Source organism: Humidesulfovibrio mexicanus (assembly GCF_900188225.1).
GTDB classification, from domain to species: Bacteria; Desulfobacterota; Desulfovibrionia; order Desulfovibrionales; family Desulfovibrionaceae; genus Humidesulfovibrio; species Humidesulfovibrio mexicanus.
In genome coordinates, this window is the sequence record NZ_FZOC01000012.1 from 1 (window position 1) to 42,191 (window position 42,191).

35 protein-coding genes, 2 tRNA genes and 1 pseudogene are annotated in these 42,191 nt (G+C 64.9%); 14 read left to right on the top strand and 24 right to left on the bottom strand.

All coding sequences use genetic code 11. From position 1 onward, the window contains the following. Positions 1–330, top strand: a pseudogene (locus tag CHB73_RS16095) (hypothetical protein); the annotation flags it as partial. Between the two features lie 101 nt (positions 331–431). Here the strand turns inward: CHB73_RS16095 and CHB73_RS16100 are convergent. The 7 genes from CHB73_RS16100 to CHB73_RS16130 form a co-directional block, all read right to left on the bottom strand. Further along, positions 432–896, bottom strand: a complete 465-nt coding sequence (locus CHB73_RS16100; RefSeq protein WP_089275632.1) for a hypothetical protein — start codon at positions 894–896, stop codon at positions 432–434. A 27-nt stretch (positions 897–923) separates the two neighbouring features. Then, positions 924–1,358 (bottom strand): hypothetical protein, encoded by a 435-nt coding sequence (locus CHB73_RS16105; RefSeq protein ID WP_179217101.1) that lies wholly within the window; start codon positions 1,356–1,358, stop codon positions 924–926. A 483-nt stretch (positions 1,359–1,841) separates the two neighbouring features. Beyond that, positions 1,842–3,014 carry an RHS repeat domain-containing protein gene (locus tag CHB73_RS16110; RefSeq protein ID WP_179217102.1) on the bottom strand — a complete coding sequence of 391 codons (1,173 nt, stop codon included), beginning with the start codon at positions 3,012–3,014 and terminating at the stop codon, positions 1,842–1,844. 290 nt (positions 3,015–3,304) lie between these two features. Then, positions 3,305–3,380 (bottom strand) — tRNA-Ala (locus CHB73_RS16115). Positions 3,381–3,518: 138 nt separating this feature from the next. After that, the gene (locus tag CHB73_RS16120) at positions 3,519–6,932 is read right to left on the bottom strand and encodes an autotransporter outer membrane beta-barrel domain-containing protein (protein ID WP_089275635.1); all 3,414 of its coding nucleotides are present in this window, start codon (positions 6,930–6,932) and stop codon (positions 3,519–3,521) included. A gap of 284 nt (positions 6,933–7,216) precedes the next feature. After that, entirely contained in the window at positions 7,217–9,814 is a 2,598-nt protein-coding gene (feoB, locus tag CHB73_RS16125) for a ferrous iron transport protein B (RefSeq protein ID WP_089275636.1), read from the bottom strand. Then, positions 9,811–10,155, bottom strand: coding sequence for a FeoA family protein (locus CHB73_RS16130; RefSeq protein WP_235641639.1), 345 nt, complete (start codon positions 10,153–10,155; stop codon positions 9,811–9,813). The genes feoB and CHB73_RS16130 overlap by 4 nt, the downstream gene beginning before the upstream one ends. 232 nt (positions 10,156–10,387) lie before the next feature. Here CHB73_RS16130 and CHB73_RS16945 point away from each other — a divergent pair, with 232 nt between their 5' ends. Next, complete coding sequence (locus CHB73_RS16945) at positions 10,388–10,726, top strand: hypothetical protein (protein WP_089275637.1); 339 nt, start codon at positions 10,388–10,390, stop codon at positions 10,724–10,726. Here the strand turns inward: CHB73_RS16945 and CHB73_RS16140 are convergent. From CHB73_RS16140 to CHB73_RS16205, 14 genes are all read right to left on the bottom strand, one after another. Next, positions 10,723–12,945, bottom strand: a complete 2,223-nt coding sequence (locus CHB73_RS16140; RefSeq protein WP_089275638.1) for a heavy metal translocating P-type ATPase — start codon at positions 12,943–12,945, stop codon at positions 10,723–10,725. The genes CHB73_RS16945 and CHB73_RS16140 overlap by 4 nt on opposite strands. Before the next feature lie 4 nt (positions 12,946–12,949). Further along, positions 12,950–13,396 carry a Fur family transcriptional regulator gene (locus CHB73_RS16145; protein ID WP_089275639.1) on the bottom strand — a complete coding sequence of 149 codons (447 nt, stop codon included), beginning with the start codon at positions 13,394–13,396 and terminating at the stop codon, positions 12,950–12,952. Further along, positions 13,393–14,157 carry a FeoA domain-containing protein gene (locus tag CHB73_RS16150; RefSeq protein WP_089275640.1) on the bottom strand — a complete coding sequence of 255 codons (765 nt, stop codon included), beginning with the start codon at positions 14,155–14,157 and terminating at the stop codon, positions 13,393–13,395. The genes CHB73_RS16145 and CHB73_RS16150 overlap by 4 nt, the downstream gene beginning before the upstream one ends. A gap of 9 nt (positions 14,158–14,166) precedes the next feature. After that, complete coding sequence (locus CHB73_RS16155) at positions 14,167–16,314, bottom strand: heavy metal translocating P-type ATPase (RefSeq protein ID WP_089275641.1); 2,148 nt, start codon at positions 16,312–16,314, stop codon at positions 14,167–14,169. After that, entirely contained in the window at positions 16,293–16,595 is a 303-nt protein-coding gene (locus tag CHB73_RS16160) for a hypothetical protein (protein ID WP_218819455.1), read from the bottom strand. The genes CHB73_RS16155 and CHB73_RS16160 overlap by 22 nt, the downstream gene beginning before the upstream one ends. 2 nt (positions 16,596–16,597) lie before the next feature. Continuing rightward, complete coding sequence (locus CHB73_RS16950; RefSeq protein ID WP_179217103.1) at positions 16,598–17,014, bottom strand: YtxH domain-containing protein; 417 nt, start codon at positions 17,012–17,014, stop codon at positions 16,598–16,600. A gap of 27 nt (positions 17,015–17,041) precedes the next feature. Continuing rightward, complete coding sequence (locus CHB73_RS16955; protein WP_089275642.1) at positions 17,042–17,545, bottom strand: magnetosome protein MamC; 504 nt, start codon at positions 17,543–17,545, stop codon at positions 17,042–17,044. Between the two features lie 2 nt (positions 17,546–17,547). Further along, the gene (locus CHB73_RS16175) at positions 17,548–18,330 is read right to left on the bottom strand and encodes a hypothetical protein (protein WP_089275643.1); all 783 of its coding nucleotides are present in this window, start codon (positions 18,328–18,330) and stop codon (positions 17,548–17,550) included. Positions 18,331–18,371: 41 nt separating this feature from the next. Beyond that, positions 18,372–18,695, bottom strand: a complete 324-nt coding sequence (locus tag CHB73_RS16180) for a hypothetical protein (protein WP_089275644.1) — start codon at positions 18,693–18,695, stop codon at positions 18,372–18,374. After that, positions 18,692–20,953 (bottom strand): heavy metal translocating P-type ATPase, encoded by a 2,262-nt coding sequence (locus CHB73_RS16185; RefSeq protein ID WP_089275645.1) that lies wholly within the window; start codon positions 20,951–20,953, stop codon positions 18,692–18,694. The genes CHB73_RS16180 and CHB73_RS16185 overlap by 4 nt, the downstream gene beginning before the upstream one ends. A gap of 98 nt (positions 20,954–21,051) precedes the next feature. Then, positions 21,052–21,432, bottom strand: coding sequence for a DUF1987 domain-containing protein (locus CHB73_RS16190; RefSeq protein ID WP_089275646.1), 381 nt, complete (start codon positions 21,430–21,432; stop codon positions 21,052–21,054). Positions 21,433–21,447: 15 nt separating this feature from the next. Further along, positions 21,448–21,993, bottom strand: a complete 546-nt coding sequence (locus CHB73_RS16195; protein WP_089275647.1) for a SiaB family protein kinase — start codon at positions 21,991–21,993, stop codon at positions 21,448–21,450. Further along, complete coding sequence (locus CHB73_RS16200) at positions 21,990–23,279, bottom strand: PP2C family protein-serine/threonine phosphatase (protein WP_089275648.1); 1,290 nt, start codon at positions 23,277–23,279, stop codon at positions 21,990–21,992. The genes CHB73_RS16195 and CHB73_RS16200 overlap by 4 nt, the downstream gene beginning before the upstream one ends. Continuing rightward, positions 23,279–24,391 (bottom strand): GGDEF domain-containing protein, encoded by a 1,113-nt coding sequence (locus CHB73_RS16205; RefSeq protein WP_179217104.1) that lies wholly within the window; start codon positions 24,389–24,391, stop codon positions 23,279–23,281. The genes CHB73_RS16200 and CHB73_RS16205 overlap by 1 nt, the downstream gene beginning before the upstream one ends. 287 nt (positions 24,392–24,678) lie before the next feature. Between CHB73_RS16205 and CHB73_RS16210 the strand changes: the two genes are divergently transcribed. Genes CHB73_RS16210 through CHB73_RS16220 form a run of 3 tightly spaced genes read left to right on the top strand, consistent with a single transcriptional unit; the run spans position 24,679 to position 26,516 of the window. Then, positions 24,679–25,413, top strand: coding sequence for a MotA/TolQ/ExbB proton channel family protein (locus tag CHB73_RS16210; RefSeq protein WP_089275650.1), 735 nt, complete (start codon positions 24,679–24,681; stop codon positions 25,411–25,413). 1 nt (position 25,414) lies between these two features. Continuing rightward, complete coding sequence (locus CHB73_RS16215) at positions 25,415–25,822, top strand: ExbD/TolR family protein (protein ID WP_089275651.1); 408 nt, start codon at positions 25,415–25,417, stop codon at positions 25,820–25,822. 7 nt (positions 25,823–25,829) lie between these two features. Further along, complete coding sequence (locus CHB73_RS16220; protein ID WP_089275652.1) at positions 25,830–26,516, top strand: energy transducer TonB; 687 nt, start codon at positions 25,830–25,832, stop codon at positions 26,514–26,516. Between the two features lie 17 nt (positions 26,517–26,533). Here the strand turns inward: CHB73_RS16220 and CHB73_RS16225 are convergent, their stop codons facing one another. Beyond that, a complete protein-coding gene (locus CHB73_RS16225) occupies positions 26,534–26,821 on the bottom strand; it encodes an acylphosphatase (RefSeq protein WP_089275653.1) in 288 nt (95 codons plus the stop codon). Positions 26,822–26,961: 140 nt separating this feature from the next. Between CHB73_RS16225 and CHB73_RS16230 the strand changes: the two genes are divergently transcribed. After that, positions 26,962–27,498 carry a DUF2059 domain-containing protein gene (locus tag CHB73_RS16230; protein WP_179217105.1) on the top strand — a complete coding sequence of 179 codons (537 nt, stop codon included), beginning with the start codon at positions 26,962–26,964 and terminating at the stop codon, positions 27,496–27,498. A gap of 119 nt (positions 27,499–27,617) precedes the next feature. Here the strand turns inward: CHB73_RS16230 and CHB73_RS16235 are convergent. Next, positions 27,618–27,700 (bottom strand) — tRNA-Leu (locus CHB73_RS16235). Between the two features lie 666 nt (positions 27,701–28,366). Here CHB73_RS16235 and CHB73_RS16240 point away from each other — a divergent pair. From CHB73_RS16240 to CHB73_RS16255, 4 genes are all read left to right on the top strand, one after another. Beyond that, on the top strand, positions 28,367–29,779 hold the full coding sequence (locus CHB73_RS16240) for an MATE family efflux transporter (protein ID WP_218819457.1): 1,413 nt from the start codon (positions 28,367–28,369) through the stop codon (positions 29,777–29,779). A 77-nt stretch (positions 29,780–29,856) separates the two neighbouring features. Continuing rightward, positions 29,857–30,411 (top strand): TetR/AcrR family transcriptional regulator, encoded by a 555-nt coding sequence (locus CHB73_RS16245; RefSeq protein WP_089275656.1) that lies wholly within the window; start codon positions 29,857–29,859, stop codon positions 30,409–30,411. Positions 30,412–30,496: 85 nt separating this feature from the next. Further along, positions 30,497–30,934 (top strand): RhuM family protein, encoded by a 438-nt coding sequence (rhuM, locus tag CHB73_RS16250; RefSeq protein WP_268806919.1) that lies wholly within the window; start codon positions 30,497–30,499, stop codon positions 30,932–30,934. Between the two features lie 17 nt (positions 30,935–30,951). Then, positions 30,952–31,170 (top strand): hypothetical protein, encoded by a 219-nt coding sequence (locus CHB73_RS16255; protein ID WP_089275658.1) that lies wholly within the window; start codon positions 30,952–30,954, stop codon positions 31,168–31,170. Between the two features lie 321 nt (positions 31,171–31,491). Here CHB73_RS16255 and CHB73_RS16260 read toward each other — a convergent pair whose 3' ends face one another. Next, the gene (locus CHB73_RS16260; RefSeq protein WP_089275664.1) at positions 31,492–32,055 is read right to left on the bottom strand and encodes a recombinase family protein; all 564 of its coding nucleotides are present in this window, start codon (positions 32,053–32,055) and stop codon (positions 31,492–31,494) included. Positions 32,056–32,811: 756 nt separating this feature from the next. On the opposite strand from CHB73_RS16260, the gene CHB73_RS16265 reads away from it, so the two are divergent. From CHB73_RS16265 to CHB73_RS16280, 4 genes are all read left to right on the top strand, one after another. After that, positions 32,812–34,578 carry a ShlB/FhaC/HecB family hemolysin secretion/activation protein gene (locus CHB73_RS16265; RefSeq protein WP_143337443.1) on the top strand — a complete coding sequence of 589 codons (1,767 nt, stop codon included), beginning with the start codon at positions 32,812–32,814 and terminating at the stop codon, positions 34,576–34,578. A 27-nt stretch (positions 34,579–34,605) separates the two neighbouring features. Next, the gene (locus tag CHB73_RS16270) at positions 34,606–40,854 is read left to right on the top strand and encodes a two-partner secretion domain-containing protein (protein ID WP_089275660.1); all 6,249 of its coding nucleotides are present in this window, start codon (positions 34,606–34,608) and stop codon (positions 40,852–40,854) included. Positions 40,855–40,868: 14 nt separating this feature from the next. After that, positions 40,869–41,762 carry an ankyrin repeat domain-containing protein gene (locus tag CHB73_RS16275; protein ID WP_089275661.1) on the top strand — a complete coding sequence of 298 codons (894 nt, stop codon included), beginning with the start codon at positions 40,869–40,871 and terminating at the stop codon, positions 41,760–41,762. A 97-nt stretch (positions 41,763–41,859) separates the two neighbouring features. Next, positions 41,860–42,191: hypothetical protein (locus tag CHB73_RS16280; RefSeq protein WP_143337445.1), on the top strand; the 332-nt coding region annotated here is incomplete at its 3' end.

The window sequence follows — 42,191 nt, forward strand, 5'->3', positions numbered from 1 at the left end:
AAGAGTGGACATCTCATCGAATATCAAGGCAATCCGGTTGCCGACATCGGCACGGCCTTCAGCAATGCCGCCAAGCGTGCCGAGTTGGATTACGATGTCTGCCCGTACGACATCCGGCACCTTTGGATCACGACAATGCTCGACAAGCAGGTGGAGATTTCCGCCATCGCCCACTTGGCCGGCACCAGTGTGCGCATGATCATAAAAAACTACTACGAACCGCATTCCTCGGAGACGGAAAAGGCGGCCGCACTGTTGCCGAAGCTCGGAACCGCGCAGGAGACGCCGCTGCGGTTGGTTGACCGTGTCAGGCCGGTTCAGGTGGCATGAGGATTTGACACGGCAAAGATGAAGGGGCTTGCCTTTGCGGAGGCAAGCCCCTTCATTTGGAAAGTTGGGCAACCAGAGAAAGGACAGAGCCCACGTTACGATTATTTCGCCTGGCGGTTCAAGTAAGGAGGCATGCGAACGCCTTTGAGCCAGAGCGAAAGCGTCCCGCCAAGGCCCAAGGTGCAGGCGGCATAGTTGGCCATGCGCGCAAATTGTTTTTTCCAAATCAATGGGTCTGACACGGGAGTGGCTGTGAGCCATGCCGCGAACAGGGCTCGGTACAGGAACTGCGACCATAGCAAAAGGGTCAGCACGAGCAATATATTGCCTGCAACCCTGCGAGTACGCGACAAGGAGGCAAGGGCTTGCGGACATGGCCGCCACGCCCACCACAGCAGAATCAAACTGGCAGGGATGGAGAAGGTGACGAAGAGCCCTCCCCATGCAGGGAGGCTGTACACAGCTCCAGGGCTCCAGCCGTCAAGAAAACGATCGAAGTACAATCGCTCGGCGACGTTGGCCAGCAGGGTGACACAAAGGAACAGCAATGGAAGCCATCTTTTCATGTTTCGCTCCCTGCTGGCCGCGTGCGCCTATGGCACATCCGTTCTGCAATAGTCCAGCACTTCCGTGGGGTTTGTGTGACAGTCATTGATTCCAGGGAGCCACCTGCCGGTATCGTTTCCAGGGCGTATCAACGCGTCGACGCATTGCTCATCAACGTTGGGCACAGTCCAGCATTTCGTGTCAGGCCGCTTTGATTGTCCGGTGTGGTCGACCCATTGCGTTTGGGCAAAGAGATCGTTGATGCTGTCGCTTTGGTTGGCGGCCCGGCCAGGAATGCCCATGCCCGATTCCGTACTGTCCGTCTTGATGAAGTAGTGGTCCGCAACGTTACGCACAAAATCATTATCAACGTCCACAGGCCGTTTGCATACCTGCACTTCCAGCCCCCACACGTCCACCCGATTCACCGGATCGTCGACACAATAGCCGTACCAATCCGTATCTCCGCCCTTTGCGCCCATGGGGTCAAGGGCGGTGAAGCGACCGGTGTCGGCGTCACAAAGCAGGGCGGGGAGTCCAAAGACTCTCCGCCCCATTCGAATCAACTATGCACAGGAGGCTCCACTGGTGGATCAGTGAAGCGTGTCGGGAGTTCCTTGATGCGCCAGAGCTTGATGGCACCGATGAAAAAGTACGTATGTACAAGAATGTTGTACGCTCGGTATATGTCGAACCCAGGGGGCTTGAATCCATTTACCCAGGTGAAGTAAACGGCATTGGAGATTATGTAGAGGGCGAGTATGCGACTTGCCCATCGTTTTGCCCTGAAGGTAAGCCATGTAAGAAGGAGCGTTGCCCCAGTGACGCCGACGACGATTGCGAGGAGTATTGGATCGCACAATGTCGCTCGCATACTTCTAAAGGCATCAAGGAGATGCAAAAAACAGAATACTTCCACAACAAACCAAGCGTCCTTCACGACGGCACCCCGCTATCGCCAGATGTTAGTCTTCTTCCTTTTGGTTCCGCTCGTAGTATTCCCGGAAAGGATCAATCTCCGACGGTAAAATAGTGTACCGCTTTCCGCCGACCGGAACGGAAAAGTCCAACAGGAAAGGCAGGGCGGCTTTATCGCCCTCAATCGGTTTATAGTCACCTTGCAACGTCCCGTTGTCGTCACATTTGGACCACCTGCAGTAGTACGGCTTGTCGCCGCCCTTTGCGCCCTCGCTTTCCAGCCCACACGCATCCGTCCTATTGACCGGGTCATCGACGCAATAGCCGTACCAGTCATCATCTCCGCCTTTTGCGCCCACGGGGTCGAGGGCGGTGAAGCGGCCGGTGTCGGCGTCGTAGTCGCGCCAGACAAAACGCGTCAGGCCGGTGTCGGCGTCATATTGCCCGCCTGCGAAGCCTATGGGCAGGCGCACCACATCGCCCCGGACCTGCAACAGGTTGCCGAAGCTGTCGTATTGCATCGTTTGTACAGTATGGCCATCCACTGTGGCAAGGGCCAGCGGTGTGCCGACTTGGTCGCAGCACAGCAAATACGAGTCGTCGCCGTTCGTCACGCCAACGGGCGTCCGGCCCTCAAGGTACGCCAGCCGCCACCACTCGCGTCCGTCGTGAAATTCCGAGAGCCGCAGCGGATCGAGCCAGCGATAAGCTTCGACAATGCCCCCATTCACACGTTTCTCGGTGCGCTGGCCCTTGGCGTCGTAGGCGTATTCGATGCGCCTGCCGTCCGGCAGGTCCACCCGCAGCAGCAGACCCGAAGGTTCGTACTGGTATCGAGTCTCGCGTGGATTTGAGGAAGTGTCCTCAATCTTCAGGTTGCGGAAGCCCGCCTTGGCGTGGCCGTACTGGACGGGTCCGGCCTGGAGCAGCCGGTCGCCCAGGCTGTAGCTGTAGCGCCGCTCGCCCCGACATCCTCCAAGTGGGATGCGCTGCGGGTTGATGTCGGCGAGGCGGCGACCTTCGTGGTCGTACTGGTAGGACTCCAGCAGGCCGCCCGAGCCATCGGCGACGCGGGCGAGGCGACCGGCGGAATCATACGCGTAACGCCGGATTTCGGCCTCGCCGCCGAGGTTCAGGGTGCGCTCTGCGATGCGCCCCCTTCGGGGGTCTCTGGCGTCGCGTTTAATCAGAAGGAATGGGGAGGGCGCGGGCGTGGTCATTGAATCTCCTTGCTTTTGCGCGCCGGGCAGGATGCCCGACGCAACTTGTGCAAGGATAGCGAGAGGTTTGAAGGTCGGCAAAAAAGGCATGGTTTTGGCCGGTAAAAGGAAAAGAATAGCGTGTTGACAGGGGTTGAGGGGGGAAACGCGTAGAGCAGCGCAACCCCCGGCCCGCGTTCTCGACTTGAATGACACGGATTCTCATTTATCGTGCGCGCTCACAGCGACGCTGTCGTGCAGCAACGAAAAAGGGCTTGCGAATCGCTTCGCAAGCCCTTGCTTTTCTTTAGTGGTGGAGCTGGAGGGAATTGAACCCACGGCCTCTTGAATGCCATTCAAGCGCTCTCCCAACTGAGCTACAGCCCCACACCGTTGGGAAGCACTGTCTAGCCGCATGTGGGGGGGCGTGTCAAGGATTTTGCGCCAATCTTGCTGGAAAAAGGAAATGTTGGCTCCGGCCGTGGACCGTGGAGTGTCGCCGGGGGCGATCGGAAGCAGGCGGCGCTAAAAGGCCCAGCCCAGGGTGACGCCGCCCAGGATGGACGAATAGCCCGTGCGGAAGAGCTCCGTGCCCGCGAAGGCCGTGCAGCTGAAGTCGCCGCCGCGCAAGAGCGTCAGGTCCCCCTGCAGGGCCAGGCTGTCGCGCCCGGTGGTGGGGGCCATGGCCTCGAAGGACTGCGAGCCGTTGCTGACGAAGGAGGCCTTCGACGTGTGCCCGCCGCCGAGGAGTTCGCGCATCCAACGCGCGCTGAGCCCGGCCTCCAGTCCGTATCCGCCACCCACATCTGCGCCGATGCCCGTTTGCATTCCCAGGGCCGAGCGCAGGGTCTGCGTTCCGGCGGATTCGAGCTTGAGGTCGGCCGCGCCGCCGCCGCGCTCCTCGAAACCCGGCCGCCAGGACCAGCCGTAGTCCAGCCCGGCCACGGGGCCGATGCTCAGGGGGCCGAGCGTCCAGCCCCAGCCCGCGCCCAGGCTGGCCGCGCCCGCAAGGCCCACCCATTCGCCCCGGCTGGTGCGCCGGAAGCCGCCAGCAACCACCTTGCGCTCGGAGGCGCTGTTCTCAATGCCCACGCGGCCGATGCCGTACACGAAGCCGCCGCCCCAGGCCGCTGGCCGCAGCAGGGCCTGTGCGCCCAGGTGCAGGCCGTCGGTGCGGGTCTGCGACCCCAGCCCCAGTCGCGTGTCCACCTGCCGGTGGGAATAGGCTGCGTGCAGGCCCGCGGTGAGACCGCCGTCGAAGCTGCGCTCCACCCCGCCGAAAAGCCCCACGTCCGAACCGGAGTAGCCGGGCGTGGAGCCGATGGTCTTGCTTGTCTGGCTGCCGCCGTAGGGCATGACGAAGGCGGTCCAGGGTTCCTGCTCCTGGCCGGAGCTGCGGCCCGCCATGGCCGGGGCCGGGGCGGCCAGCATGGCACCGAGGAGCGAACCCGTGAGCATCTGGTTGCCGTCCAGGGAGGCCTGGGCGGCGCTGTTGAAGGCCTGGGGCGAGAGCTGCTGCAGGGCTGCGGCGATGCCGGAACCGTCGGCGGCGGAGAAGTCGAGTGCGGCCAGCAGGTTCTGCATGTCGCCCGTGGCCTGGCCGGAGAGGGCGTCCAGGGCCTTGCCCACCCCGGCGGCGTTGCCGCTGGAGGCGAACTGGCTGTAGGCCGCCGCCGCGCGCGTGGTGGTGACGGTGTACACCGGCCCGGCGGAGAGCACCATGGTGAGGGTGGGCGAGCTGGGCGCGGCCAGGGCGTCTATGCCCGTGGGCAGGGAGCTGCCAGCGCCGCCGCTGAACATCCCGGCGAAGGGGATGGTCACCGTGCCCAGGTAGTAGCCTGCCTCGGGCGTCACCGTGACGGTGGCGCCGGTCCCGCCGTTGTGCACAAAGGCCCCGCTGGCTGTGATGGTGTCGGACTGGCCTGCATCGTTGAACTCCATGCGCAGGTCGCCGTTATTGGTGAAGTCGCCGTCTATGTTCATGGTGCCGATGCTGTTCCCCGGGGCCACGGTGCCGTTGTTCACCAGCGCGCCCTGGCCCGCCGCCGCCTGTCTGGGATCCGTGCCGTCGCCGTAGAGCAGGTAGCTGCCCGAGCCCTTCAGGGTGGCCCCGGCGTCCACGGTGGCGTCCAGGCCCTTGAATTCGCCGTTGAAGGCGAAGACCCCGCCCTTGACGTTCAGGCTGATGCCTGCAGGGCCGGTGATGTCGTCGTCGTAGCGCATGGAGAAGGCCGGGTCCGGGGTGAGGGCCGCGTCCAGCACGCCCACGTTGAGCTGCGTGACGTAGCCGCTGGCCGCTCCGGGGATGAATGTGCTCTTCCAGGGATTCCAGGCCGAGAGGATGTCGCCGTCCAGGCTGGCCCCTCGCTTGAGGTTTATGGCCGCCACATGGGAGTCGTCCTCGATCTTGACCGCGGCCAAGTTGCCGGACAGCGTGCCGGAGATGTTCAGCTCGCTTACAAGGGCGCCGTTCAGGTCCGAGCCCATCTTGTTGTAGAAGTAGCGGTCGTCGGCGTTGGTGAGGGCGTTCACGCCCGCTTTGTGGAAGTAGGAGACCACACCGTCCATGCCTATGCCCATGTGCACGCCGATGCCCATGTCGCCTGCGGCGGAAACCCGGCCGTCGAGGTTCAGGACGTTTTCCCTGCCATAGGACACCAGCACGCCGGTTCCGTACGAGCCGTCGGCCGCCACCGTGACCCCAGCGGGCACGGTGACGGTGTTGCCCACGCCGTCCACGCGTATGCCCCCGGCACCGTGCCCGCTGGCGTTGATGTCCGCCGCCTGGGTGACGTCCAGCCGGTCGCGGTACACGTGCAGGCCCGTGGCGTAGGAGGCCGCGCCGTTGAATCCCAGGGTGTTGACCACCGTGGCCGCGCTTTCCGCCAAGTAGGCTCCGGAGCGCCCGGCTGGCATGGCCGTGTCAGTGGTCAAGAAGCCGCCAAGGTTGGTGGGGAAGTAGCTCTTGCCGAAGAACTCCGAGAGGGTGATGGAGTAGCCCATGTCCTTGAGCACGGCGAGCTCAAGCTCGGTGAAGAGCATATTGCGTATTGGGGAGTAGGACATGATGGAGCCGAGCAAGGCCGGGTGCCCCAGCACGTTGCCTTCGTCCAGGTCGTAGTTGCCGTAGAGTCCGGCCATGACAGGCATTCCCTTGCCCCCGGTGAGGGCGTCCACCGCGTCGCCGTGGAAGGTGGGGAAAAAGCTTACCTGGCCCGGATGCGCGGCCATGGCCTGGGTGGGGTCGGCGTTCAGGTTCGGCATGACGAAGTCGCCGTTGGAGCGCGCGGCGGATCTGGCCGGATCGAAGACCGTTGTGCCGGTGACGGCCCGGACCCCGTTGACGTCGTACAGGCGCGAACCCCAGGCGGAGTCGGCGTTGATGGTCCATTTGGTCAGCTCCCACGAGGCCGCGCTTTCGTCCGCCGCATGCAGCGTCCCCCCCATGCCCAGGGCGTGCATCATTTCGTGGGTCATGGTGGAGGTGATGGAGTTGTCGTCCAGCAGCAGGCGCGTGGGAGTGGTGGTGTAGTCGACCTCGAAAACGATCCCCGTGTGGTAGCCGTAGGCGGGGAGCGGGGCGTGGTACTGCCCCCGGGCGATGTAGAGCAGGGCGTCCTCGTCGGCCCTGCCCGTGTCGGGGCTCCAGCTGTAGGCGGAGCCGCTGGCGTTGGCCACCTTGGCCAGGTTGACGATGAGCTTCGAGTCGAACTGGCTGCCCAGGCGCTCCACCCAGTAGTCCATGCCGCCCCGTATGCTGGCCAGCTCGGCGGCGGAGAAGTCGCCGGTGGCGGTCTTGGTCCCCTCCTCCTCGTGAAAGCTTTCTCCGGTGCTGCGCACGTACAGGACGAATGGTCCCATGTTGTAGGGCGTGGCGGCATGGGCGGCGGCGGCGCAGAGCAGCAGGGCCAGGAGCGGGGCGATGATTTTTCGGAGCATGATTGTGATTCTTTTGGTTTGGGCGCGGCTTTGCGGCCCCCGGCGTATGCGCCCAAGGAGCGGCTGGACGCTACATGGTTTTCAATTGCGCCCAACGTACCCGAAATCGCAAGAAAGCGCAGCCCCGAAAGGCGGTTCGCGGGTTGGTTCTGCTGAGAAATACGTAGTCCAACGCTGCTGGCCGAAAAAATACGTATGGCGGGGTGCCGGGCTGTGCGGTCAAATAAAAAGGGCCTGCGGCAAAAGAACCGCAGGCCCTGGGAGCGCCGCGCCAGGGTGGGCGGCTACTGCGCCCGGAGCGCCGGGGCGGAGCGGACGCTGTCCGTGGCGCGAGCCTTTCGGCGGCGCTCCTCCGGCAGCAGGGCCATGCCGAGGGTGGCCGCTACGCACAGGGCGTAGAAGGCCCACATGGCCTGCCAGCCGGAAAGGCCGAGCAGCTTTGCGCCGGTGTACACCAGGCTCGCCACGGCCAGGCCCAGCAAAGTCTGGAAGGCCATGGAGAAGAGCATCCAGCGCGTGCTGCCGCTGGCCAGGCGTACGGTCATGGCTGCGGGCAGGCAGGGCGGATACAGGGCCATGAACAGCATGAGCGACAGGGCGTGCAGGGGGGTGAAGCCCGACCCGGCCAGCATTCCCGCCTCCACGCCGCGCTCCGCCGCCGCCGGGGCTCCGGCCACGGGCATGACCTCGCCTTCCGCAGCCAGCAGGTCCGCCGGGGAGGGCTCGTCCTCCTCCCCGGCCTCCAGGCCATAGATGGCCCCCAGGCTCATGGCGGCGTTCTCTTTGGCGGCGAAGGCCGAGAGCAGGGCGATGTTGATGCGCCAGTCAAAGCCCGCAGCGCGGGTCACCGGTTCCAGCGCGCGGCCCGCCATGCCCAGGAAGCTTGCGGCGAAGACCTTTTGGCGCAGTTCCGCGCGCAGGGCCTTGCGCGTGGCGGCCAGGTCGCGCAGGGCCTTGGCCGGGCCCTGGGCAGAGGGGCTTTGCCCCGCCGCCAGGGCCAGCCACAACGGGTTTTTCGCCGCAAAGCGGCTGTCCACCACGGACTGGGCGGCGGGGGTTTCCGCCGCGGCGCGCTCGGAGCGCCAGTCTGCGGCAAAGGCCAGCAGGCGCACCGTTTCCGCCTGGTTCAGGCCCTCCAGGCCGGGCAAGGCGCGGGCCTCGGCAAGAAAGCGCTCCAGGGCAGCGTCGCCGGCCTTGCGGGAGCGTTGGGCGTCTGCCTCGTCCAGGCCGGGGAAGGTGATGAGCGCGAAGACCACAACGGAAACGGCCAGCACCACGCCCATGATCTTCTTCACGAACAGCAGGCTGCGCTCCAGGGCGCGCGCGGCCACCGCCCGCGCGGTGGGCAGGTGATAGGGCGGCAGTTCCATGAGGAAGGGCGCGCGGGGGAGCGAACTGGCCGCCGTGAGCGACAGGGCCTTGGCCACGGGCAGGGCCATGAACAGCGTGACCGTGGAGATGAAGAACAGGGCCAGGCCCTGGGTGTCCGCGAAATAGGCGCCAATGAGGATCAGGTGCAGGGGCACCTTGGCAAGGCAGTTCATCATGGGCGCGACGAGTATGGTGGTGAGCCGCGCGCGCTCGTCCGGAATGCCGCGCGTGGTCATGATGGCCGGGATGGCGCAGCCGCCCAGGTACACGCCGCCCAGAATCAGCGGCAGGGTGGACTGGCCGTGCAGGCCGAAGCGGCGGAAGAGCCTGTCCAGCAGAAAGGCCATGCGCGGCATGTAGCCGCTGTCCTCCAGCAGGGCGATGCAGCCGAAGAGCAGCAGGAACACCGGCAGATAGCCCAGAATGGCCGTGACCCCCTGCACGGTCCAGATGCCCAGGGAGCGCAGCAGCGGGTCCTCCAGAAAGCCCTGGGCGGGCAGCGCCAGCCCCACCCAGTCCTCCACGGACGTGAGCGCGCCGCGAAGTTCCTCGCCCAGCCCGTCGCCCACGCCGATGGCCGCCTGGTAGAGGGCCAGCAGCACCCCGACCAGGAACACAGGCCCCCAGAACCGATGCAGGACCACGGCGTCCAGACGCTCGGTGACGGTGGTCCGGCACTGCGCAGACGGCGCCATCTGCGCGTGGGCGGCCACATTACGCGCGGCCCGGTTGCGCACTGCGGCCACATGCCGCGCCGGGTCCATGCCCGCGCCGGAAGCGAAGGCCGCGCGCAATTCCAGGCACAGGTTGCGCACCCGCGCCGGGGATGTGTGCAGACGCTCAAGCAGTTCACAGGCGGCCTCGTCGCCCTCAAGAAGTTTTATGGCCAGCCAGCGCGCGGAATAGGCCACGCGCAGGCGCACCTCCTCGTGTATCGCCGCCTCAAGCGGGGCGATGGCCTCTTCCAGAGGACCGTAGTCGAGGATGTGTCCTGATCGGGACTGCGGCTGCCTCTGGATGAGCTCCGCCAGGACCATTCTGATGTCCTGCGCGCCCGTCCCGCGCGAGCCCACGGAGCGGACCACGGGCACGCCCAGCGCGCGAGAGAGCGCCTCGGCGTCAACCGGGGTTCCCCGGCGCTCGGCCACGTCGGTCATGTTCACGTCCACGGCGAGCGGCAAGCCCATCTCCAGCAACTGGAGCACCAGGTACAGCCCCCGCCGCAGGTTTGCGGCGTCCAGCACGGCAAGCACGGCGCGCGGCCTGTCGTGCAGCAGAAAGTCGCGGGCCACGCGCTCTTCCAGGGAGTACGATGTCAGTCCGTAGATGCCCGGCAGGTCCACCAGCTCCAGTTCGTAGCGCCCGACCCGCGTGCGGCCGGAGCGCTTTTCCACCGTGACGCCGGGGTAGTTGGCCACATGCTGGCGCGCCCCGGTGAGCATGTTGAACAGGGTGGACTTGCCGCAGTTTGGCTGGCCCGCAAGGGCCACAAGATGGCTTTGGCGGCTCACGGGCGCGCCCCCGGATGCGTGTTGCCGGTCTGCGCCAGCCTGTGCACCAGCACCTGCTCCGCTTCTGCGGCGCGGATGCAGATGCGCGCGCCTTCCAGGTCGATTTCAAGGGGATCGCCCAGCGGCGCGCGGCGCACCACGCGCAACGCCGCGCCGGGGCAGAAACCCATGTCCGCAAGGCGCTGGCCCAGGCGGTCCGCCTCGGGCAGGCGGCACAGCACGCAGTGCACGCCTTCCCCCTGGGCCGCCAGGGGTTCCAGGCCGGGCTGCGCGTCCGCCGCGTCGTCCTTCGGCTCGGCGGGGTGTGCGCACCGCCCGACAACCGTCTCCAGCATGTTCATGGGCACCTCTTTGGGATCAGGCCGTCTTGTGGACAGCTTTGGTGAGATTGAATTTCAATTTCGATTAATCCGACGAACCGGCGCTGTCAACGTGCGTGCAGGCACAATGAAAATTCGTCTCACGATTTGCACCGCTGACGGAAAGGGGGCATGGTTGCGCAAACGGCGCAGAGTCTCGCGTTGCCCGCAGGATTGGGCGGCGGAGCATCGCGCCAAGCTGGAGGTCGATACAATGGGACTGCATATACGTTTTGGCGTGGTCGCCGTGGCGGGAACGGCGTTGCTGGGACTGGCCGCCTATGCCGCCCTCAGGTCCGAGAAGCTGCGGCCGGTGCTTGTGGGAGCGGTGCGCGGCGGGGTGAAGGCTGCGGACTGGCTGGGCGAGAAGGCCTCGACCATGAAGCAGGGCGTTTGCGACATGGTGGCCGAGGCGCGGGCGGACATCGAGACGCCCAAGGCTGCCAAGCCCGCTGCCAAGTCTAGCGCCAAGCCCGCTGCCAAGTCTAGCGCCAAGCCCGCTGCCAAGTCGGTGGCCAAGGCTTCGGCCAAGCCCGCTGCTGCGGAAGCCTAGAGACTCTTGTCCGCCCGGTCCGGAAAGCGTTCCGGACCGGCGGCGGGCAGAGGGCGGCCAGAGGCCAGGCCTGCTGCGGAAAGGATGGCGAAGGTGGTTCCATTGTGCAGGGCCGCCGCGGTCAGCGGGGAGAGCCTCCCCGTCGCCGCCGCCACAAGCAGGGCCGAGTTGACCGCGACGCCTGTGGCAAAACAGCCGCGCAGCACGCGTCCGGCGCGTTCCGCTGCATCGCGGGCGGTGAGCAGGCCGTGCAGACCGCCGCGCAGCAGCACGATGCCGGCCGCATCGCGCGTGAGGGCGGCCACGGTTCCGTCGCCGAGTTCGTCCCCGGCCACGCAGACGCCCACATCTCCAGCCAGCAGGGCCGGAGCGTCGTTGACGCCGTCGCCCACCACGGCCACCCGCGCGCCGGACTGGCGCAGCGCGCGCACTGCGGCTTCCTTGTCGTCCGGCGTCAGCCCCGCGCGGACCTCGTCCGGCGCGGCGGGACCGTCAAGCCCGGCCAGGACCGCTTCCGCCGCGTCCTGGTGGTCGCCCGTGAGCAGCAGCACACGGCGCACTCCGCGCCTGCGCAACGCCGCAATGACTTCTCCGGCCTCGAGGCGCAGCTCGTCGCGCAGGGCCACCATGCCCGCGGGGCGTCCGTCCACGGCCACATGGACCAGGGTCTTGCCTTGGGCGCGCAAAGGATGTTCCTGGGAACACAAGGCGTTTTCGCCGCAGGACTGGACCAGAAAGCGCGCGCTGCCAACGGCCACGTCGCGGCGGCTGCCCGACGCCCCCACCTGGGCGCGCGCGCCCAGGCCCGTGGCGCAGTCCGCGTCGCAGGCGGGCAGAAGCGCCAGTCCCCGCCGTTTCGCCTCCGCCGCGAAGGCGCGGGCCACGGGATGCGTCCAGCGTTCCTCGGCCGAGGCGGCCAGCCGCACAAGCTCGTTTTCGTCCAGGCCGCTGCCGGGCGCAAGAACGATGTCGGCCACGGTCATGCGGCCGGTGGTCAGCGTGCCGGTCTTGTCGAAGACGATGGTGTCGGCGCGGGCCAGTTCGTCCAGGGCGCTGCCGCCCTTGACGAGGATGCCCGCGCGGGCGGCCGTGTGCATGGTGGCCTTCACCACCACCGGGGCCGAGAGCTTGACCGAGCAGGCGTAGTCCACCGTGAGCACGGACAGGGCGCGGCTGGCGCTGCCCGTGGCGGCATAAATGCCCGCGCCAAAAAGAAGGCTCAAGGGCGCCAGACGGTCGGCCAGACGGTCGCTCAGGCGTTCCGGCCGCGATTTTTCGCGCAGGCTTTTGTCCATAAGCGAGGCGATGCGCGCGGTGGCGCATTCGGCCCCGGTGCGCACGGCGCGCACGGCCAGGGAGCCATGGGCCACCACTGCTCCGGCGGGAACCTCGTCGCCGGGAACGGTTTCCACGGGCGCGGATTCGCCGCTGATGACGCCCTTGTCCACCAGCGCCGCGCCGCGCTCCACCACGCCGTCCACGGCCAGCATCTCTCCGGTTCCCGCCAGCACCAGGTCTCCGGGGCGCACCGATTCCGCGGGAAGCCGGATTTCCTCCGGGCGGCCGTCCGGGGCGACGCGCTCCACGCGCACGGTTTCCACCGGCGGGGCGAGCAGGGTCCGGAGCAGGGCCCCGGCCTTGTCCTCCGTCGCTTGGCGCAGGTATTCGCCCATCACGACCATGGCGCATATGCCCAGGGCCGAGGAGCTGTCGCCCGTGGCCAGGGCGAAGCCCACCGAGGCCATGTCCAGGCTTTTGGCCTTGAGCCCCTGGTTGGCCAGGGAGTCCGCGCCGCGCAGCAGCACCGGAGCCGCCATGGCCGTGGCGAGCGCCATGCGCGGGGCCGGTGGCAGGAACATCCCCCCCGCCGCCAGGGCCGAGGCGGCAAGCGCATCGGCCAGGCGGCGCGGCTGGCGCGTCGTCTGCGGCTGGCGCGCGGCGTAGGCCTCGGGCGGAAGGGAGGCCAGGGCGGCGGCGATGTCCTCGAACACGCCAGGCCGTTCGCCTCCGTCTTCGTCGAACCGGGCCACCAGGCAGCCCCCGGCCGCGTTGACGCGCACCTGGGCCAGCCCGGCGCGGTGCGCCAGCCAGGCCTCCAGGTAGTCCGTCCGCAGGTCCGGATGCCGGAGGCCCGTCCAGCCCAGGCGCAGGCGTCCCGGACTGCGGTGCAGCAGTCTGGGCCGTGCGGCCGATGGCGCGAGCGGGGAGGGCGAGCCCACGGAGCTAGGACCGTCCGCCGGTCTTGCCGCCGCAGCGGGGGCACAGGCCGTAGAGGATCATGCTGTGCCGGGTGAGCACGAAGCCGTGCTCGGCCGCAAGGTGTTCCTGGCGGGTTTCGATCACCGGGTCGACGATCTCCACCTTTGCCCCGCAGTCCAGGCAGACGAGATGGTCGTGGTGCTCGTGGCCGTAGCTGTGCTCGTACAGCACCGGGCCGTCGCCCGCGGCAAGGTGGCTGGCGAGGCCGGAGTCCACCAGGAGCTTCAAGGTGCGGTACACCGTGGCCTGGCCGATGGCCGGATCCGCGCGGCGCACGCGCGCGCTCAGCTCGTCGCAGGAGAAGTGGCCTTCCGTGGCCAGAAAGGTCTCCACGATGACGGCCCGCTGGGGCGTCATGTTGAGGCCTTTCCTGCGCAGGTATTCCAGAAAGACTTCATGGGGGGGCTTCATCGTTCCTCCTCGGCCGGGCGAAGGTGGGGCTCTTGCTGGACCTGTCCGGCCCAGCGCACGATGACCAGGTCGGCCTGGTCGCGCCGGAGAAAGAGCCGCAGCCCTCCCCGGCTGGAGAGCACCACGCGATCCCCGGCGGTCATGCGGTAGCTGGAGGCCTTGGACACGTGGTCGAGCACCAGATGGTCGCCCACGGCGATGTCCAGGGCGGCGATGGCCTTGCGGGCGCGCTCTCCGCCCAGGATGCGCGTGACGACGAACTCCGCCCCGGCCTGGGCGTTGGCGAACTGGCATTCCAATTCGCCCATGCGGCCCAGGATCTTGGCGGCCATGCCTTCCGGCAGGCGCACGCGGCCCCGGCCCGTCACCCTGGCGACGTATTCCATGGGCGGCAGCGCGCGGACCATGGTGATGCGGTCGTCGTCCTTCAGGCCCAGGGCGGCCAGGGTCGCGGCCAGGCTTTCCCCGCCGGTGACGGCCTCGATGTGCCCGGATTCTCCCGGAGACAGCTCCGTGAGCGGGGCCATGCGGCCATCGTCCAGATGCACCACCACCTTGCCGCCCATGCCGCCGCCCAGAAGCACCTCGCCCTTGGGGCCGCGCAGGCGCACGGTGTTCAGGGCCACCTCTTCATCCAGACGCGTCACCGCGCTTCCGGGCTGTATGCCCATGCGCCCCAGCTGGATTTCCAGCCGTTCGTCGGCCACGCGCGTCACCGTGAGGGGCACGCCGCAGGGGGCATGGGCCAGATTCGCTTCCATGCATCGCTCCTAGGCTTGGGGTTGGGGTTCGCCCGTGTGGGCCTTCGCGCCGGTTGCGGATCCCCCGGAAAGGGCCGCATAGCCGAGAATGCCCAGTGTGCAGGCGTTGTGCAGAATTGCGGAGGTGACGGGAGAAAGCCTGCCCGCGGCGGCCAGCAGCATGACGGCGGAGTTCACCCCAACAGCCGTACGGAAGCTGTTGGTGAGCACGCGACGGGTGCGGGCGGCGATGTCCCGGGCGGTGACCAGGGCCAGGAGGTTGTCCTCCAGCAGCACGACCTGGGCGCTTTCGCGGGCCAGGTCCGCCCCGCCGGGCATACACACCCCAACATCGGCGGTAAGCAGGGCTGGCGCGTCGTTGACGCCATCACCAGCGAAGGCCAGTTTGCGGCCTTGGCTTTGCAACTCGCGCACGATGTCGGCCTTGTCCTCGGGCTTGAGCTCCCAGCGGATCTCGTCCACGTCAAAGCCCTTGAGCACGGCCAGGGCGGTTTCCCGGTGGTCGCCGGTGAGCACCACGATGCGCGTGATGCCGCGTGCGCGCAGCTTTTGCAGGGCCTCGGCCGCTTCCGGACGGGGTTCGTCGCGCAGGGCGATGAGCCCGGCCAGCCTGCCCGCCCTGGCCACGCACAGGAGGCTCTTGCCCTCGCCGCGCAGCAGCTTTCCGGGCGTGTCCGCGGCGGCGCAGTCCACGCCTTCATCGTCCTCCAGGAAGTGGCGGCTGCCCACAAGCACGCGGTCGCCGTCCACGAAGGCCGAAACCCCGTGGGCCACGATGAAGTCCACCTGGCTGATGGGCGGCAGCGCAAGGCCCCTTGCCTTGGCCTCGGCCACAACGGCGCGGGCAACCGGGTGGGAGTAGTGCTCCTCGGCCCCGGCGGCCAGGGCCAGCAGCTCCGGCCCGGTCAGCGCCGGGTCCAGGGGCAGCACGTCGGTGACGCGCAAATCCCCGCGCGTCAGTGTGCCGGTCTTGTCGAAGACCAGGGTGTCGATGGCGGCCAGGTTGTCCAGGGCCTGCCCGCCCTTCAGCAGCACGCCCCGGTGCCCGGCGGCGTGCATTCCGCTTTTTACGGCCACGGGCGCGGCCAGCTTGAGGGCGCAGGAGTAGTCCACGGTAAGCACGGCCGAGGCCCGGCGCACATCGCGCGTGAGCACGAAGAGCCCAAGGCCCAGGGCCAGGGTCACGGGAACCAGGCGGTCGGCCAGCTCGTCGGAGTGCTTCTGCGAGGCGGATTTGCTGCGCAGGGAGTTCTGCAGAAAGCGGCGGGTGCGGGCCATGCTTGTTTCCGAGCCCACGGTGCTGGCCGCGATCTTGAGGCGTCCGTCCTCCACCAGGGAGCCGGAGAGCACCTCGGTCCCAAGCTCCGCGTGCACGGGCAGGCTTTCCCCGGTGATGGAGCTGCGGTTCACCGCGGCCTCGCCGTCCACCACCACGCCGTCCACGGGGATCAGCTCGCCCGCGCCGCAGATGATCACATCCCCGATGCGCAGGTCCGCGAAGCTGATGCGCTCTTCGTGCGCATCGCGCTCCACCCACACGGACTCCACCTGTGGCCGCAGCAGGTCTTTCAGAAGCTGGTCGGACTTCTGCGTGGTCCATTGTTCCAGCCAGTTCCCCAGGCCCAGCATGGCCACGATGGCGCTGGCGGTGAAGGTGTCGCCGCGCAAGAGCGATGCGCCCACGGCCGCCGCGTCCAGCACCTCCACCTTCACGCCCTCGGAGAGCAGCGTGCCCATTCCCTGGGCGATGGTGGGCAGCCCCAAGGCCAAGCCCAGGGGCGCGGCCACGCTGCTTGGCAAGAACGGCGTGGCCGCCGCCGCCAGCCCCTGGCCCACCACCGTGGGCAGGGCCAGGGGCCGCGCGCGGCCATGTCCGGGCAGGAAGGCCTCCCCGGGGATGTCCTCCACCATGGCCAGCACGCGGGCGCGCACCGCTTCGCCCCCGTCGTGGCGCACCGTCACGCAGGAGGCGGCCGGGTTCACCCGTGCGTTGACCACGCCGGGAACCGCCTCCAACATGCCCTCCAGGAATCCGGTGTCCAGCGAGGGATCGGACAAGGCCGAGGTGCGCAGCCGCAGGCGTTTCGGGGTCTCGTGGACCACCTGCACCCGCCTGCGCCGCCCCGCGGGGGAGGCTACTGTGCGGTATCCGGACATTTCGCCGCCTTTTTGCTTGTGTAGAGGCTGTTGTGCCACAGGCTGAAGCCGATAAGCGCCACGCCGCTTGCCAGGTGCAGCGAGCGCGACAGCCCGCGCCTGCGCACCCCGGTCATGGCCGTGACGGTGAGCACGGCCATGCTGATCGTCATGGCGTCTTTGGCCAGCTTGCGCTGTTGGGCCATGCTCAGGCACGGTCCGGCCGCCTTGGCGGGAGGCTTGCCGCCCCCCCCGGCTGTGGCGGCGGCCTTGACGACGGCCGACTTTTTGCGCTCGGCCACGGCTAGCCCTCCCGGCTCAGTTCCGCCTTCACGTCCTCTATCTGTTCCTTGACTTCCTCGATGCCGCCCTGCACCGCGGCCCACACGCGCACCGCGCCGCCCACAAGCGCCTTCTGCACGGTGGGGTTGGTCAGCACCAGCGCCACGCCCGCGCCGAGGAGCAGGCCTTTCAGGTAGGCGGGCTGCGTGACGTTGAACCAGGAGGCCAGGCCCGTGCCCGGGGCGTCGGCCTGGACGCGCGAGGCGTCGGCCTGCTGGATGTGCTGCTGCAACGGGTACTGCTGCGCGTACTGGGGCTGCGCAAAGGCCGGATCGTACTGGGCCTGGGCATAGGCCTGCTGGGCGTACTGGGGCTGTTGGGCGTACTGGTATCCGGCCGCTCCGGAAGGAGGATAGGAACCGTAGGTCTGGTCGCTCATGTGGGGTCTCCTTTTGCGCCTGCGGAATTATTCGGTGATGAAGGCTTCAGCCTTGGGCGCGGCCTTGGGCTTGGCGGCCTTGGGCGCGGCCTTGGGCTTGGCGGCCTTGCGGACGGGCTTCGCCGCAGGCCTGGCGGCCGGATTGGACACGGCGGGAACGGCGGCTTTGGCAGCCGGGGTCGAAGCGGCCAGGGGCGCCGCAGGGGCCTTGCCGGTTTTCGCCAACACGCCGTCGATGACGGAATCGAGCAGGTACTTGGTGCCGACGGCCACGGTGGCAATGCCCGCCAGGCCGACCACGCCGCCCACGCGCAGGGCGGCCATGGCGGCCACGCCCACGCCGGAGGCGACGCCAGTCGTTCCGGCCTCGCGCAGGGAGCGCAGGGCGGCCTGGCTGGCGCTCATCTCGCCATTCTTGACCTTGCGGACGTTGGCCGCTGCCGCGGCGACGCCGCCAACCACGGCGCCGAAGAGCATGGCTCCGGCGGTTGCGGGGGAAACGGCGCGGGCTGTTTTGTTGTCATGGGACATGGCTAGGCCTCCTCGGTTTCGGGCGCGGCCGCGCCGGTTTCGTCAGCGGCCTTCTGGCCGAACATGGAGCCGACGACGCCCGCGAGGGCGTCCTTCACCGCGCCGTTGGTCAAAAGCAGCACGGCGGCAGCGCCGACGATGGCGCCCTTCCAGAAGTCCCCGCCGGAGGCCTGCAGGAAGCTCATGATGCGGCCGGGATCGGCGTCGCCCTTGAGCACGTCCTGCACCATGCCGTACATCTGGCCCATGTCCGGGCCGTTCTGCTGGCCGAACTGGTTCTTGTCGTGCAGCCGGTCCTCGGCGGATTTGGCGTCGTGGCCGCTTGCGCCGGAGGACTGGCCCATGGCGCCGCCCTGCTGGCCCATGAACTGGCCCTGAGGCTGGGAGCCCGCAAACTGGGGCTGATACTGCGGCTGGCCCATGAAGCCGCCCATGGGCGCGCCGTACTGCGACTGGCCCATGAAACCCTGCGCGGGCTGTTGCATGGGCTGCTGTGGCTGCTGTCCCATGGCGCCGTACTGGGGCTGGTATTGTGGCTGGCCATAGCCCTGCGGGGCCTGCATGGGCTGCTGATACGGCTGGCCCATGAAGCCGCCCATGGGCGCGCCGTATTGCGGCTGGCCCATGTACTGGGGCTGGAACTGGTGCTGGGGCTGCACGCCAGCGGGGCTGGCGGGCTGGCCCATGTACTGCTGCTGGCCCATCTGGCCCATTTGCCCCATTTGTCCCATGGCACCGTCCGCGCCCATGGCCTGGGCTTCGCCCTTCTGTTCGTCCTTGCTCATGTTCTCCTCCTGTGTGCAGTGGTGATTCCGAAATGTTCGCCTCAACGCGCGGCCTGGGCCGCCAGCGCCGTGAACTCCTCCACCAGGGCGGCCAGCCTCGGCCGGTCGCCGGTTGTGAGCGCCTCGTCCAGCTTGTCCGGGGGGATGACCACGGGGTCGTATTCGATGACCACCGAGCGGGCTGCGGCGTTCAGCCTCATGCCCCGAAAGCCGGGCACGCCGCGGCCGTCGCCGCTGGCGGCCAAAAGTGCCTTGGCCTCGGGCCGGGCCAGCAGGGCCAGGCTGAAACGGATGCGGATGCGGCCGGGCACGTGGTGGGCCACGGTCAGGCAGTCGCGCAGGGCGATGATGTCGCCGATGTTCATGCGTTCTCCTTGTTGGCTTCGCTTTGCGGCGGCAGGGCAGGGGGCGTGTGCTGGAAGCGCAGCAGGCGCGCGGAATTGGCCAGCACGCCGGCTGTGTGGATGATGTGCAGCATTCCGGCCGCCACGGGCGAAAGCAGCCCCAGGGCCCCCATGGCCGCGCCGCCGATGTTGGTGCTGGTGGCAAGCATGAAGTTCTGCCGCGCCACGGCCAGGGTCTGGCGCGAAAGCGCCTGCACGTAGTTGAGGCCCGTGAGGTCGTCGCCCACGAGCGCGATGTCCGCCGCTTCGATGGCGGCCTCGCTGCCGCCAACGCCCACGGCCACGCCCACGTCGGCCTCTGCGAGGGCCAGGGCGTCGTTGATGCCGTCGCCCACCATGAGTACGCGCGCGCCGTTCGCCCGCATGTCGCGCACGATGGCCGCCTTGTCCTCGGGCAGCAGGCCCGCGTGCACGCCGTCGATGCCGAGCCGCGCGGCCAGGGCCTGGGCCGCTCCGGCCTCGTCACCGGTGACGATCTCCACCCTGGCGGCGCCGCCTTTGCGCAGGCCGTGGAGCACGGCTTCGCTTTCGGGGCGGATGGTGTTGTCGAAGGCGAAGAGGCCGATGACCTCACCATCCCTGGCCATGGTCAGCACGGTGAGGCCACGGGCGCGCCAGCTTTGGGCCCTGGCCGCGCTTTGGCCCAGGTTCACGCCATGGCGTTCCATGAGCCTGCGGTTGCCCAGCAGCAGTTCGTTCTCGCCCACCTCGGCCCGCATTCCCATGCCCATGAAGTACTGGCACACGTGGTGCGGCGTGGCGGAAACCCCGCGCCTTTCGGCCTCGGCCTTCACGGCCTGGGCCAGAGGATGGTGGTTGTGCGCCTCCACCGAGACGGCCAGATGCAGCAGTTCGTCCTCGTCCACCCCGGCCAGGGGGAGAATGCGACAGAGCTCGGGCTGCATGGTGGTCAGGGTGCCGGTCTTGTCGAAGCACAGGGTGTCGAGTTTGCCGACTTCTTCCAGGTAGCGGCCGCCCTTGATGAGGATGCCGCGCGAGGCGGCGGCGCTCATGGCGGCGCTGACGGCGGTGCTGGCCGCCAGCACCGTGGCGCAGGGGCAGGCCATGACCAGCATCACCGTGAAGGCCCGCCACAGGCTGCCGGTCAACAGCAGGGTGCCGCCCGTGGCCCAGAAGCCGATGCGCACCATGCGTTGGGCCAGCTGGTCGGCCACGCCCTCTATGGGCGCGCGGTTTTCGATGGCGTCCTCCACCTGACGGAGCACCCGGGCCAGGTAGGTGCGGTCGCCCACCTCGTGGGCGCGCACGTTGACCACGCCCTCGCGCACGAAGGTTCCCGCAAGCACCCGGTCGCCTGCGGCCTTGAGCACGCTGTCGGCCCGGCCGGTGATGGGCGACTCGTCCAGCAGGGCCTGCCCGTGGACGATGACCCCGTCCACGCAGACCTTTTCGCCCGTGTGCAGCACCACCACGTCGCCGGGGACCAGGGAGTCCACCTCGGCCTCCACCTCCACCCCCTCCACCAGGATGAAGGTGTGGTGCGCGCTTTGCCGCAGAATGCCCGCTATGGAGCGCCGGGAGCGTTCCGTTACCCAGGCCGAGAGCAGGTCCGCGCCGGACTGCACCCAGAGGATTTCCATGGCGGTGAGGGCCTCTCCTGCGGCCACGGCGGCCACCACGCCCGCGCCCAGGAAACTTTCCAGGGTGACCTTGCGGCGGCGTAACTGCCGGGCGGCCTTGCGCAAAAGGGGCAGGCTCGCGGCCAGGGCGGCCAGGCCCAGCGGGCTGAACAGGCTGGCGCTTGTGGCCACGCCAAGCACGGTCGAGCGGAAGAACACCACGCCCATTACCGCGCTGCTGGCCACAAAGCGCCGCAGCGCGGGGCGCACGGGGTCGCAGCCTTTTTTCGTGGCGGCGCAGGCGCAGGCCGGGGTGTCGCAGGCCCCGCAGGATGCCCCCGCAGCGGCCGGAGCGCACAGGGGGGTGCGGCACAGGGGCTGGCCGGGCAGGGGGCGGGTCTGGCGCGGCAGGCAGGCCAGGGCCTCGGCCAGCAGCGCCTGCGCCGGAAGCAGCTCGGCATCGTGCAGGACCACGAGGCTGCCGCAGGCCAGGTTCAGGCGCAGGCCGTGCATTCCGGCCAGGCCGTTCAGCCGTCCGGAAAGCAGCTCGCCCAGGCCGGGATTGCGTTTGAGGGCCGGGCCGCCCAAACGGGTGCGACCGGGCAGCGTGTGCAGGATGGTAAGCGGATGTTTTGCCATTGTTCTACATTACCTTATTGAAGGATGTCTGCAATGTGTGGTGTTGACTGTCGTTCTCCATCGTGAAGGCCGATTTCGTTTTCATTGGCGTCTCAACGTCATAGGGGAACCAGGTTGAAGCGCAGCCCGCTCAGGTCCTGCATGAATTCCTCGCCGCATTCCTGGGCCATCTCGTTTTGGGCATGGTAGCGCCAGTTCACCTCGACGGACCGGCCATTGGCGGCTTCCTGGTCCAGCATGTCGAAGAGGTCCATGAAGGTCTTGGAGGTGGAGCTGTTGAAGTAGCCGACCTCCATGTCCAGGGTCAGGCGCTGCGCCCGCTGCTCCCGGAGGTACTCCTCCAGCCAGGCCAGCGCAGGGCCGTAAAAGCGCTGGCAGTTTTCCGGGTACGACTCGCCGTGGATGGCAAGGCGTCCGGTATCGGGGTCGAAATCGATGCGTGGCGAGGACTTCGTGCCCTCTATGGTGAGGCGTGTCATGCGCGTGCGGACCTCCTAGGCCACGACCTTCATGGCGAAGAAGGACGTGTCCGTGTCCAGTGGGGTGATACGAAAATCGAGGGGCCGTGCGGATTGCCTCGCCATTTCGATGAGGCCCAGGCCCGCCCCGAGGGAGCCTTGCGGGGCTTGCGCCCGGCGCATGGCGCGGTAGTGGTCCTTCAGGGCCGGTCCGCTCAGCCCCCGGATGTGCTCGATGCGCCGGGCCAGTTCGGCGCATTCGCCGCTGCGCACGCGGTTGCCGCAAGCCACGAAGAACCGGCCGTCCTCCTCGCGCCCGACCACCACCTGACCGTGGGCCAGGGCGTCCCGGTCCCGACCGCTGGCGCGATCGGCGGAGTAGCGCACGATGTTCTGCATCTGCTCCACCAGGATGGCGAAGACCTTCTGCATCATGGCCATGCCTGCGTCCTCGGCGCGCATCTTTTCGCGCATCAGCTCGGCCATGCCCTCCACCACGGGCTGGGACACGGGGCCGTTGAAGTAGAGGATGACGCCGCTTTTGCGCAGGTTTTCGTAGTAGTCGAACAATTCGCCCGTCATTGCGCGCTCCTTGCGTGGATTTCAAAGGCCAGGGCGGTGATGTCGTCGCGCTGCGTCTCGGCCCCGCGGTATGCGTCGAACCGGTCCAGAAGGGTTTGTCCCAGGTCCGCAAGCGGGGTGCGCGCGCCTTCGGCCAAAAGGTCCATGAGCCTTCTGCGCCCGAAGGGAAGGCGGTCCGCGCCGCCGGGTTGGTCCACAAGCCCATCGGTGGTCATGCAGTAGCGGGCGTTCGGCTCAAGGGGCATGTCCACGTCATTGAAGCGGGCTTCCCGCGGGGTGCGCACATAGCCTGCGCCGCGCGGCGTGCCCTTCACCACGCGCGTTGCTCCCCCGGTGGCGATGTAGAGCGCGCCCCTGGCCCCGGCGAAGGTCAGCCGTCCGGCGGCAAGGTCCACGCGGCACAGGGAACAGTCCATGCCGTCGTCGGACAGGGCGTCGGCTCCGGTCTGCCCAAGGGCTTCCTTGATGAGGCGGTTGACCCGCGAGAGCAGCGCTCCGGGGCTTGCCTCCGCGCCGGATTCCTCCTCTGCGCGGGCCGCGCGATCGAAGAGCGCGTGCACGATGAGGGTCAAGAAGGCTCCGGGGACGCCGTGGCCCGTGCAGTCTATGACCGCAAGCCAGAAGCCGCCGGGAAAGGAGCGGGCCCAGCAGGCGTCGCCGCCAACGGCCCCCAACTGCCGCAGGGCAAGAACGTGCGTGGCTCCGCCAGGGCCAGCGGCCTCTTCCAGCACGGCGGCGATGTCCGCCTGGCCGGGCAGAAAGGCGCGCTGGATCTGGCTTGCGTATTCGATGCTTTCCCCTATCTGGCGCTGGGCGTCAGCCAATTCCGCCACCGCCCCGGCCAGGCGTTCCTCGCGATTCTTGAGAGCGTAGCCCATCCAATGCAGATTGCGCTTGAGGCGCTGGAAGTCGTGTTCTTCGCCGCGTTCCGGGGGCAGGTCGTCCAGGGCGAAGTCTCCCTGCTTGAGGCGCTGGCACTGCCGGTTCAGGCTGCGGATGCTGCGCAGGGCCAGCACGTGGCTGGAAAATGCGGAAAGCGGGGCGAGCAGGATGAGCATGGCCGCCAGGAACAGCACCAGGGCCGAGGTCGCGGCTTCGCGCCCGGACCCGTGAAGGGCGAGCAGGAAGCCGAGCGGCGCCGCCACTCCGAGCAGCAGCAGCGTGGCCGTGACCTTGCGGCGCACAGGCATCTCGGCCAGGGCGTCCAGAAGGCGGTCGGCCGGGGTGGGCCGGGCGCGCATGTCCATGGCCGGAGACGCTTGATCCATGGGGCGGGACGGCTTCATCAGGCGGCTCCCTCGCACAGCTCCACGCGGTTTCTCCCCGCGTTCTTCGCGGCATAGAGTGCGGCGTCGGCCCGGCGGATGAGGTGTTCGAGGCTGTCCTGGGCGCAGGGGCTTATGGCCACGCCGAGACTCACCGTGAGGCAAAAGCAGTCCCCGGACGGGCAGCGCAGGCACGTTTCGCGGATGGTCGAGCGGATGCGTTCGGCCACGGCGGTTGCGGCGGCGCGCTCCGCGCCGGGCAGCAGCACGACGAACTCCTCGCCGCCCAGCCGCGCGGGGAGGTCGGCCTCGCGCACGCTGTCCGAGAGCACCCTGGCCAGGCAGCGCAGGGCCTCGTCCCCGACCTGGTGGCCGTGGGTGTCGTTCACGCGCTTGAAGTGGTCGGCGTCGACCATGATGATGGATGCGGGCTGGCGTTCGCGCCGCACGCGGGCCAGCTCGCGCTGGGCCATGTCCATGAAGTAGCCGCGGTTCCACAGTCCGGTGAGGCTGTCGGTGCGGGCCAGACGGTAAATTTCTTCCATCATCCTGCGGCGCTCGGTGACATCGGCCACCACGACCACCATTCCCGGTCCTTCGGCGTCCGCGCCGCCTTCGGGCAGAATGCTGGCGCTCAACTCCGCCCAGAAACGCGTGCCGTCGGGCCGGAGTATCTCCGCCGGAAAGCCCCGAACCCTGCCCGTTTCGGCAAGGCGCTGGGCAAAGCCCTCGCGTTCCGCTGGGCTGGCGAAAAGCGCGCCCACGCGCATTCCCTCCGCAAGCGGCGCCATGTCCGCCGTGCGGCCCAGCATGGAATCCAGGGCCGGGTTGGCTTCCACCAGCACGGCATCGGCGGCGGCGCCGCGCGCGCGAAAAATGCCCTCCACCACGTTTTCAAAGATGCCCCGATAGCGTTCCTCGCTCGCGGCCAGGCGGTGGTTCAAATCATTCAGGGTGCGCTGCATCCGGTCGCCCATGCCGGCCATGCGGCGCGCATGGCGGAAGAGCCGTGCGTATTCCTGCACCAGCTCGGCGCGTATTCCCTGCGCCGCGCTCCCTTCCTGCCGGATGAGCAGATCGTGCTGGGCTTTTCGCAGAAAATTTTCTTCGCGGAAAAAAACGTCGTTGGCCACCGCATGTCCTTTGCTTCCGTCGTTGGCCTGTGTATAATTGAAAATGATGTTCAAAGTCAATGATGATTTTTGTGTTGAATGCCGCGGAACTGGCCCGGCGAGGCCGGTCTGAAGCGAGTGCTGAAGCCGGTTTCTGCGCATTCGGCAGGAGAGCGGATCGTTTTGGGGTATTTTTGCTCCTGCTTGGGGCAGAGTTCGGTTTTCGGTTGGGGTAAGTCTTGATATTGAAATTCGTCCTCATAAAGGATAGGCGGGGGCCGGAAGGCCCTTTCCTCAAGGAGCAGCTCATGTTGTCAGAAATACTTCCGTTGCTCTCCAAGGCGACGCTTGTGGCGCAGGTGATCCTGGCTTTCCTTGTGTGCATGTCGCTGGTCAGCTGGGCTATCATGATCGCCAAGTGGCGCGAGCTGACCCGCGCCAAACGCGACATGGAGGGCGGCGTGGCCACGCTGTTGTCCAGCGCGCCGCTTCCCGACGCCATGCGCGCCATTAATCAGGCCCGGTTGCCCATGACCCGGCGCATGACGGTCCTGTGGATCCGCGAGTACGACCGCCTTGCGCGCAACAACGAGTTCGAGCACCTGCTGGCCGACAACATGCGCCGGGTGTTGCGGCACGGAGTGGCCGAGGAGCTGCGCGGCATGGCCAGGCTGCTGCCCATTCTGGCGACAACGGCCAATACCGCGCCCTTCATCGGCCTTTTTGGCACGGTGTGGGGCATCATGCATTCCTTTCACGCCATCGGGCAGATGAAGACCGCCGCGCTGGCCACCGTGGCCCCCGGCATCTCCGAGGCGCTCATCGCCACTGCGGTGGGCTTGGCCGTGGCCATTCCCGCCACCGCCGGGTACAACATCTTCCAGGGGATGCTGGGGAGTTTGGAAGGACAGTGCGTGAGTTTCGCCGGGCTCTTCCTGAACCGCCTGCGCGAGGAGGGGAGCGCGTCTGGCCCGTGCGCCGAGAGCAGCGCCAGCACGGCGCAGCCCAAGGTGAGCCTGCGCACCGCGGTGGCGGGGCAGTAGCATGGGCGCGTCTTTCGGAGGCAAGGGCGGCCTCATGGCCGACATCAACGTTACGCCTTTTGTGGACGTGATGTTGGTTCTGCTTATCATCTTCATGGTCACCGCGCCAATGATGACCGAAGGCATGGACATCGATTTGCCCAAGGCGCGCGCCACGGAAACCCTGACACTGGACGACGGGGTGCTCCTGACCCTTTCGCGGGACGGTTCCATGCGCCTTGACGAGTTGCCGCTGGAACGCCAGGACTTGCCAACGGCGCTGGCGAGCCTTGCTCCCGGCCGAAACTTGTTCTTCAAGGCCGACAAAGACGTTCCCTACGGGCTGGTGGTGGAGATTTTGGGCGCCGTGCGCGAGGCGGGCGTGACCAAGTTCGGCGTGGTGGCCGAGAGCGCCCCGGAGCAGCGGTAGTACGCCCATGCGCCCGCGCGACATCGCCATCTCCCTAGTGGCCCACGCAAGCCTGGCCGCGCTTGTGCTTGCCTGGCCCGTGTCCGAGCCCCCGGCCCAGCCGAAAATCTATGAAGTCGCTCTGGCCGAGGCGGCTCCCGCCCCGGCAGGGCCTCCTGCCCAACCCGCTCCGCAGGCGGCGCAGCCCGCGCCGCCGAAGCCCACCCCGCACAAGACGGCACCGCCGCCAGCGGAGCGGGTCATCAGCGCAAAGAAGGCCCCGGACGCGCAGCCCCCGGCCCCGGAGGAGCAACCGCCAGCACCGTCGGCGGCGGCGGCCTCCGGCCAGCCGGGGGCGCCCACGCAGGGCGCTTCCGGGGGCGGAAGACCCGGCGCGCAGATGCGCAGTTTTGGGGGGGTGCAGGCCTACGATGGCGATGTTGTGGACGAGCGTCCTTCCGTGCTGCGCGGGGTGGTGCCGGAGTATCCCTACCAAGCGCGAAGAATGCGCCAGGAAGGGCGCGTGCTGGTGCGCGTGGTGGTGGACGAGCAGGGCAGCCCGGTGACCGCGCTGGTGCAGGAGGCCAAGCCCGCCGGAGTGTTCGACCAGGCGGCCCTTGGGGCGGCCAGGCGCTTCCGCTTTCTGCCGGGCAAGATCGCGGGCAGGCGCGTGGTCACGGCAGTGCTCATTCCCTTCGAGTTCACCCTGCGCTGAGGCCGCCTTCCGGACGCTTACATCCGCACCTGGAAGCCGTTGTATGCTTCGGCCCGGTCCACGCGCTGCACCAGGACATCGCACACCAGGGCCGAGGGCGGTCCCTGGCGCAGCAGGTCCTGAAAACGCTTTAGCGCCTCGTGCCCGCGCGCATCGTCCGCAGCCTGGGCGCAGCCTTCAACAGAGCCGTCCGGCATGTTGCGCACCCATCCGGTGAGCCCGAGTGAGTGGGCGGTCATTTGCGTCCAGCCCCGGAACCACACGTGTTGGACGCGACCGGTGACGCGGAAGGACAGCGTGGGCATGGGCGGGCCTCCTTTTGCTCCTGACTATGCGGATTCGGGTTTCGCAGCAACGGGAATTGCCATTGGCAGCGAGGGCTGCTAGCAACTGGGAGCGTCCGCCGGACAGTCCCCGCGCGGCGCTCATACCGCCGGAGGTCTCCATGCCCCGCCGACAGCCCCGCCGAATCGCTTTTTCGTTGGTGCTCCTTGTGCTTCTTGTGTCCTGTCTCGCGTCGCTCGCATCGGCCGAGGAATTGACCCCGGAAAAGCGGGCCGACATCCGCGCGCTCATAGAGGCCACCGATGGCGCGGGCGCCGTCAGGCAAAAAGTCAACGCCCTTGGCGACCAAGCCGCCTTGGCCTTGCGCCGGAAGCGGCCGGACACCCCGGAACGCGCCCTTGAACTCGTGCGGCGCGAGGTGCGCGCTGTGCTGGAGGAGAAGTTGATCGGCCCGGGAGGGCTTTACGACAGACTGACGCCCCTGTACGCCAAGACCTTTACGCACCGGGAAATACGCGAGCTGTTGGCGTTTTACGCCTCGCCAACGGGCAGGAAGGCCGTGGAGTCCATGCCTGGCCTTTCCGCCGAAAGCAGGGCAGCTGCCGAGGCGCTGGCACGGGAGATCGCCCCGGAGCTCAAGCGCCGCATCGAGGCCGCGCTCACGGCCGAAGGCCTGGCCCGACCCCGCCAGCAGTAAACCGGCTCGTCAATCAGTGCCGAATTGCGCGCCGGTTTGCAAATTTGCCCCGCAGGTTGGGATGGCGGTTGGAAAAGAAAAAGACCTTACGGTTTTCTTACCGTAAGGCCATTTCTTCTTGGTAGCGGGGGCAGGATTTGAACCTACGACCTTCGGGCCATAAGCCCGAACACCTTCCGCGCCATCCTCTTTCTACCCTGCTTAACCGAGCATAAAATTCGCTTAATATCCTTGACTCATTGCATACACACCGGGTGGCAGCCAACCCGTACCGTGTTTAACCATTGTTAGCCATTTTAAAGCGTTGGGGTAGCAATAGGGTCGCAATGGTTTGCCCAAGAAATGGCGCTCACCAATGGTTTCTGTAAGGCGACACATCAAGGAGCGGTTTGTGACGACAAGTAACCGCAGCCCTAGCTCCGCCTCTGGTCGGTTCTCTGATTCCCAACTGCTCGTGCGGTTTCAAACCGGCCTTTTCAGGTCTTGCCAACCAAGGGGCCCAGAGAAGTGTCGGAGATGGAATGTGTGTTCGTTTCGTGGCTGAACAAGAAATGGCAGAAAAGACTCTTGATAAAAAAAACGTCCGGGCGGTATGTTTACACTTGCTGCTTGGTTGCCTACAGCTTGCAGGATCGTTAACTGTGCCGGATAGCGCCCTTTTTGCGTACTGCAATAAAGAGGATCCATGCAAGCGAAGCCCGCGCAGGCCAAAGTCTGTCCGACTTTTAAGGCACCGGGCGGCGCATGGAACGCGATGAAGCAGCCCAATGCATAGACATTGTGACATGCCGCACCATGAATTTCAGAAATCCAACACCGGGTCAACCAGGGGACGCTCGCGCCTCGCGCCTGTAGTCCGGAGGGTTACGTGGCAACATCATCGATGAAAAGCGCTTTAGACAACAGGTATCTGCTAGAACGTGGCCCAATCAGCAGGGTCTTTCTGAAGTACTCGCTCCCAAGCGTCGTCACGATGGTGTTTTTTGGCGTGCAGACCCTGGTGGACGGCGTAGTGGTGGGAAACCATTTAGGGCCGGATGCTTTGGGAGGGATCAACATCGTCATGCCGCTATACAGCTTCATCATGGTGTTGGCTCTGATCGTCAGTATCGGAAGCCAGGTTCTGGTCAGCATGGAGCTGGGGCGCAAAAATTCGGACAAGGCCCAGGACGCGATGTCCACTGGCTTCAAGGCGCTGGTAGCAATCAGCTTGATTGTCACGGTGTTCCTGCTGCTGCTCGCAGAGCCGCTGATCAAATTGATGGGCGCTGACGAGCGGCTGCTGCCGTTCTCTCTCGCCTACCTTAAAGGGCTGGTGCCGTTCATCATGCCACTGACCCTATGCTTTTATTCCGACGCCATGTTGAAGGCACTCGGGCATCCCAGGTTTTCGATGCTCACCATGTCGCTAAGCGTGGTGCTCAATGTGCTGCTAACCTTCTGCTTCGTGATCGGGCTTGGCTGGGGCAATACTGGGGCGAGCGTGGCCACCGGTGTCGCTTTCACCCTCGGGCTATTGATTTCTGGCAGTATCACCTTCAACCCCAGACAGCGGCTGTCGGTGCTGAAGGGGCGGTTTCACATGCCGCTCTTGCGACGTGCTGTTTACAACGGCTCATCCGAAGGCGTTTCGGAAATGGCGGCCTCGGTCAGCATTCTGATCATCAACCTCACCGTAGTTCGCCTCTTGGGAGCCGATGGAGTGGCCGCGTTCACTGCCATCAACTACATCAACTTTACGGGCATACTGCTGTTCCTGGGTATTTCGGATGGCCTGATTCCGGTGCTGAGCTACAATTACGGAGCTGGGAACTACCAGCGGATCAAGAGGTTGCTTCGTTTTGCCGCGATAATCAACATGAGCATCGGAGCAATGGTATTCATCGTGCTCCAAGTGTTTGGGAGGCATGTGGTCCTGTTGTTCTTCGACGGCAGCGAGAGCCAGGCATTCCAGATTGCAGTAGACGGCTTGCAGATCTTCGCTTTCGTCTTTCTGGTCAACGGACTCAACGTACTGATCATCGCCTACTTTACCGCACTGGGCGAAGCGAAGACTTCAATCATCATTTCTGCGGCGCGCGGGTTGGTATTCGTGCTTGCCGGCGCCACGGTGTTGCCAATATTCATGGGCATTACTGGTGTGTGGGCGGCAATCCCGCTGGCGGAGTTGCTGACACTGGGAGTTGCACTCATAGCGTGCAAACGATTTGCACTTGGCGCCGACCCGCTTCGCGGGACAGGCTTACCGGTTAAGCCTGTTGATTGTGGAAAGCATTTTTAGGTAGAGTATTTAGTGCACATGGCTAGTCGCCACTCTAGTCCAACGGGTTATGCTTAAGAAAAACGTGGAGCTCTCTTATGCCAACAGCCCATAAACGGAAAAAACAACCTGAAATAGTCCGCAGCAAGCTTATTGAGTGTGCCGCGCGAATCATTACCGAGCAAGGCCCTAATGCTGTCACACTCCAGGCCGTCGCTGACGCGGCTGGTGTCACCAAAGGAGGACTCCTCCATCATTTCAAGAACAAGAATCAACTTAGCGAAGCGGTATTAAGGTGTTTTATAGAACAGCTGGATGCCGAACTTGGCAAGTTGATGGCTGAAGATTCAGTAGAATATTGGCGATTTACAAGGGCTTATATTGATTCAATATGGAAAGACGTTGCCTCAGGGCAGGAAGAACAGTGGATTTTTTTTGCCTTCTACGCACTTTCCGAGCCACAGTTAAAATCCATGTACAACGAATGGATGAAAGAAAAACGAAGACTCCACCACAATACGGATTCAGACCAGATGCTGCAAGTTCCGAGATATGCTGCCGACGGAATATGGTTTGAGGTTTTGATGAAGGCTGGCTGTCAAAAGGAGCATTCTACTTTGTTGTCCAGCCTTATCAAAATGACATACAGTTAGGGGTACAGAGGCAGCATGCACCTGACACGCCGCCGCCGTTGCGACACCTTCCATTTGCAAACATTTCGGCCCGGCGCCGCTCGGCATCGACTACTTCGATAAGCTGCTCGAACGCATCCGCGACATACGCAGCTCGGAGAAGGTCTTCAACCGCAAGGTTCGCGACATCTTCGCGCTCTCGACCGATTATGGCGACCACGCCCAGGAGGCGTTGCCCCACTTCTTCCAGAAGATGCAGAACAAGATGCACTGGGCGGCCACAGGCCAAACCGCCGCCGAACTCATTCGCAGCCGGGCCAAGGCCGAAAAACCGAACATTGGCCTGACCGCATTTGCTGGTGACAAGGTGCAGCGCAAAGCCGTGACCACGGCTAAGGACTACCTCGACGCGGAAGAGCTGGACACCCTCAACCGTATCGTCTCCATGTACCTGGAATACGCGGAGATGCAGGCAAAACGCCGCCAGGTCATCTACCATGGCCGAGTGGGAGGAGCGCCAGGATGGCTTCCTGACCTTCAATGAACTGCCCGTGCTGACCCATGCCGGGCGCATGCGCATGGACGCGGCCTAAGCCCCACGCCCTGGAGCAGTACGAGGCCTTCCACTCCGCCCGGCTGGAGCGCATCCGGCAGGTGGAGGTCGAAGAGGACGCGCGCCAAGACGCAGCGCTGGATCAGGCAGCCAAGGCCGTTGAAGCGTTTGCCCCCAAGGGCGGGGATGGAAAGACGCCCAAGGGCGGCAAGGGAGGCTCAGCATGAGCTCCCCGCGCGACGAGGGCTTGGCTCCGGGGTGAAATGGCTGGACGAGGTGGCAACAGCCGAGGATTTCTCTGAAGTTCAGCCAAGGCAAGCGCAGCATGCGCGAGGTGACGGCATGGTCGCTACATCAGTGACAGCTGAAGGCGCCCGACTTGTCGATGCGTATACCTTGGGAGCCCAGGGACAACGAATGGCCCGGTATAGTGCAGGAAAAAGAAAGGCTCCCCGAGGCTTGGAGACTGTTCCGGCTGCAATTGCCGGGGGTTGCCAAGGCGGGGAGCGCTGAGATGACTTAAAGAATATCCCCGGACAATCAGCATGTCAATGGGGGCACGGACAACGCTTCAGAATGCGGTACAAGGTCTGCCGACTCACTCCGAACTCCTGGGTCAGGGCCTTCTTCTCCTCGCAAGCATCCGCCCGCATCTTTATCGTGCGCTCCAATTCAGGGGTGAGCTTCCGCTCCCGGCCCAGGTGCTTGCCCAGGGACTTGGCCTTGGCAATGCCCTCACGCTGGCGTTCCTTGATGAGCGTCCGCTCGAACTCGGCCACGGCCCCGATGATCTGGAGCTGAAGCCGCTGGAAGGGATCATCTTGCCCAGAGAAGGCCAGCCACTCCTTTAGGAACTGGACCGTCACGCCCTTGCCTGTAAGCTGTCCCAGGAGCCGCAGGAGGTCTTGGAGGTTGCGGGCAAGGCGGTCGATGGAGTGGACGTGCAGGGTGTCGCCTTCGCGCACATAGTCCAGGCAGAGCAGGAGCTGTGGCCGGGCTGTGTCAGCCGCGCTGGCCTTGTCCTCAAAGATCTTGTCCAGGGCCACCCCTTCAAGCTGCCTGTCCGTCTTCTGATCCGTGGTGCTGACTCGCACGTACCCGATGTTTGTCATGTCCATGTCCTCCTCGTGGTGGTGTCGCCGGTCGCGCGTCACGAAAGGTCACAGGCAATTCGCGAAGACGTGTCAACGTGATCCAAAAGAACATTATGCGACATGGCAAAAGGCCGCTTGCTGGGCAAGGGCGGTACGTTGCGAAAGGTTTACCTTTTGAGCAATTATTCTCAAACACTCTCCGCATTACGGCTCCCTAGACAAAGGAGCGAATATGAGGCTCAGAGCCAAAGCGGCTGTAGATGAAGTTAGAGCCCACGGACGTGGTGTAAATTCTGAGGTTGCCCGGTGGGATATCCCTCTCCCCCCGCCTGAACTTCTTGCTTCGTACGTACATCGCAAAGATGCGGAAAAACCAGGACAACGCCAGCGCAGCTCATTACGCCGCCATAGAGGCTCCAGGACGCGTCACATCGCCTTGGACACCTATCTTTGTGGCGACCCTTCACGACATGCCTGCATAGGGCCCTTTACGCTAACTCTAGCGGGTGAGGACAGCCCCCCCGGGCTTCTTTGCGGCGTACACCGCCCAAGGCATTTACCGAAACCTCTTTGCTATAATACAAGTCAATACAAATAGAAAATCGTATTGACAGAACGAATCGGCCGAGCTACTCAGCGCTTCCGATCAACTCGCGGATAGCGGTTGGGCGTTTGTTGTAGAAGCGCTTGGCATCGTCCAGGAAACCTTGCGGCTCCCATCGCTTTGAGACTCCCCCGGACCGCCTTCCGCCTTAACGTGGAGGCTTGGGACGCTTGCAGCGACGTCATATAACCATCGCCCTGACATTCAGAACCATGCTGCTCTGCGCGGCAAGTGGTGTCCTCTTCCCGCTCCTGGCGGCCCATGCCGCTCCAACGGCGGAGGCAATCCGCCAGCAGGAGCAGATCGTCCGTGGCGAGGAAGAGCGCCAGCGCCAACTGGAAAAACAGCACAAGGAGATGCTGGAGCGCCAGCCGCAAGCCATCGACCTCGGGCAGCAGAAAACTGCGGAGGAGCCTGTGGACGACTCCGTGTGCGTGCAGATCGACAGCATCATGCTGCGCGGGGCGGCGCTGCTCAGCGCTTCCGCCAAGGCGAAGCTCACCGCCCCCTATGCCGGGCGCTGCCTGTCCATGCGCCACATCAAGGAACTCATCCGCGACATCACCAACCATTACGTCGAGCAAGGCTACGTCACCACCCGCGCCTATGTCGCCCCGCAGGACCTAGCCTCACGCATCCTTGAAATCACTGTGGTCGAAGGGACCATCGAGGGCATTCAGCTCAACCAAAACGATCCCTCCGACCAGCGCCGCGTACGTTCCGCCTTTCCGTGGCTGCAGGGCAAGCCGCTGAACCTGCGCGACATCGAGCAGGGGCTGGACCAGCTGAACCGCCTGCCTTCCAGCAACGCCAAGATGGAGATCGTGCCGGGCGCGCAGCAGGGGACAAGCCGCATCGTCATCACGGACCAGCAGGCCAAGTCCTGGCGGGTGCGCGCCAGCGTGGACAACTCCGGACAAAAGAGCACGGGCGTGAACCAGTATACGCTGTCCTTCGACAAGGACAATCTGCTGGGCGTGAATGACATGCTCACCGTCAACTGGAACGCCGACGCCGACACCTTGGCGAGCTTCGAGCGGCACAAAAGCGAGAGCTCTTCGTTCTACTATTCCGTGCCTCTCGGCTACTGGACCATCACGGGCAGCGCGAGCTTCTTCGACTACCACACCCATCTTGAGAGCGGCGGGGCCGCGTACCTCAGCACCGGCAACACCACGACCTACACCCTTGATGTGAGCCGCGTGCTGCACCGCAATGCGGACGGCAAGACCAGCGCCGGGGTGTCGTTCACCACCAAGAAGATCAACAACTTTCTGGAGCACGAGCGGCTGGAGGCCAGCAGCTATGACCTGAGCATAGCCAAGGCCTCGCTGGACCACAGCCAGCGCCTGCTTGGCGGCGTGCTCAGCCTGGGCGGCGAGTACCACCTGGGCCTGCCGGTGCTTGATGCGCCCAAGGACAAGACTACCGAGCTCAGCGCGCCCAAGCATGAGTTCTACAAGCTGGTCTTTTCGGTTGGCTACATGCGCCCTTTCGCCTTGCTGGGGCATGAGTTCACCTTCAGCACGCGCGGACAAGCGCAGTGGACGCCGGACACCTTGTACAACTCCGAGCGTCTGAACCTCGGCAGCCGCTACACTGTGCGCGGCTTCCAGCGCGACACCATTTCCGGCGACTCCGGCGGGTATGTGCGCAACGAGCTTTCCACCCCGGTGCTGCCGGAAAAGCAGCGCCCCGCCTGGCTCACCGAGACCTTCGGCGTGCCGCAGGCCTATCTCGGCTACGATGCCGGGTTCATCCACAAGGACGAGACGGACACCTACGAGCGCGGCACCCTGCAGGGCGCCGCCTTGGGCCTGCGGGCCTCTGGCGAGCGTTTCGCAACTGACCTTTGCCTTTCACACGCCCTGGATGCTCCAGCCTTTATGAAGAATCGAGATTGGGAACTCTATTGGACGTTCAGCATTAAAATCTAATTGTCTGACATCTTTGGAAGGTCTTAAATGAATACCAAACTGAAGCATGTTCTTGCCAATCTTCTTGTCGTCTTACTGGTCCTGGAGCCGTTCTCCTTTGCCATGGCCGGGGGCATCACCGTGGCCCCGGGCGCTCCCGCTTCCAAGCAGCCCACCATGGACGCCGCACCCAACGGCGTACAGGTCGTCAACATCGTCAAGCCGAACGCCTCCGGCCTTTCGCACAACCAGTTCGACCAGTTCAACGTGCCCAGCCAGGGCGTGATCATCAACAACAGCAACAAGGTGGGCGTGTCCCAGCTCGGCGGCGCCATTTCAGGCAATGCGAACTTCGGCGGCGGGGCCGAGGCCCGGATCATCCTCAACGAGGTCACAGGCAGCAGCCGTTCGCGCATCGAGGGCTACACCGAAATCTTCGGTTTTGCCGCACAGTACATTTTGGCCAACCCCAACGGCATCAGCGTCAATGGCGGCGGGTTCATCAACACGCCCAAGGCCACGTTGACCACGGGCGTGCCGCGTTTTGACGGCGCTGGCGGGCTCCTGGGCCTCGACGTGCGCCGGGGCGATGTGCTCATCGAGGGCCAGGGACTCAACGCTGGCAACCTTGACGCCTTTGAGATCGTCAGCCGCACGGCGAAGATCAATGCCGAGCTCCACGCCAGGAACCTGAGCATCATTGCCGGGCAGGGCAGCTATGACCCGGCCACGGGGCAAAGCACGCCGCTTGCGCCCGACGGCTCCACCGCGCCAATGTTCGCCCTCGACTCCACGGCTCTGGGCGGCATGTATGCCCAGCGCATCACGTTCGTGGGCACGGAGGCCGGGGTGGGCGTCAATCTTGGCGGCATCATCCGCGCCACGGACCAGCTCACCCTGACCGCCGACGGCAAGATCCAGCTCGCCGGGGCGGTCTCCTCGGACAAGGACGCTGCTGTGGCGTCCCGAAGCGGCTCTGTCGAGATTTCCGGCAAGCTTGGCGCGGGCGGGACTGCGGGCGTCGAGGCGGCGCAGGAGCTGCGCCTAACTTCCCCGGCCGTGGGCGACGCGCCTCTGCTCTACGGCCAGAACGTCAACATCACCGCAAAGACGCTGAACAATGTCGATGGGCAGGTGCTTGCTGAAACTGCCCTTGCTGCTGCGGTCAGTGCTGACGCAGCCAACTCCGGGACCATCTATTCCGGCTCCGGACTCACGCTCGCCACGACCGGCTCCCTGCGCAACGCAGGCCAGGTTCTGGCCAAGAACAGCCTGGACATCACCACAACAGGCCGCATGGAGAATTCCGGGAAGGTGCAGTCCGGCGGCACAGCCTCCGTGCGGTCCGCTGGCGACATCGACAACGCGGGCGGCGAGATTCTCGCTCAGGGCGGCATGGCCCTGGAGGCAACGGGGAACGTCGCCAACACGGGCACCATCAACACCACCGGTCTGGCGAGCATCAGCGCCGGGGGCATTCTGTCCAACACCGGTGGGAGCATCTCTTCGCACGGCGATCTCGAACTGGCCGCAACCGGCAGCCTGAGCAACACCGGCGCCATCTACTCCGGCGCTTCCGGCGTCGTGCGCGCCCCCAGCCTGCTCAACAGCTCCACCGGGCAGATTCTGGCTCTGGGCAATCTGCTGTTTGAAAACGCCGCGAGCTTGGAGAATCGGGGACTCCTCCGCGCTGGCCAAGTGGCCACCATGACCACGGGTGGCTTCTCCAACCAAGGGGGCCAGATTCTTGCCCAGTCCGGCATCGCACTGAATGCCTCGGCGGATGTCGAAAACACCGGCACCTTCAATTCCGGCGGGTTCGGCGCCTACCGCACCACCGGTCTGCTGCGCAACACCGGAAGCATCCTCACCCAGGGCGATGCGACGTTCAGCAGCGCCGGAGACCTTGTCAATACGGGCATTTTGCAGTTTGGTGGGCGGCTTGAGTATGTTTTGGGCGGCAATCTGCTGAACACCGGCGGCCAGATTCTCGTCACCGGCGACAGCCTGCTGACGGCCAGCGGCGACCTGACGAACACGGGCCTTCTCTTCACCGGGGGAACAGCCACGTACGCGGTTGGCGGCACCCTGCTGAACAACCGGGGCCAGATGCTGTCATCCGGCGACATGCTGCTGCGGGGCGCTGCTCCCGGAACGCGGATGCTCAAGCTCCAGAACGACTCCGGCCTGATCGAATCCCTGCACGGTTCCATCGGCATCAAGGCCGACAGCGTGGTGAACAACAACCTGGATTTCAGCCTGGAAGAAGGGGCCATTCAGGGGACGAGAAAAGAAGGCGGGCTCGCTGTCTATTCGAACGATTATTCCGCGGCCTACTATACGGTGTTCAACTGGGCCACCGGGCACTCCCCCGACTCTGGGACATACGCCTCGGACGCCAAGCGGTTGCCTGCCGATTACGCCCAGACCATTGGCCTGGATATCGCCCGGAACATCTTCTCCCTGGCCGAGATAACCGCCGCAGTGGCCAAGACGGAGGAAGAGCTCGCCGCAACGCCGGACACAACCCGGCAGACCCATGTCAACTGGATCAAGAACAATATCGTCGCCACTCAGGGGCCTTATTCTGTTGTGTGTCGTGCTGGCCAGCGTTGTGAGCTCTTGGCCTACGAGGCCATCACGACCACCGACCGTGTCACCGGCCTGGACAAGGGGGGAAGCATCGCCGCCAGCACGAGCATCGCCGTCGATGCCGGGCAGTTCACCAACACGGTCAGCAAAGTCTTCACGACTACGGGCGACATCACCATCAATGCCGCCAACTTTGAAAACATCGGCAAGGATGTCTATGAGCGCACCACGGTCAAATGGGGACGCGGATTCAGGAATACTGTAAAAAACAAGGGCACGTATTCCGAGGGCAACGGCCAGGAACTGGTGCAGACCCCTGTGGGCTACGCCTATGGCAGTCTCAGCGCGGGCGGCAAGGTGACCATCACCGCCGCGCATGTGCAAAACGGCATTGCCGAGAATTCCGGCGTGGCCAGCTCCACCAGCGGCAGCGCCACAACGCCGGACGCTCCACAGGGGGCCATCATCGCCCCGCCGAGCCAGGCCGCCAACGGCCAGACGCTCAGCGACATGGGCAGCGTCATCGGCGCGCTCCCCCAGGGCGGCCTGTTCAGCCTCAACGCCACGCCCGGCCACCACTACCTGGTGGAGACCAACCCGGCGCTGACCAGCATGGCCAGCTTCTACGGTTCGGACTACTTCCTCAGCCGCGCGGGCATCGATCTGGACAAGACCCATCAGCAGCTCTTGGGCGATGCCTTTTATGAAACCACGCTGGTGCGTGAGCAGGTGTTCTCCCTCACCGGCAAGCGCCTCTTGAGCTCCTCCGCCACCAGCGATGCCGAGCAGATGCAGGCCCTCATGGACAGCGCCCTGCGCGCCAAAGCCTCCCTCGATCTCACCATCGGCGTGGCCCTGAGCGAGGCCCAGCTTGCCCAGCTCACCGAAGACATCGTCTGGCTGGAGAAGACCGTTGTCGACGGGCACGAGGTGCTGGCGCCCAAGGTCTACCTGGCAAGCGCCAGCCTGGAGAAGATCGCCCAGGGCGGCTCGGTCATCGTGGGCAAGGATGTCGCCATCAGCGCCACCGGCGACGCCAGCAACACAGGGCTGATCCAGGCGGCCAACACCCTCACCATCAACGCGGCCAACATCTTCAATACCTCCGGCGCGCTTCAGGGCCAGGCCGCCGCCCTGGCCGCAACGGACTCCCTCACCAACACCAGCGGGCTCATCAAGGGCGGGGAAGTCACCCTCGCCGCAGGCAAGAACATCGTCTCCGATACGGCGAGCATCACCTTCGCCTCGTCCAACACCACGAGCACCGTCGCGGGCACGCGGGGCCGCATCGAGGCCGGCGGCAACCTGAACATGCAGGCGGGAGAGAACATCTCGCTTCTTGGCAGCGACGCCGCGGCGGGCGGCAGCGCCACCTTGAGCGCGGGCAAGGACGTGGTCGTCTCCGCCCAGCAGACCAAGAGCAGCTTCGCCACCTCGCAGGGCTCCAAGTACAGCGCCAGCAGCAGCGTGGTGGCCAACCAGGCCGCGACGCTGACCTCCGGCGGCGCGCTCGCCGTCACCGCCGGGCAGGACCTCCTCGTCCACGGCAGCACGGTGCAGGCGGGCGGCGACGCCAGCCTTTCCGCCGGGCGCAACCTCTCCATCACCTCGGCCACGGATAAGTACGAGTTCTCCCGCCACCTCCAGTCCAAGAGCGGCGGCCTGTTTGGCGGCAAAAGCTCGGAGTCCGCCTCGGGCAGCAGCAGCACCAGCGTGGCCTCCCGGGTCTCCGCAGGCGGCGCGCTTACCGCCGAGGCGGGCAAGGCCGGCGCGGGCGATCTCGTGGTGGCGGGCAGCAAGGTCAGCGCCACACAGGACGTCAAACTGGCTGCAGCAAGCAACGCAAACATCTTGGCGGCGCAGATGACGAGCTCCAGCCAGTCCCAGAGCAGCAGCTCTGGTTTCGGTGGGCTCATCTCCTCCTCTGGTTCGAAGGAGAACCGGAAGGTGACCACGGAACGCAGCGAGATCGCCGCAGGGGGCGATATCAGCGTTGAGGCGCAGAAGGACATCACGCTGACCGCCGCGAAGATCACCTCCGGCGGTGAGACCCAACTTGTGGCGAAAAACGGCAACGTCTCCCTCCTGACCAGCAAAGACAGCGAGTATAACCGCAGCGTCTCCTCCAACGTCGGCTGGCTGACGTGGTCGTCCCAGGACAAGGGCAAGAGCGCCGAGACCGTCGTCAATACGCTCATCGCCACAGGCAAGGGCCTCACCATCACCAGCCGCGACGGCGTCACGGTCGAGTACAAGCAGACCGGCGACTTGCGCCAGGATATTCAGCAGCTTTCCCAGGCCCAGGGCCTGGAATGGATGGGCGAGCTGCTCAAGCGCGACGACGTCAACTGGAAAGGAGTCCAGGAACAGTACGAGAGCTGGAACAAGAAGGATGGCGGGCTTTCTCCCGCAGCTACCATCGTGCTGGCCATTGCGGCTTCTGCGGCTACCGCTGGCGCGGCTTCAGAGCTTGCCCTGTATGTTACGGGCCTGCAGATTGGAGAAGGCGGCGCTTTGTTGGCCTCAGGGGTTGCGGCCAATGCCATGCAAATCGCCACCTATTCAGCATTACAGGCGGGCATCGTCTCCATAGCCGCTAAAACCGCCACCGGAGTAGTGGATGCCGCCGCTGGCGGCGACCTGGGCAAGAACCTGGGCTCCATGCTGACCGAGGAAGGCGTCCGTTCACTCTTGGCCAGCATGGTGCTGGCGGGGAATATGAGTGCCATGGGCAGCACCTTTGCCACCTATCCCGCAGCAGGCAGAGTATTGGCGACAACGGCGGTAAAAACGATTACCAGCAACATTGTCGGCGGGCAGGAATTGGAAAAAGCCTTTCTCACCTCCCTGGGCTCCTCCTTCGGCAGCTACGTCAAAGGCGAAATCACTGCAGCAGAGTTGAATAAAACCGTCAGCCTCGTCCTGAATGGCGCGGCTGGCGCGGCTGGCGCGGCCCTGGCCGGAGGCGACCCGCTTCAAGGCGCCATGAGCGCCATTGCGGGAGAGCTGGCAGAGAACATTAAAGTTGCGCCGCTCACAGCGGAGCAACTTGAAAAAGACAAGGATTTTGCGGTGCAAAGTGCGTGTGCTTACTCCGGAGAATGCCCAGAACTTGGAAACAGCAAAGTGGTGTCCAAGGCAGAATTGGAAAAAGCAGGTATTGCCCTGGATAAGCTGATAGATCCCAAAAGTGGACTGAGCATGACCGTCTATTACAACGACGCAAGCAAAGTTCTTTCTGTGGCAGTGCGCGGCACCGACGAGCTTGTGGACGTCAAGGCTGATATCGAGCAGGCGATTGGCAAGGTCGGCGACCAACTTCGCGAAGCCGCATTTAAAGATAATATTGCAGCATTACGTACCATGGCCAACACCCTCGGAGCAACCTTGGTGGCCACCGGGCATTCCCTGGGCGGCGGTGTCGCCACAGCCCTTGCCTCATTTAAAGAGTTTGACCGGGCCGTGGTCTTTAATCCCGCAGCCTTGCACGTAAACACTATCGCGGCTTTAGGCGGTGATAGCGAAAGGGCACAGCTCCTCACCACCGCTTATGTCAGCAGGGGCGATATGCTCACAAACCTTCAGGACCTTATCTTAAATCACGTTGTGGACACCAAAACCGTTGGTACGCGGGTAACGGTGGAAGGCGGCGGCCTGCATGGCGTTAACGGGGTGCTCAACGCCTTTGGCGTTGCCACAAAGTAGAGAAGGAACAGGATTTGAAAACATACCACAACATCGTGCTGTTGCTTGCCGTGCTGACGCTCTCCGCTTGCGGGGTGGTCAGGAACTCGAATTCCCATACCCCTATTCGCCGTATGGGCGAGGCAGAGATGTTTGCCGGGAATCCTCAGGCGCAGGCTTTGGCAGAAGCCGCAGTAAAGGGGAACATCAAGGAAATCGACCGGCTGATAGACGCCGGGGCTGATCCCAATGCCGTGGGCCTGTATGGCATGACCGTACCCGGCTGGCTGTTGTACCACCCGAACAAGGCCGGGTTCCGCAGGTTGCTGGAGCGCGGCGCAGACCCGAACAAGATCTGGTACAATGAGACGAGCCCTCAAACCTCATTGTTGCACGAGGCGACATATATGTCGCCGACATTTGGAACAGACTACTTGAAAATGTGCTTGGAAGTCGGCAAGGGCAACCCAAATCTACTGCCGCCAGATAAGCACTACCGTCCCATCAATCTTGCCGTCAATGCAATGTGCCATGACGCATTTATCATCTTGTACAATGCCGGTGCTGATCTCGACTTCCACTCTGATACAGCCATTGGAAGGTACACCCTTGTACAGGCAGCGGCACAATCAGGGAATTTCGAACTTACCTATTTTTTGTTGCAGCGTGGTGCGGACTACACCTATGTCGGAAAGACTGGAATCAGAAGCCTTAAGGACGTCTTTGATTATAACTTCAAATACACGGGAAAATCCGCCACTGATTCTCGCGACCCTCAATACATGTGGTTTTGGCGTTGTGTGGACTTCTTGGAAAAGCGCGGCATGACCTTTAACATCATGTCAGCCAAGGACAAAGACTATGCTGTCCGCCCTGCTGTGCTGGACACCACCCCTGTGGACTATCTGCGCAAAGCGCATCAGCCATAATAAATCGGAGTGCTCGGTCGGGGCTCACCGTTCTGCCTGTGAACTAGGCGAGCGAGCTGGATGCAGCGATACTCAGACACGAAACGAGGAATTTAAAGTGAAAGCCACCACAGGTTCTAAACGCGCCGCAACTCTTACTGTTCTTGTGTGCCTCTTCCTTGCCTGCTCCGTTGCCCAGGGGCTTGCCGAAGCACAGCACAATGCAACCCAGGCCAAGGCGCAGGCTGCGGCAGGGGAGCAGCCCAATCTTGTCCTGACGATGAAGCTTTACGACGGAGTCATCAAGTGCCCCTTCCCCCTGTGGGTGAAGGAGTCAAAGCAGATCGGCGAGTCCAAGATGTTCCGCAATCAGAAAAAGAACATTTTCTCTTTTGAAATGGTCCCCAAGTCGCAGGAGTTTTCCAGTTGGACGCGCCTGTACGGGATATA

Bases quoted from the DNA above. Each gene is read 5' to 3' on its own strand.
- CHB73_RS16100 (WP_089275632.1), bottom strand. From the start codon at position 896: ATGAAAAGATGGCTTCCATTGCTGTTCCTTTGTGTCACCCTGCTGGCC.
- CHB73_RS16105 (WP_179217101.1), bottom strand. From the start codon at position 1,358: ATGGGCGCAAAGGGCGGAGATACGGATTGGTACGGCTATTGTGTCGAC.
- CHB73_RS16110 (WP_179217102.1), bottom strand. From the start codon at position 3,014: ATGACCACGCCCGCGCCCTCCCCATTCCTTCTGATTAAACGCGACGCC.
- CHB73_RS16120 (WP_089275635.1), bottom strand. From the start codon at position 6,932: ATGCTCCGAAAAATCATCGCCCCGCTCCTGGCCCTGCTGCTCTGCGCC.
- CHB73_RS16130 (WP_235641639.1), bottom strand. From the start codon at position 10,155: ATGAACATGCTGGAGACGGTTGTCGGGCGGTGCGCACACCCCGCCGAG.
- CHB73_RS16945 (WP_089275637.1), top strand. From the start codon at position 10,388: ATGGGACTGCATATACGTTTTGGCGTGGTCGCCGTGGCGGGAACGGCG.
- CHB73_RS16145 (WP_089275639.1), bottom strand. From the start codon at position 13,396: ATGAAGCCCCCCCATGAAGTCTTTCTGGAATACCTGCGCAGGAAAGGC.
- CHB73_RS16150 (WP_089275640.1), bottom strand. From the start codon at position 14,157: ATGGAAGCGAATCTGGCCCATGCCCCCTGCGGCGTGCCCCTCACGGTG.
- CHB73_RS16155 (WP_089275641.1), bottom strand. From the start codon at position 16,314: ATGTCCGGATACCGCACAGTAGCCTCCCCCGCGGGGCGGCGCAGGCGG.
- CHB73_RS16950 (WP_179217103.1), bottom strand. From the start codon at position 17,014: ATGAGCGACCAGACCTACGGTTCCTATCCTCCTTCCGGAGCGGCCGGA.
- CHB73_RS16955 (WP_089275642.1), bottom strand. From the start codon at position 17,545: ATGTCCCATGACAACAAAACAGCCCGCGCCGTTTCCCCCGCAACCGCC.
- CHB73_RS16175 (WP_089275643.1), bottom strand. From the start codon at position 18,330: ATGAGCAAGGACGAACAGAAGGGCGAAGCCCAGGCCATGGGCGCGGAC.
- CHB73_RS16180 (WP_089275644.1), bottom strand. From the start codon at position 18,695: ATGAACATCGGCGACATCATCGCCCTGCGCGACTGCCTGACCGTGGCC.
- CHB73_RS16185 (WP_089275645.1), bottom strand. From the start codon at position 20,953: ATGGCAAAACATCCGCTTACCATCCTGCACACGCTGCCCGGTCGCACC.
- CHB73_RS16190 (WP_089275646.1), bottom strand. From the start codon at position 21,432: ATGACACGCCTCACCATAGAGGGCACGAAGTCCTCGCCACGCATCGAT.
- CHB73_RS16195 (WP_089275647.1), bottom strand. From the start codon at position 21,993: ATGACGGGCGAATTGTTCGACTACTACGAAAACCTGCGCAAAAGCGGC.
- CHB73_RS16200 (WP_089275648.1), bottom strand. From the start codon at position 23,279: ATGAAGCCGTCCCGCCCCATGGATCAAGCGTCTCCGGCCATGGACATG.
- CHB73_RS16210 (WP_089275650.1), top strand. From the start codon at position 24,679: ATGTTGTCAGAAATACTTCCGTTGCTCTCCAAGGCGACGCTTGTGGCG.
- CHB73_RS16215 (WP_089275651.1), top strand. From the start codon at position 25,415: ATGGGCGCGTCTTTCGGAGGCAAGGGCGGCCTCATGGCCGACATCAAC.
- CHB73_RS16220 (WP_089275652.1), top strand. From the start codon at position 25,830: ATGCGCCCGCGCGACATCGCCATCTCCCTAGTGGCCCACGCAAGCCTG.
- CHB73_RS16225 (WP_089275653.1), bottom strand. From the start codon at position 26,821: ATGCCCACGCTGTCCTTCCGCGTCACCGGTCGCGTCCAACACGTGTGG.
- CHB73_RS16230 (WP_179217105.1), top strand. From the start codon at position 26,962: ATGCCCCGCCGACAGCCCCGCCGAATCGCTTTTTCGTTGGTGCTCCTT.
- CHB73_RS16245 (WP_089275656.1), top strand. From the start codon at position 29,857: ATGCCAACAGCCCATAAACGGAAAAAACAACCTGAAATAGTCCGCAGC.
- CHB73_RS16255 (WP_089275658.1), top strand. From the start codon at position 30,952: ATGCCGGGCGCATGCGCATGGACGCGGCCTAAGCCCCACGCCCTGGAG.
- CHB73_RS16260 (WP_089275664.1), bottom strand. From the start codon at position 32,055: ATGACAAACATCGGGTACGTGCGAGTCAGCACCACGGATCAGAAGACG.
- CHB73_RS16270 (WP_089275660.1), top strand. From the start codon at position 34,606: ATGAATACCAAACTGAAGCATGTTCTTGCCAATCTTCTTGTCGTCTTA.